A 57,671-nucleotide genomic window follows, 5' to 3' on the forward strand; every position below is an offset into this window, starting at 1 on the left:
AGAAAGGACGATTTTTTTGTGCATTTTTTTTAAAAAGTGAAAAAATGAGGGGCTCCAAAAAGTCAGTTACCCTGACTTTTTGGACAGCCCCTTTTTCAATTTGAATTTTTTAACTCTGACTTCAAAGAAGCTTGCGAGCCAAGGCATGTTTTTTTAGGGGATATCTATAACTCGTTTTTTCGCATAATAGAAGCCCTCATTATTGTTTTAGAAACGTTGATATATTGAGGATTTGGCTTTCCGGAAAGCCCTGGAAATACCGATTGCAGCGCTTTTGCTTTCATCATCGTTAGTTTATTATGGGCAGTTTCGGACTTCACGTACTAAAAATGTGAAGTCTCTTTGTTATGAATTCGCTGTGTTTATTCTGCATTTAATTAACTAAGTAGTATAAAATATATCCGCAAATTATCGATAAAAAAAGATGCTGAAGAAACCGCTGCAAACGATGTTCAAAAAATGTTTTTATTTGTAGAGCCGGCTTAGTTTTTTCTGCGTTCACCATGTTCACCTCTCATTTGTACAAATATATGCGAATTAGAAGGTTAAAATGAATAAACACCTTCAAATGATTGGAATGATGATTATTCAGCTTGACGATTTTGTTTTTGGGAGAAGGATGATAGGAAGAATTCAGTTATGTAGGAGGACAAATAGATTAATAAACGTAGAATTATAGCAGACAAAAGAAGCTGTAAAAAGAATGAGTTTGGACGGCTTTAAAACATGTTGAAAAAATCGATCTTACTGCCTTAAGAAAAAATAGTGCGGGAAAGTAATGATGTTGATTCGGACATTCATCTTCTAAACAAATGAAGTAGGGGGCAGAGTAAAAAAACTGGAGCGAAAAAAATTTCGCTCCTGACGTTCCCCCTCATTGTATCTACTAAATTTTTGTAAAAAGCAGCTTTCCGCCAAGAACTGCAAATAAAATAGATTTGCCGTAATGAATAGCAGAAACTGTTTTTTTAGATTGAAACAGAATTTTTATTTTGCCAGCTAATGCTGAAAATAAGGAAAACAATACCAATGCCTGTACAATGAAAATAAGACCTAGCACAAACATGTCGAGCTGAACATGGACGCTGTTTGTTGATACAAACTGCGGCAAGAAAGCTAAAAAGAACAATGACACCTTCGGATTTAACAGGTTCATCAAGATGCCTCTTTTATATAAAGAAAAGAGTGAAAGACTTTTTACATTTGCTATTTTACCGGAAACTGCTGATTTCCCTTCCTTATAAGATTCCCATGCTAAATATAACAGATAGATCGCACCGACAGATTTAATAGCTGTAAAAATAACAGTAGATTGATAGAGTATGGCTGACAGTCCGAGTGATGCGATTAAAGTATGTCCGATAAGTCCGGTACAAAGTCCGAGAGTAGTGATGAACCCCGCTCGAAAGCCGTAAGACATGCTTTGTGCAATGACAAATAAATTATCGGGTCCTGGTGCAACGGTTAATAAAATAGAAGCTGCAAGAAAACTTAAAATGATGGACAATTCCATTTTTTACGTTCTCCTTTTCGCATAGTGGATCATTATAAAGTTTGGCTGTTTTTTTCTTTGAATAAGAATGAAAAGGGCAAAGTCAAATGACCGCCCATTAGCATGATAAAGTACGATTCGATTCAAAGAAGACAAATACTATGATGATGTTGATGCAGCAAATAAGCAAAACGAGAAATATAGAGCTTTTACTGACTTGCCTGAAACAAACGTTAAGGATGTACGATACAGTTTCAGCTAAGTGTTGTGCAATATTTAAGCAAGGCTTTCATGAGAAACGATCAGCCGGCCCTTTTTTAAAACGCCCAATTTCCTTTTCGGAAGATTGGTTCACGTGTGCCGTCCGGAAGAATGCCGTCGATGTCCATTTCTGCACTTCCGATCATAAAATCAACATGTGTAATGCTCGTGTTGAGACCATGCTGTTTCAATTCATCCTCTGTCATCGTTTTTCCGCCTTCTAAGCAAAATGCATAGGCGCTGCCGATCGCTAAATGGTTTGAAGCATTTTCGTCAAACAACGTGTTATAAAATAAAAGATTTGACTTTGAGATCGGTGAGTTATGAGGTACTAAAGCAATTTCACCTAAATAATGAGAGCCTTCATCTGTTTCGACTAATTGCTTCAAAATTTCTTCGCCTTTTTCGGCTGTTACATTTGTAATGCGTCCTCGTTCAAATGTGATTACAAAATTTTCGATTAAATTTCCGCCGTAGCTTAACGGTTTTGTGCTAGTCACATAACCATTTACCCCATCTTTTTTCGGAGCTGTGAACACTTCTTCTGTAGGCATGTTTGCCATGAAAGAAACGCCTTTTTCATTAACGCTTCCTGCACCCACCCATAGGTGCTTTTCAGGCAGTTCAATAGTTAAATCCGTTCCAGGAGCTTGATAATGGAGTTTTCTATATTTTTTCGCATTTAAATAATCGACTTTTTGATGAAGGTTTTCATTATGTTTTTTCCATGCAGAAACCGGATCTTCCTCATTAATACGTGTTGCTTGAAAAATAGCATTCCATAATTTTTCAACTCGAAGCGATTTTTCTTCATTTGGAAAAACTTTCTCCGCCCATTCTTCGCTTGCGGCAGCGATAACCGTCCAGCTGACTTTATCCGATTGTATGTATCTGCGAAACGTATTTAAAGCTGTTCCAGACGCTTTCTGGAAATTAGCGATTCTCTCAGGCTGAATGCCTTTTAATAAATCAGGGCTTTGGGACACAATAGAAATAAAAGCTGCATTTCTTTCTGCTAGGGCAGTTCTTTCGAGAGACTTCCATTCAGGATATTCTAAAAACACGTCATCAGGAGCCTTTTCATATTTTAATCTTGTTAAAACATCATCTTGCCAGTCGATATGAATATTCCTTGCACCAACCTCATAAGCTTTTTCCGCAATAAATCGGACGAGTTCTTTTGCATCTATGCTTGCAGAAATGAACAATTCTTGTCCTTTTTGAACATTGACTCCGACCTTGACGGCAAGTTCTGCATATTTTTCAAGCTGCTGTTTGAAAGTTGTCATCATCATTCTCCTTTATTTCCTACATATTTTTTTCTGTATTTTACCAAAAAAATTAAAATAAAACCAATTGGATTGCTTAACGAAAATGAATAATAGAGCTACAATAGAGATAGAAAAGAAAGAAAAAGAAACAGGTGTGTGAAGAATATGAATTTTTTAGATGAAATGGTTATTGTCAACAAATCGCATCGAGAATTAAGAGAAAAAGCCGAAAAACTTGCGGAGAAGTTCGCGGAGCGAGCCGCGAAAAATGATCAGGAATCTTCGTTTCCATTTGAAAACTTTTCAGATTTAAAAACGGAAGGATTTCTGAAATTAACTGTGCCAAAAAAATATGGAGGAAATGAAATTTCTTTATATGAATTTCTGCTTGTTCAAGAAAAAATTGCAGAAGGAGATGGAGCGACAGGTTTATCGTTAGGGTGGCATAATGGAATCGTAATGGATTTATCCGAATCAAAAAAATGGGATGAACGCACGTTTGAGCGCATTTGCGAAGAAATTGTCGCTGAAGGAAAATTAATCAATAGTTGTGCATCAGAACCGGCTGCCGGAAGTCCTGCAAGAGGCGGAAAACCAAAAACAACGGCAAGAAAAGAAGGAAGCAGCTGGATTATTAATGGCCATAAATCGTTCACATCACTGGCCCCGATTCTAGATTATTTTATTGTAACCGCAACAATTGAAGAAACAGGTGAGGTTGGCGAATATTTAGTCCCAAAAGGAGCAGAGGGGCTTTCCATAAAAGAAACATGGGATACAATCGGTATGCGCGCGACAAGAAGCGACGATTTATTACTGCACAACGTAAAGGTCGAAAAAGACGCTCTCGTTTCGATCAGACAAGCTACATTCAGTCCTTCCACTCCGAAAGGATGGCTTTTACATATTCCTGCCTGCTACCTCGGGATCGCTATCGCCGCAAGAAACTTTGCTGTCAAATATGCAAAAGAGTATCAACCTGCCAGTCTTTCTCATCCAATTTCAGAACTTTCGGAAGTGCGGCGAAAAACAGCTGAAATGGATCTGGAGCTTACAAGCGCACGGCATTTTATGTACAGTGTGGCGAAAAAATGGGATGAACAGCCGCATTTACACGAACAAATGGGGCATGAGCTGGCTGCCGTAAAATATGTTGCCACAAACAGTGCGATCAAAGTCGTTGACCTAGCCATGCGAATTGCAGGCGGACAAAGCTTAAGAAAAGAATACCCATTGGAGCGCTACTATCGGGATGTCAGATGCGGTCTTCATAATCCTCCAGCAGATGATATAACGTTAAAAATTTTCGGTGACCGTGCTTTTCAAGAATAAAAGAACACAAAAGGCGTTTTCTCAGGCTGAAAAGTTGATGGACAGCCGAAAAACGCCTTTTATTATTTCTGCGTTCATTCGTTCCTTAGTACAAATAAAAGCTTTCATTTATTACATTTGAACAAAAAATTGTTCATTGGTTTTAACTTCATTCAATCTTTTTTTATTGTCAAAACAACTTTGTCTTTTGTTTCACATCAATTGAAAAGTAGCTGCTGTCTTGTAAAAATGTTAAGATGTCCATTCTTTCAGCTTTTGATCGGAAGGTAAAAGCATGGAGAGCATGCCGATAAATGGAAGAAAGCCGCACGCGATCATAACTGGCTTTAAGCCGAATAAGTCCGCGAGAGCACCGAGCACGACTGATCCTAAAGCGCCTAAACCGAAGGCAAGACCGACCATTAAGCCTGATGCAGTTCCGATTTTTCCAGGCATTAGCTCTTGTGCGTATACGACAACTACAGAAAAGCTTGACAAAATAATAAAACCGTTAATGAGCATTATTGGAATTGCCCAAAATTCATTCACATAAGGCAAAATGACCGCCAGCGGAGCTGATCCGAGCATTGAGAAAGCAATGATATTCCGTCTTCCGAAACGATCTGAAAGCGGCCCTCCTAAAAATGTTCCGATTGCACCTGCTGCTAAAAATATAAAAATATATAGCTGTGTTTTGCTGATGGAAAGTCCATGTTCATGAATTAAATAAAAAGGGTAAAAATTAGTGATTGCTGCATGATACCATGAACGAGCAAAAACTAAGAAGATAAGCAGCATAAGTCCAATTTTCACTTGCTTTTTTCGAGCGGCAGGAACTTGCACAACGGCTTTTTTTGCGCTTGTTTTTTTTCGGCTGTCGAGCTTTTCCTTATACCAATTTGCAATGTATAGAAGGACGATGACGGCCATGCCGGCAATTAAAGTAAACCAAATCGCGCCAAATTGTCCCATAGGGACGAAAATAAGAGCTGTCATAATGGGAGCAAGAGATTGTCCGGCATTACCTCCAACTTGAAAAATGGATTGGGCGAGCCCTTTTCGTTCTCCCGCTGCTAAATGTACCACTCTTGAACCTTCCGGATGGAAAACGGCTGAACCGATTCCGACGAAAAATACCGAAACTAAAACAATCCAATAATTAGGTGCAAAAGCAAGTCCCAACATGCCGAAAAACGTACACGTAAGCCCGATGGGCAGCAAATAAGGCATCGGCTTTTTATCTGTATAAAACCCGACAGCAGGCTGAAGCAAAGATGCCGTTAGCTGAAGGCTGAATGTAATGAATCCAAGCTGCATATATGTAAGATTCATTGATTTTTCCAATATAGGGAAAACTGCTGGAATAACAGCTTGAATCGAATCGTTTAGAAGATGAACAAATCCGATAATAAATAATATTCTGTATAATGTAATTTGACCCATATTCTGTTTTTGAACAGCTGCTTCCATTTTGGTTTCTCCTCTCATATTTATTCGTATGTCTAAATATTTTACTTGATTTTACAAAAATATGAAATAAAAAAGTTTAACGATTTACAGTAGTTTTATTATGTCAACTTAGTATATATAAAGGTCTGTCTAGAAAGTCAAATTTCCATTTGAAAACAAAAAACTCATAAACATCGATATAGCAACGTTTTCTAAAGCATGAAAGGGGGCATCAATAAGCCAAAAAAGACTCATTGGACAGCCCCCTAAAAGCGTGCAAATAGTATTTAATTTAAAGCTTCAGATAACGTTTCAAGATTGCGTTTCATAATGCTGAAGTAGTCTTCGTTATTTTTTAAATCTGTTTCCGAAACACTTTCTAAATTATGTAGCGTTAATGATTTGGCACCAATTTCTTGTTGGATGATTTTTGCTACCTTTTCAGATACATTTTGTTCAAAGATCACATGTTTTAAATGATGTTTTTTCGATAGTTCAATGATTTTGACAAGCTGCTTTTGACTAGGCTCATCTGTTGGAGATAATCCCGATATTGGAATTTGTTCAATATCGTAGCGGTCTTCCCAATAACCATAAGCAGCATGAGCCACAAGAATATATTTTGTTTTCGATTTTTTAATTGTTTCTTGAAATGATTGATCCAGTTCTTCAAGATCTTGTTTAAGTTGAGCGAAATTTTGTTCAAAATATTCTTTTTGATCAGGAGCCGCTTCCGTTAAAGCGTTCTTGATGTTTTCCGCAAGAGTAATGGCCCTATTTGGATCAAGCCATACATGAGGGTCAACATCTCCATGTGCATGATCGTGTTCCTCTTCGTTTTGGTTCCCATGTTCTTCTTCATGATCTGAATCTTCTTCATGATGTGAATGCTCTTCTTCTCCACTTTCATGGTCATGTTCATCTTCGGACGCACTTAATAATGGGATTCCTTCAGCTGCTTTTACAATTTTGACATTGCCGTCTTTCAGCGTTTTTTCTGCCTTATCGGCAAATCCTTCTATACCAGCTCCAGTATAGATAAATAAATCCGCTTTCGCGATTGCTTCCAAAGTTTTTAATGTAGGTTCATACGTATGGGCTTCTACATTCGGCGGGTAAACACTTTCGACGTGAACGTATTTACCGCCGATTTTTTTAGTGAAATCTGTCAGTGGATAGATTGTTGTATAAATTTCAATTTCTTTTTGATTGTTTTTGTCCTCATTATGATTGTTCGTTTCGGAAGCATTGTTGTTATTTTGGTCGCAGCCGATAGGAAAGATTGCAAGCATTGCCATTAAAAATGCAAAAAAGACTTTTTTCATCGATTTGAACTCCTTTCAAAATATATGTATACCCCGCTGTATTAAATCGTAATGATTTCGATTTAATTATATATAACATTTTCTAAATGGGCAAGGCTAGAAGCACTAAAAACAAAAATATCACAAACTATAACATTTTGTTATACCCCATGTTGAATAAGTATTTCACACCAATCCTTCTCACTGGTACCCTTTAATTAGGATATTAACAGAGGTGAACTTGAATGGTGGAAATGGTTTTGCTGCTCGCTCTTGGACTTTTGTCAGGCGCTTATGGGGTAATGGTGGGAGCAGGGGGAGGATTTGTGTTTGTTCCTGCTCTCTTATTGCTGTTGAAATTGCCTCCTGAAATTGCAGCTGGTACGGGTCTTGTTGTGGTTTTTCTCAATTCCATATCAGGGTCGATGAATTATATACGGCAAAAGCGTGTTCATTTTTCTATCAGTTGGCCGATCATCTTCGGCTCCATCCCGGGAACGTTTATCGGCACTTGGCTGTTGGGAATTATTTCACCCGACTTTTTTTATTGGATATTTGCCGCTGCTTTATTCATGCTCGGGATGTTTTTGCTTTTAAAAAAAGCTCCGGAAGAGCCGGAACATAGTATGAAAGCAGGTTTTTTCAATGAGGGCAGAAACCGTTTAAAAGCTGTTTTTTTATTCATCATCGGACTTTTGTTGGGAACTTTATCGAATTTTTTTGGAATTGGCGGCGGATGGTTGCTCGTCCCCATTTTAATTTATTTATTGAAGATTCGTCCTCACGACGCAACTGCGATTTCTCTTTTTGCATTATCGATCTATTCACTTGTTGGTGCGCTGAATCAAATTGCATTAGGGAATGTTAATTGGACGGCCTGCTTGTGGGGCGGTATAGGAGTGATGATCGGCTCTCAACTGGGAGCTATCTTATCAACAAAAGTGCCTGGAAAATGGATTTTGCAAATGTTGTCTTTTTTGCTGATAGGTGTTAGCATGAAGTTGTTTTTAAGTGTTTAAATTGTAAGGAAGTGATTCCGAATTGGATTTGGAAAGTTTAAAAATGTTTTGTCTTGTTGTTGAGGAAGGGAGCATCAGCCGTGCTGCAAAGCTTGTCTATGTGTCCCAGCCGGCTGTTACGAGAAAAATCCATCAACTAGAGGATTATTATGGAACCCCATTGTTTGACCGTTCGAACGGAAAAATGACTTTGACAAAAGCCGGCAAAATGTTATATCCGATTGCCAAAAATATTGTGGAAGAAATTCAACAATCAAAAGAAGCAGTAAAGGAAATAACCGGACACAAAGATTTTACACTAAGTGTCGGAGCGACGTTGACAATTGGGGAATATCTTTTGCCTAGTCTGCTCGGAAAATTTAAAAAAGAAGTGCCAGATGTAAAGCTTTCATTAGCGATTTCTAATACTCCGGGCATTATTGATCGGCTTGTTGACCGCAAAATTGATATCGGATTTGTAGAAGGAGTTGTAGAAAACAGCATTTTTCATGTAAAAAAGCTTGTCGATGACGAGCTTATTTTAGTATGCGGAAGAGAGCATCCTTTGAAGGAGAAAAAACAAATTGACATTGAAGAGCTGGCAAAAGAAAAAATGATCTGGAGAGAAAAAAATTCAGGAACCCGTCTCATTATCGAAAATACTTTAAAAAAATATGGGGTGTTAGATAAAATAAATTATTATATGGAGCTAGGAAGCACGCAGGCTGTAAAAGCTGCTATAGAATCCGGACTGGGAATCGGCTTTTTGCCGAGGATTACGGTGTCAAGAGAACTGAAATACGGCTACTTACATGAATTGAAAATAAAAGATGTGGAAATTAAACGGCATTTATCGATATTGTCTCGGACTGAACGGTTCCGCAAAGAAATTGTTGACGAATTTATTGATTTCATTTATAAAAAAATGGTAAGTTCAGGTTAAAATAATTGTTTTCACAATTAATAAAAAAGGATGAAAAAAGATGGCTTTGATATCCGAAATCGCTGATCTTTTGCAACAATCTGAACATGCTGTTGTATTTACTGGCGCAGGGATGTCCACTGCCAGCGGAATTCCGGATTATCGTTCAAAAACTGGTTTGTGGCGCAAAAAGGATCCGAGTAAATTGGCAAGCATTGAAGCGATGGAGACAAACCGTGATGAATTTATTCAATTTTATAAAGAACGCCTTCAATTATATAAAAGCAAATCTCCGAATGAAGGACACTACTTGCTGGCAAAATGGGAAAAGGAAGGGAAGATTCAATCGATTATTACTCAAAACATTGATGGGTTCCATCTCTTAGCAGGAAGCAAAAACGTAATTGAACTTCATGGAACACTTCAAACGTTTCACTGCCACAATTGCGGCCAACGCTTTTTAAATGATGTATACTTGAAAAATCAATATTATTGCGGCTGCGGGGGCTTTATTCGTCCTTCCATTACACTGTTCGGAGAGCTGCTTTCGGAAGATGCTTTTAGAGATGCGGAGCTTGAATGTGAAAAAGCAGACGTTATGATCGTGCTTGGTTCATCTTTAACAGTTCGGCCAGCGAACGAAATACCGTTCTTGGCAAAAAGGATGGGAGCGGTATTAGTGATTGTCAACCAAGAACAAACAGACTTCGATGAATGGGCTGATTTTGTTTTTCATAACGATATTATACAATTTTTGAATGAATTGAATAATCGATTGAACAGGTGAAATGTTAAATGAGAAGGATTTGTGTCATACCTTGCGGAACAAAAAAAGTATGGGATAAAGAGCCCAGTGCAGGTGCTGTTTCCGCAGAAAAAGCGTATATAGGAGTTTTTCACCGCCTTTGCCAGGCGTATGCTAAAAAATTTTTCGATGAATGGGTGATTTTGTCTGCCAAGCATGGCTTTTTGCGGCCAAATGATTTTGTGCCTGGTCCTTACAATGTTTCCTTTAGCATGAAAAAGCATCCTGAATTAATTACAATCAACCAATTGAAGGAACAAGCGGTTGAAAAAAATTTGTTAGATGTAGATGATATTGTTCTTTTGGGAGGAAAGAAATTCCGTCCATATATAGAACAAGTGTTTACAAATAAGACAGCTTTTCATTATCCTCTTTCCGATTGCAAAGGAATAGGGTTTATGCAGCAAAAGTTGAAACAAGCGATTGATTTTGGCCAAGAAATACAAGAATAATGTCATTCAAGTTGTAATGGGGGAGTATTGATGAAAAAGGAGTTTGCCGTAATCGGGTTGGGGCGGTTCGGCGGAAGCATTTGCCGAACGTTATCGGAAGAAGGAGCAGAGGTGCTTGCCATTGATGTGGATGAGGATCGAGTAAACGAATTTGCCAATATTGTTTCACATGCTGTTGTAGCGGATACAACGGATGAAGCCGTATTAAAAAGCTTGGGAATCAGAAATTTTGATCATGTGATCGTAGCCATCGGCGACAATATTCAAGCGAGCATTTTGACAACCATTATGTTGAAAGAACTAGGAGTTAAGCATATAACGGTGAAGGCTCAAAACGACTATCATGAAAAGGTTTTGTCAAAAATAGGAGCAGATACAGTTGTTCACCCTGAACGGGATATGGGGCGGCGGCTTGCCCATAATCTTCTTTCGAACAATGTGTTGGACTATCTTGAGCTGTCGGAAGAGCACAGCATTGTTGAAATTGCTGCTAACCGCAACATTGCCGGTCATTCTCTCATCGAGCTCGATATTCGTGCGAAATACGGAATCAATATTGTTGCGATTAAACGAAATAACGAAATTATCGTATCGCCGCAAGCTACAGAAGTAATCAAGGCAGGAGATATTTTAATTGTCATCGGAGCTGATGTCGATATTGATCGGTTTGAAAAGAAAGTGCTAGGAGAATAATGAAAACTTATATACATTCTTTCGGAGCTTTAAATGTTTCATCCGCATGGGCAAAATCAAAATCTACTGAAGAATGAACTGAACTTATCCAGTCAAGTAAAAACAATCATTTGAAGCTTACATGGTAATTGAATGAGAAGCAGCTGTCTAGAATGCCCAAAGACAGTTCTTCTCATTCTTTTTTTGTTTGCCGGCTCAAAATCCTTGCTTATTGCAAGAATGTCGTTGTTTTTTCTGGCAATCGAATACATGTCTTCTTTAACTACAAATTGATTTCTTTATTATCTCCCTTTACTGCTGCCACTTGCAGCACCTGCTCCTGAAAAATTCTGATTATGACATTATCCAAGTCGAATTTTTTCATCAAATGTTTTTCAAATGATTGCGTATAAATTTATATGATGGCACAAACGTACATAAAATGTCTTTCTGCTCTTCTATTAAACACTTGTATATCGAAAAAATTAACCATAAAACTTTTCGGTATTTTTCATTTACATGTTTTGATCTCCGTCTTTCTTCTCTTCAAGCACTCACTTTTTCGTTTTTTATAAGAACTTTTAGCTGACGGCTGCCCGCTTTAAAACCATCTACCTAAAAAAGCAAGAGCGGCCGGATGCTGCGTGTTATGAGCCGACAAAATAACAACTGGACATTTTTGCAAAATAAATCCCTCTTATGTTAAACAGTATGTTCCACTGTCAACACAAGAGGGATCGATCACAAGTTATTACTTAAATTTCCATTATAATTGGCAAGATCATCGGTCGGCGTTTCGTTTTTTCATATAAAAACGGAGCGAGTGTATCGGCGATTTCATTTTTGATTTCCGACCACTGCGTAGTTCTTCTTTCCAATACTTTATTTAAGTGCTTAGTAATCAGTTCTTGGGCATCTTTAATTAAATCGCCGGATTCTCTCATATAAACGAAGCCGCGCGATATAATGTCAGGTCCTGCAGCAATTTTGAACTCTTTCATATTGATGCTGACGACAACGATTACGAGTCCTTCTTCAGATAAAATTTTTCGGTCTCTTAACACAATGTTTCCAATGTCGCCAATTCCGCTTCCGTCAATATAAACGGATCCGGACGGAATTTTACCGGCAATGGATGCTTCGCGGTCGTTCATCGCCAGCACATCTCCGTTATCCATAATAAAACAGTTTTCCTTTGGAACTCCGCAATCGACAGCTAGTTTCATATGCATGATCTGCATTCTATATTCTCCATGAATCGGCATAAAATATTTTGGCTTCATTAACCGCAGCATTAATTTTTGCTCTTCCTGTCCGCCGTGGCCAGATGTGTGGATGTCATTTAACGACCCGTGAATTACTTCCGCACCGGCGCGGAAAAGCAGATTGATCGTTCTTGAAACCGATAAAGTGTTCCCTGGGATGGGCGATGATGAGAAAACGACCGTATCGCCGGGAATAATTTGGATTTGCCGATGAGTTCCATTTGCAATTCGGGACAGAGCGGCCATTGGTTCGCCTTGGCTTCCTGTACATAAAATCACGACCCGATGAGCGGGCAGACGGTTTATTTCATTTGCATCAACAAACGTATCTTTCGGGCAGCGAATATACCCGAGTTCTTGACCAATTTGGATAGCTGCTTCCATACTTCTTCCAAAAACAGCTATTTTTCGATTGTTTTTAACAGCTGCTTCAGTTACTTGCTGAAGTCGATGAATATTGGATGCAAATGTTGCAAAAATGATGCGGCCGGTTACTTTTCGGAAAATGTCGTGAATGCTTTCGCCGACCCGTCTTTCAGACATTGTAAATTCAGGAATTTCGCTGTTTGTGCTGTCCGATAAAAGACAGAGCACACCTTCTTTGCCGATTTCCGCCATTTTAGTTAAATTTGCAGGTTCCCCGACTGGAGTAAAATCAAACTTAAAATCTCCTGTATGAACGATATTTCCTGCGGGAGTTTTGACAACAATTCCATATGAATCTGGAATGCTGTGAGTTGTACGGAAAAAAGTTACGGCAGTTTTTCTGAACCGAATCACATCATCCTCCTGGATGATGTTTAGTTTAGCTTGTCTTAAAAGTCCATGCTCTTCAAGCTTATTGCGAATCAGTCCGATCGCCAGTTTACCGCCGTAGATAGGTACATTAATTTCCCGCAGCAAATAAGGTATACCGCCTATATGATCTTCATGACCATGTGTGATGAACAAGCCTTTAATTTTTTCTTGGTTTTTTACTAAGTACGTATAGTCCGGAATCACATAGTCAATCCCTAGAAGTTCGTCTTCTGGAAACTTAATTCCAGCATCAATTAAAATGATTTCATCTTGAAATTGCACACCGTACGTATTTTTTCCGATTTCGCCCAATCCGCCGAGGGCGAATGCTGCTACTTGGTCTCTTTTTACAAATTTCATATACTATCATTTCTCCAATACAGAAAAATTTTCGCTTTGTTTTTCAAATTCATAAAACGGACCGCTAATCGGTTGAATATATTCTATGTTTATGGAGCGGCCTTTTAATTTTTCACGAACTTCTCTTTCTGATTCCGCTTCAACGAAAAATGTTTTCGTTCTTTCCCGAACAGGCGGTTCATTCGGGTTTTCCTGATAAAAAACTTTAAACATCATTTGCGTAATCTCTCCTTACTTTCCATGTTAAACTAGCTTTTATTATTATAGTCGATTCTGATGGCAAATCCAACCTTCATTGAAAATAACGAAAACCGGGCTAAAGCCGCCCGGTTTCTTTAAGCAATCGATTTTCTGCGAAGCAATTGCTTCCACTGTTTTTTAATTTTTTTCTTTAAACGTTTTAACATATCAACTCCTCCTTCAATAAGATGTCAAAGTCGAGTCCGATTGTATTTACTTATATTATATGCTATTTTTTTATTTTTTTTATGGCTAAACGTGGAAAAGCTCTATTGACATAAAGCGTTTGCATACTATACCGTTTTGTTTAGTGTAAATAAGGTTTTCACGAAAGAGAAAAGGAGATTGAACATGGGGAAAAAATTTATTTTTTTTGATATAGACGGTACTTTATTGGATCATGATAAACGTTTGCCGGAATCTACTCTTGACGCGGTCTCCCGTTTGAAAAAAGCCGGACATCACGTCGCCATCTCAACCGGCCGCGGCCCTTTTATGTTTAAAAAGCTAAGAGAAGAGCTCGGAATCCATTCTTATGTCAGCTATAACGGACAGTATGTTGTGCATGAAGGAGAAGTCATTTATGAAAATCCTTTGAAGGTCGATGCGTTGGAGCAATTAATCGAAGCGACTGAAAATACTGATTACCCGCTTGTATTTTTGAGTGAAGAAGATATGAAAGCAAATGTGGAAGATCATCCGTTTATTCATGAAAGTTTGAAATCTTTGCACCTCTCGCATCCTGAGTGCAGACCTGATTATTTTCAAGAAAAACATATTTACCAAGCGCTTTTGTTTTGCAAAGAAGGAGAAGAAGAACAGTTCAATATTTCTGAAGAGATAAAATTTGTCCGCTGGCACCAGCTTTCAACTGATGTTGTTCCAAAAAAAGGATCGAAAGCAGAAGGGATCAAAAAGATAATGGATATGCTTGGCGTTAGCCGTCAAGATGTGGTTGCTTTTGGAGACGGTTTGAATGATATAGAAATGATCTCGTTTGCTGGAACAGGCGTTGCTATGGGTAATGCTGTTTCGCATGTGAAAAAAGTAGCTGATTTTGTTACAAAGCCTGTTGATGAAGATGGAATATTTTATGCTGCAAAGCAATTGCAGTTGATATAAATCCGAAGCTAAACTCAAAAAAATGCCTTGCAAAGGCGATTTCAAATGGTAGTGTGCACAAAAAATTTCTCTTTATGAACAAAAAATCCCGAAAGAACTATTCGGGATTTTTTGCATGGATTTTCGTTTTGCTTCAAAATATTCCGCGGCTTGGATGCCGGGCGCTAACTTCTGGCTTCATCTGTCAATTGGAGTTGCATTTTCCGGTTCTTTAAAAGGATTCTCTTTATTGATCCGATCATAAAACATGATGCCGTTTAAATGATCTATTTCATGCTGAAACACAATAGCGACAAGACCTTTTAAACGAAGGTCGACTTCATTGCCTTCAAGGTCAACCCCTTTGACGCGGATGCGTGCATAACGCGGAACATATCCTGGAACCTCTCTGTCAACGGAAAGGCATCCTTCACCGCTTGTTAAATAACTTTGTTCCACCGAATGGCTTACAATTTTTGGATTGAACAGGCCGTACGAATATAATTTTCCTTTTTCATCCGTCACATGAACGGCAATCATTCGTTTTGATACATTAATTTGCGGGGCGGCAAGACCGATCCCAGGCCGCAATCCATATTTTTCTGCAATCTCTGGATCTTGACTGTTTTTTAAGTATTGAAGCATCTCCGCTAAAATTTTTTTCTCCTCTTCAGAAGCGGGCAATTCCACTTCCTTGGCAACTTGACGAAGAGTTGGATGTCCTTCCTTAATAATATCTTCCATTGTAATCATGGCTAATCACTCCTGAACCTATATCAACAAATTTCATTATACATAAATCTTTTAAAAGAAACAAAAAAGAATTGCCCGAAAATCGGACAATCATCAATTAATAGTTTAAGCAGGCAGCGCCAACAATAATGAGCAAAATAAAAAGCACAGCGATCAATACAAATGTCCAGTTTGAAACTGGAAAATATCCGTATGATGGGTAATGATAAGACGGATTGTAATAATAATGCATCTCTTTCACCTCCACATAAGGACTCCATATCGCCTTATTTAGGGCAAATGTCTATATCATCGTATGATGAAGCAAAATAAAGGTATAGACGTTTGCCTAGAAGACTTCCTTATTTATATAAATTCTTCTGTAATTTATATAGAGAAGCAACACGCTCTCCAGATAAATGATTCGCTTCCGTCTGTATCTGTAATAGTGATACAGAATTATCTGTTGTATTAGTACAGATTTAAAAGTAAAAATATTTCCAATTATCTTGAAAGCGTTTTATATATTGTTTTAAAAATAAACAAATTAATTGACGCATGTGAAAAAAGGGTGTACACTATGAAGTGAAATCGATGTGTATTACTATTTTAAATAAAAAAATTAATACAGTTTGTAAAGCGATCTTGCAATGTACTTGACGATTTTGGCAATTAAAGATCCGCAATGTGTGTCTCTATGAACAATTTGGGGTAATCTAGTTTTATGGATGAATTTAAAGGCTGAGAAAATGAAACGAAGAGGTGTGTTGAATGGCAAAAAAGGCGAAAAATGTTGTCGTTGACAGCGAAAAGCAATTTGATGCGATTCGCAAGGAATTCCAAACGTTCCAAATTTTAAACGAAAAAGGCGAAGTCGTGAATGAAGATGCGATGCCTTCCCTTTCTGATGAAGAATTAAAGGAATTAATGAGACGAATGGTATTTACCAGAGTGTTGGATCAGCGTTCAATTTCTTTAAATCGTCAAGGTCGTTTAGGTTTTTACGCACCGACTGCCGGACAAGAAGCATCACAAATTGCTTCTCATTTTGCCTTGGAAAAAGAGGACTTCATTCTCCCGGGCTATCGTGATATACCGCAGTTAGTTTGGCATGGATTGCCTTTGTATCAAGCATTTTTATATTCCCGCGGGCATTTTCATGGAAACCAAATGCCTGAAGACGTAAACGCTTTTTCACCGCAAATTATTATCGGCGCCCAATATGTGCAAGCTGCAGGGGTAGCATTAGGCTTGAAAAAACGCGGCAAAAAAGCAGTTGCTGTTACGTATACAGGTGATGGAGGAACGTCTCAAGGCGACTTTTACGAAGGAATAAACTTTGCTGGGGCATTTAAAGCACCTGCTATTTTCATCGTTCAAAACAACCGGTTTGCAATTTCAACACCTGTAGAAGTGCAAACTTCAGCTGAAACACTTGCACAAAAAGCTGTTGCAGCTGGAATCCCTGGCATACAAGTAGATGGAATGGATCCGCTTGCTGTTTATGCAGCTGTGAAGGAAGCGCGTGAACGGGCAATAAACGGTGAAGGTCCGACATTAATTGAAACATTATGCTACCGCTACGGTCCGCATACAATGGCAGGAGACGATCCAACGAGATATCGGGCAAAAGAGCTTGATGACGAGTGGGAGGCAAAAGATCCGCTTGTTCGTTTCAGAAACTTCCTTCAAGCAAAAGGATTGTGGAGCGAGGAAGAAGAAAACGAAGTTATCGAAAAGGCGAAAGAAGATATAAAAGAAGCAATCAAAAAAGCGGATGAAACTCCAAAACAAAAAGTGACAGACTTAATCAACATTATGTTTGAAGAAGGAAGCTGGCCTTATAACCTAAAAGAACAATATGAAATTTATAAAGAGAAGGAGTCGAAGTGAGCATGGCGCAAATGACAATGATTCAAGCAATCACTGATGCGTTGCGTACGGAACTGAAAAACGACGAAAATGTGTTAGTATTTGGGGAAGATGTTGGTGTAAACGGCGGTGTGTTCCGTGCAACAGAAGGACTTCAAAAAGAATTCGGCCCAGACCGAGTTTTTGATACACCTCTGGCAGAATCAGGAATTGGCGGCTTGGCAATCGGTTTAAGCACACAAGGCTTTCGTCCGGTAGCTGAAATTCAATTCTTCGGTTTTGTTTATGAGGTTATGGATTCCATTTCTGGACAAATGGCGCGTTTGCGTTATCGCTCCGGGGGCCGCTGGCATGCTCCGATCACCATTCGTTCTCCTTTCGGCGGCGGCGTTCATACCCCTGAGCTTCACGGGGACAGCTTGGAAGGCTTGATGGCGCAGCAGCCTGGTTTAAAAGTCGTTATTCCTTCCACCCCTTATGATGCAAAAGGGTTGCTTATTTCAGCAATTCGGGATAATGATCCGGTCATTTTCTTGGAGCATATGAAGCTTTATCGTTCCTTCCGTGATGAAGTTCCGGAAGAAGAATATACAATTCCGATCGGCAAAGCAGATATAAAACGTGAAGGGAAAGATATTTCGATCATCACTTACGGGGCAATGGTGCATGAATCTTTAAAAGCTGCTGACGAACTTGAAAAAGAGGGCTTTTCAGCAGAAGTGATCGATTTACGTACAGTAAGTCCGCTGGATATAGAAACGATTATTGCTTCAGTAGAGAAAACAAACCGCGCGATTGTCGTGCAGGAAGCCCAAAAACAAGCAGGAATTGCTGCTAATGTTGTTGCAGAAATTAATGAAAGAGCGATTCTTAGCTTGGAAGCTCCAGTTTTCCGCGTGGCAGCTCCAGACACTGTCTATCCATTCTCACAAGCGGAAGATGTATGGCTTCCAAACTACAAAGATATCGTTGAAACGGCTAAAAAAGCATTGAATTTCTAATTGGCTAAAAAGAGGAGCATCATCTTTTCTTCTTTTCGGCCATCAACTGAAAATTATTTAGGAGGTTGAAATCTGTGGCTTTTGAATTTATAATGCCGGATATCGGTGAAGGCATTCATGAAGGTGAAATAGTAAAATGGTTTATCAAACCTGGTGATGAAATCAATGAAGATGATGTTCTTTGTGAAGTGCAAAATGACAAAGCAGTAGTTGAAATCCCTTCCCCTGTAAAAGGAAAAGTATTAGAATTAAAAGTGAATGAAGGGGAAGTTGCAACTGTCGGTCAAGTATTAGTCACAATTGATGCTCCAGGTTATGAAAATCAATCAAAAGGCGATGAAAGCGGTGAAGCAGCAAAAGAAGAAAAGCCTTCCACAGAAGAGCAAAAAGTGGAAAGCAACGCTTCACAGTCTGCTTCAGAAGACGTAGATGTTAACCGACGCGTTATTGCAATGCCATCCGTCCGAAAATATGCGCGTGAAAAAGGCGTTGATATTCGATTGGTACAAGGCTCAGGAAACGGCGGGCGCATATTGAAGGAAGATATTGATGCTTATCTGAAAGGTGGACAAGAAGAAGCAAAACCTGTTGAAAACGTGGAAAAAGAAGCTGCAACAGGCGTATCGGCAGGAGAAAAAGCAGCGCCGGCTCCGGTTGTCCTTGAAGGAGAATTCCCAGAAACCCGCGAGAAAATCAGCGGTATTCGAAAAGCAATTGCAAAAGCGATGGTTAAATCGAAGCAAACTGCGCCACATGTAACATTAATGGATGAAGTCGATGTAACAGAGCTTGTTGCACATCGGAAGAAATTTAAAGCTATTGCGGCAGAACAAGGCATTAAGCTTACATATTTGCCTTATGTTGTCAAAGCTTTAACATCGGCACTGAAAAAATATCCAGTATTAAACACGTCGTTTGATGATGAAACAGAAGAAGTTATTCATAAGCACTATTACAATATCGGAATTGCAGCTGATACGGAAAAAGGACTTTTAGTTCCTGTTGTCAAACATGCAGATCGAAAATCGATTTTTGAAATCTCTGCAGAAATTAATGAATTGGCAACAAAAGCGCGTGAGGGCAAACTTACTCCAAATGAAATGAAAGGCGCATCATGCACGATAACCAATATCGGTTCCGCTGGCGGCCAATGGTTTACTCCTGTCATTAATCATCCAGAAGTAGCCATTCTAGGTCTCGGACGTATTTCTGAAAAACCGGTTGTGAAAAACGGAGAAATCGTTGCAGCCCCTGTTTTAGCGCTGTCTTTAAGCTTTGACCATCGAATGATCGACGGTGCAACTGCACAAAATGCGCTTAACCATATTAAGCGTTTATTGCATGATCCCCAATTATTACTAATGGAGGCGTAATAAATGGTAGTAGGAGATTTCCCGATTGAAACTGACACTCTCGTCATAGGAGCTGGTCCCGGCGGCTATGTGGCTGCAATAAGAGCTGCGCAATTAGGGCAAAAAGTTACGATCGTTGAAAAAGGATCTCTTGGCGGCGTCTGCCTCAATGTTGGATGTATTCCTTCTAAAGCATTAATTAGTGCAGGACACCGTTATGTAGAGGCTAAAGAATCAGAAGATATAGGAATAAAAGCTGAAAATGTAACACTAGACTTTTCTAAAGTACAAGCTTGGAAAGAAAGTGTAGTCAAAAAACTTACAGGTGGTGTTGAAGGCCTTTTAAAAGGAAATAAAGTTGAAATTGTAAAAGGCGAAGCATATTTTGTTGATCGCAACACCGTCAGAATCATAAACGAGAATTCAGCTCAAACGTATAAATTTAAAAATGCAATCATTGCAACTGGCTCCCGTCCAATTGAAATTCCAAGCATTAAATTTTCTGAGCGAGTCATTGACTCAACAGGAGCGTTGTCCCTGCAAGAAGTTCCGAAAAAAATGGTTATCATTGGCGGGGGAGTCATTGGCATAGAGCTTGGAACTGCTTATGCGAATTTCGGCACTGAAATTGTGATTATTGAAGGAGACAAAGAAATTCTTCCAGGATTTGAAAAACAAATGACAGCTCTTGTAAAAAGAGCGTTGAAGAAAAAAGGTAATGTCGAAATTCATACTAGCGCACTTGCAAAAGGTGTTGAAGAAACAAAAGACGGAGTAAAAGTGACATTTGAAGCAAAAGGAAAAGAGCAAGTAGTGGAAGCGGACTATTGTTTAGTTACAGTAGGACGCAAACCAAACACTGATGAACTTGGTCTCGAACAAGTCGGAGTAGAAATCGATGAAAAAGGCTACATTAAAATTGACAAACAATGCCGGACAAATATTTCAAATATTTATGCTATCGGCGACATCGTTCCAGGACCTTCACTTGCTCATAAAGCTTCATATGAAGGGAAAATTGCTGCAGAAGCGATTTCTGGAAAACCTTCTGAAATCGATTATAACGGAATTCCTGTCATTGTCTTCTCAGAACCTGAGTTGGCTTCTGTCGGATATACGGAACAACAGGCTAAAGACGAAGGAATTGACATTGTGGCAGCTAAGTTTCCATTTGCAGCAAACGGCCGCGCATTGTCATTAAATGCAACCGATGGATTTGTAAAATTGATTACACGAAAAGAAGACGGCCTTGTTATTGGGGCTCAAATCGCAGGTGTCAGCGCATCAGATATGATTGCTGAACTTGGACTTGCGATCGAAGCAGGCATGACGGCAGAAGATATTGCCTTGACGATTCATGGCCACCCGACATTAGGTGAAATTGCAATGGAAGCTGCCGAACTTGCACTTGGAACACCGATTCATATTATAAATAAGTAATGCAGCCCAAAGGGGGCAGTCTAATAAGTCGTTTTTTCGGCTTATTGACTGCCCCTTTTAATGTTATAGAAACGTTGATATATCGGTGTTTATGATTATTTGTTTTCAATGGGGATTTGACTTTTTGGACAACCCCTTTTTATGATGAAAAATAAATGATGGAACAATTCTCTCACTGTTGTGAAAGTTTTTTCACAAAAATATGTTGTGCAGAGATTTTGAGCACAAATCCTATTTAACTAAAGAATCTTCTCAGCGCTTAATTACCTCAAACCGACATTCTCATTATTCGGAAAGCACTTCTGAGACCGGCTCTACAATTTCATCTTTTGTTGAAACTGATCCTTTAATATGCAAAATGATGCCGTCATGATCCATCACGATAATGGAAGGATATGTTTTAATATTAAACCGCTTAGATTCAGGGTTATCAGCTTGGTAGATCATCATATTGTCCATTTCCTCTGGAAATTGTTTTTTTAAATCTAATAAAGCATCGTAGTAAATTGATTCTTTTTCCATCATTTTTTGGTCGGTAAAAAAAAGAATTTGTTTTTTGTCGGAGCTTGAAATCGAGTGATCGTCTTTCGGATCAGCAATACAAGATGACAATAGAAGCAGTACGGCAACGGTATAGGTATATGCAATAAATTTCACCATTGTCCTACCTCTTTCGTTTAAAGAAAACTGGTAAAATGTGTTCATTTTTTCTTAACGCCATTTTAACATATTTAATTCCGTCACTTTTGAATGTTATGCAAATGTTACAAAAATAAAATATTATTTAAACAAATTAAAAAATTCAAATCGTGTACGAGAAGTATGATATCTAGAGCGAATGTTTGAGTTGTTGGGTTGTAGACTTTAGATGCACGTAATGGATCATACTCAGCATCATGTAATGCTAATGATCATAAAGATAAAGGTCATTTGAAAGCTACTTTGAACCAAAAAAATGTCCCCATCCCCATATAAAACATTTCCTTGTTTAATTAAAAACTTTTTTCGCATAGATTTCATTGATATGGCCAAAGGATTCCAGGTAGTAATTTTTCCTTTTGTGGAATATATTCGGAAGAGTGAGCAGCAAAGACTTTAAAATTGGTGGAATAATAGCAAAAGATATTAAAACTGGAAACAAAGTAAAAATACCTGTTATTTTTTACGATATTAAAACTGGAAAAACAAAAAAGGAAAAGTGGTCGCAAAGCGGAAAAGAGGTGGACGAACTTATTTGCATTTTAATAATAAAGGTATTTTTCCCGAAAGGTTGCTAACAGGAAAATGTTGGATTTTTTCAAGTGGATGGGAAGGATGGCTTAAAACCCATTTGCAGCCGCATAAGATTTTTTAAAAAAAGGTTGGTCGTCATCCAAAAACGACCAAGGAGGGATTTTTACGAAGAAGAAAGTGATTGTCAGTACATCAATTGTGGCCATGCTGGTCTTAGGTGGAACTGGAGCTTATGCATTTAATTCTCATGTGCAAGAGCAAAAACGTCAGCAAAGCGTTGAGCAAACATTGTCTTCTTTTCACCAAAATGTAGATGATTTGACGGAGGAAAAAATCCAATCCGTTAAAGCGAAAATTAACAAACTGAAGGATGAAGAGAAGAAACAGGAGCTTTCTCAGGATTTAAGAGATCTCGAAGCAATGTACAAAGTCAATGTATTCGTCACATCTCTTTTGGACAGTAAGCAAGTGATCAAAGACGGAGTAACATTAAAGCAAATCAATGATGCAAAAAGTAAGTTGGAAAACATTAAAACAATCGACAAATCCTTCTACGAAAAACAAAAAGGCCTTTTAGATATAGTTATTGCACAATATGAGGACATTCAAAAAGCTCAAAAGGCAGTAAGTGCTTTGGAAAAACAGCCGAAAGAATCGAGATACAAGGCATCGAAAGCCCTAGTTGAAAAAATTAAAAATGAAAAGACCAAGCAAGAGTTATCAAAGAAACTTGCAGCTGTCTATAAAACGATTGAAGAAGAGAAGGCAAAAGCTAAAGCTCTTGCAGAAGCAAAGAAAAGAGAACAAACTAAATTGGCTCAAGCTACACAGAAATCATCCACGAACTCAACATCAGGTAAAGTCGGATCATCTAGCTACTCGGACTCATCTACTTCATCCAGTAAATCATCGAGCAAGTCATCATCCAGCAAATCATCCAGTAGTTCCGCAAAATCATCTGTAAAATCTAGTAGCTCAAAATCCAGTAGTTCTACTAAGTCGAAAAGTACAGCTAGTTCAACAAAAAAGCAAGGTTCATCTTCCGAATCATCTAAAAGCAAATCGCAATCAAAAGATCCTTATGCCGGAGGTAGCGATTGGGATAAATTCGGCAAGTTTGTTGAAAGTTCCGAGTGGGAAAAAGTAGATTCGGGTTACATGGACGGAGAACATGGACATACGTGGGAATCTTGGAAATCTAAATAGTTTTAATTAGAAAAAGGACAATCATTTTATTGTGATTGTTCTTTTTATTTTTCTAGAAAGGGTGGTGAGTCTTTATGTTCCGGAAAATAAAGACTGTATTTATCTTTTTTAATAATTTTTCCATCTTTGCAAATGGAACAAGCAGAAGCTGCACCTAGAATTGATTATTTAGGACTGGCACACTATGGAATTTATACGGCTGGAGTGTTCAGAGTAGACGGACGAATTGCTTTTTGTATGGATCACTATAAGGGTAGTCCTCCGACTGGTTCTTCATACAAAGCAGGCGATATTTATAGAAATGAAAGTGTCCGAGCGATATTGTATTACGGCGCAGGAGGTCAGGAGCCTGTTGTTGAGATGTATGATACGGGTATTGTTGCTACTTCTCTAGCCCTTGATTCCGTTGTAAATGGAAACCATAGTAGTGGACGCAATTCTATTCCTGGATACAAAGAATTAATGGCTCATGCAGAAGCTAAAGATGCTCCTTCCGATAATATTGATTTTAGTAAATATTCTTTGAACAGCAGTGTTTCAGGGAATAGACAAATTTCTGAAAGAGTTACTTTTGAGGCAGATTCAAGAAACTCTATTAGAATCCCTGTTCCTCAAAATGTCACCTTCATATTGTAGGGGAAGGTAGTTATATGTAAAAAAAAATAAATGTGTTATACAATTTCTGCTTGACGAATATAATGTGACATATTAATATATAACTATCAGGTCATTTTGTCTCCACTTTATTCTTAATGACGCTATATGGAAAAGGGGAATACAGGATGGGAACAATTGTCTGTCAAGACTGCAATTCAACAATTCATTTCTTTGATGATGAAAAAGTTACGGTATTGTATGGTAAATGCAACAATTGCTGTACAGAAAAGAATCGTAAAAAAAGCAATCATCAATAACATATTGAATAACACGTGTAACAAAGGGGTTTAAGATAAATGGGCTGTCTTTAAGGCAGCTTTTTTTTATGTAAAGCAAATGTTGGTGATCTTAATGGAATGGATGCTTGCAGGATTGTGATTGAGAGCTAAGACAGAAAAACATCGTTTGAATTCATTTTTTATCAATTCACCTTTGTCTTTTTCAGTAAGTACGGTCATTGCGGTTTTTAAGTGTTAAAACGACAGCGATGCGGTTTGTAAAGATTGATGAAACATATACCAAATGTCACTTGTGCATAAAAGGTTGGATGAAAAATTTATTGGAGTTACGACAAATTTCGCAGCCAATATTGGAACTGGCAGCAATTCGATATAGCGAAGTTTGTTATCGATGTCTTTTCAATAAAAGTATAAAAAGTGGTGTCTATTCCATTCATTAGGCGGTAAAATGTAGCTAAAGGACTTTTGTGAAAGGAGCTTTACAATGGAGGTAATGGCAGCAAGCGTCTTTTCGGCAATTATTATATTTATTACTGTCTTTTCTATGATAAGGGTATTCATCATCGCTTTTAAGAGGAAAGAAATAACGCTTCGGAAGTTCATCATCTTCACCATATCTTCAATTGTTACAGGTTTAATTATTGCTTCCGTTTTACCGTTTGTTTATCAAAAAATATTTCATTACATCTATAAACTGTTTTTTTAATGAAAGACCTTCCCCACGAAGCAGGAAGGCCGTCGTCCATATTTTAGTTATGTATTAGCACTTTTTACAGAAGCATTCGCAGTCAATTCCTTATTAGAAAGTCCTTTATTTTTCAAAAACATACTGACTCCAATTAAAGATAGCGCTCCGCCAATCATTTGGGAAATAGATGTAGCTTCTCCTAAAAATAAGTATGCTAATATAATTGCCCCTATTGGTTCACCTAAAATACTCATTGAAATCGTCGTAGCATCCAAATATTTTAAAAGCCAATTAAATAATGCGTGACCAAAAATATTGGGGACTAGTGCTAGAAGTACAAATATGCCCCAATCATGAACTGAATAATGAATCAGCGGGATCTCGTAACTAAGATTGTAAATCAATAATACAAATCCACCTATAAAGAACACACAAAAACTATATATTGATGTTGGAATTTTTTTGCATAATACTTGTCCAAAAAGCATATGAATGGCTACTGCTAACGTTCCTGCTAATGAAAGGAAATCTCCAAATAATGCTTTTGTAGAAAGATTAATATCTCCCCATGCAATAATGATTGAACCGCTAACAGCTATAATAATACTCACAATCCCAATAAGGTTTGTTCTCTCTTTAAAAATAAAATAAGCTCCGATCATAACAAATACAGGCTCTAATGTAGTTATAATCATTGAACTTGCTACTGTTGTATATCTAAGGGAATCCATCCAAAATAAGAAATGAAAACCTAGGAAGATTCCAGATAAAAATAGTTGAATCCAATCCTTCCATTGAATGTTAATAGCTCCTGTTTTGATTTTCTTCCAAGGGAGAAACGGCAGCATAACGATCACTGTAAAAAGCAGTCTATACATTCCTAATATAGATGCAGGTGCATCAGACCATTTAACAAAAATAGAAGAAAATGAAATAGAAATAACACCAATTAGTAAAATAAAAATAGGCGGAACGGGAAATTGATATTCTTTCATTGTTGTCGCTCCTTTTAAAAGAATTGAATATTATTATAAATTAAATACGGTAATGGTTTTAGCCATTACCGCAGCAAAATTATTTTATGATCGATCTTCAGCAAAATTTGGTTTCATCAGTTTTTCGACTTGTCCTCGAATGTATGGATTTATAAAGCTTCTTCAGCGATTTCTCATTTAATCGGTTTATGCTCTTTAATAACGCGAATGTAGGAAAGAGTTGGATCTTCTGTACCTTGAACAGGCAGGCCGGCATCTAAATTTTTTCGGATGTAATGTAAATTTTCTTTAGTGATGATTTCTCCTGGTATGAAAATCGGTATGCCCGGTGGGTACACCATGACAAATTCTGCAATAATGCGTCCGACAGATTGTTCAAAAGGCACCAATTCCGTCTCTGCATAAAAAGCATCTCTAGGTGTCAGCGCCAAAACAGGAATATCGGGCAGAAGGACAGAGACTTCCGCTTGCTTGTTTGCCTGATGGGAAAATTCTTTTGACAAAGCACGAAGCGCTTTTATTAAAAGTGATGTTTCATATTCTGTATCACCGGGCGTGATCAGACAGAGCAGATTGTACAGATCGGAAAGCTCCACTTCAATGTTGTAATGTTCTCTTAACCACAGCTCTGCATCATATCCCGTTATGCCTAGTTCCTTCACAGAAATAATTAATTTTGTCGGATCATAATCATACGTTGCATTCGTTCCCAAAATTTCTTCTCCTACACAATATAGATGATCAATTTTGTTAATTTCGTATCTTGTCTGATTCGCCAATTGAATCGTTTGCTCTAATAATTCATAGCCCTTCGTTGCCAGCTGCTTTCGAGCTGCATCCAGTGATGCAAGAAGCAAATAGGATGTCGATGTCGTAGTCAGCATGCTTAAAATCGATTGAACACGGTCAGGAGACACAAGACCTTCCCGAACATTTAAAATAGAGCTTTGCGTCATCGATCCTCCCAGCTTATGAACGCTAGTTGCCGCCATATCTGCCCCTGCCTGCATGGCGGATAATGGCAGCTTGTCATGAAAATGAATGTGGACGCCGTGCGCTTCATCTACAAGAACAGGGACATTATATGAATGAGCAATATTTACGATTTGTTTTAAATCAGCTGAGATTCCGAAATACGTTGGATTAATGACTAAAAGCCCTTTTGCATCAGGATATTGCTGAAGAGCTTTTTCAACTGATTCTGTCGTTATTCCGTGAGAAATGCCGAGGTTTTTATCCACTTCAGGATGTATAAAAACGGGGGAAGCCCCTGAAAAAATGATTGCTGACATGACCGATTTATGAACATTTCTTGGAACAATAATTTTATCTCCAGGTCCGCAAACCGACAGGACCATTGTCATAATGGCTCCGCTCGTACCTTGTACCGAGAAAAAGGTGTGATCGGCACCGAAAGCTTCAGCAGCCAATTTTTGTGCTTCTTTAATAATTCCTTTTGGCGAATGAAGATCATCCAAAGGACCGATATTAATTAAGTCCATCGCCAGAGCATTATGTCCGATAAATTCTCGGAATTTTGGCTCCATTCCGGCTCCTTTTTTATGGCCGGGAATGTGAAATTGAATTGGATTTTTTTGAATATGTTCTAAAAGACCTGTAAACAATGGTGTATCATGCTGTGACAATTTTCCTTTTCACCTACTTTTTAAAGGTTCCCCAAAATTAAAAACAAATGAAATTATAGCACTTTCCTTTAAAACCTGCAAAAGGCATTAAATAGGGTTTTTAATATCTTTGTGCTTCTCTTTGTTTTGAGCTACGTTTTTATAAAGAAGGAATTTAATGCGTGGAAAAAGAATAATACGAAATGGGGAGGGGGAAACATGGTATTTTCAACAAAAATTACCGAATTGCTAGGGATTAAATATCCGATCATTCAAGGGGGACTTGCTTATTTAGCGTATTCAGAATTAGCAAGTGCAGTAAGCAATGCAGGAGGGCTCGGTCAGATCACGGCTATGTCTCTTCCGAATCCAGCTGCGCTTCGAGAGGAAATACGGAAGGTGAAACAAAAAACGGATAAGCCGTTTGGAGTGAACTTCGCCATCGGTCAGCATGGCCGTCCATTTTCCGATATGCTTGATGTGGCGATTGAAGAAAAAGTGCCGGTCATTTCCATCACTGGCGGGAACCCGGCTCCGCTTTTTGACCAATTAAAAGGTGTCGATGTAAAAAAACTAGTTCTCGTTGCGGCAAGAAGACAAGCGGAGAAAGCGGAAGAGCTTGGAGCAGATGCAGTGATGGTCGTCGGACAAGAAGGCGGCGGTCATTTAGGAAAAGACGATATCGGCAATTTCGTATTAATTCCACAAGTAGTGGAAGCTGTCTCCATTCCGGTGATTGCTTCTGGAGGCATTGCGGACGGGAGGGGACTAATGGCAGCATTGGCTCTTGGAGCTGAAGGGATTGAAATGGGAACTCGTTTTATTGCAACGAAGGAATGCGTACATGCACACCCGTTATATAAAGAAGCAATTGTCAACGGTACTGAACTTGATACCGTCATTATTAAAAGGTCGTTAGGGGCACCAGGTCGGGCGCTTCGAAATAATTGGACCGAAAAAATTTTGGAAATTGAAAGAGAAAGAGGAGATTATGAGTCGCTAAAAGATTTCATTAGTGGAGAAGCGAACAAAAAATATATTTATGAAGGCAAAATCGAGGAAGGATACGCATGGGCCGGTCAATCTATAGGGCTGGTAAAAAATATTCCGTCTGTTGCGGAACTGTTTGACGAAATCATTGAACAGGCGAAAGAGATAAGGCGGAAATGGTCCAGCATTGCTTAATTGTTTTCAAAAGAAATAATGGTCAGCGATGCAGCGCATCCTGACCATTTTTAAACAGTGCTTTTTTGTGTGATTTGATAAAGCGGCATTAACGTTTTAAACGTCTCGTCAACCTTTTCCAAAAATTGCTCCCTGCTCATGGAGAGAACTTCATTTTTTGGAAGGTTGATGCCGCATAACATTTCTGCTTTTTTCACCGATTGCAGACGTTGAAAAATTCGTTGAAAATCTTCGTCAGATAAATTTTTTTGTTTTTCCGCATCTGGTTTTGTATGATCGGCTGACCAGAAATAATCTTCAGGAATTTGCTTTCGAATTTGCTGCCAATTCTGTAAAAATTGTTTTCCGATTTCTTCTTTCACAGGGGATTCATAAATAATGGCAAACCAAACAAAGACGTGTGTGCTCCATAATCCGATTTGAAAATGAGGGAGCTTCTTATAACCCCGTTTACTGTTTGCAAATGCAACCCATGTGTCATTGGGAGGATGAACGGTACGGCGGGCATGTTTTGCTACATGATAAAATATTTCATCTCCCGTCAAAGCAGACAAAGTAGGTGCAAAATGCTGTCCCAGCGCTTCAAGTTTTGGGCGCACCCGTTTTTTTAGCTCATCCATTCTCGCTTCTAAACCGTCTATTTGAAAAACTTCAAAATCTTCCTTCACAAATGGCACAAAATCCATAAAAATCCTCCTTGTGTTGTTTGTCCACATTGTAGCACAAACCGACAGAGAAAGAAAAATAATGTGGGTGAAATATTGCAATGAAAAAGGTGAAAAACTTGATTTTCTCCATTTCTTTACAGTATGCTAAAAAAGGTGATTGAATAGAAAGTGGGTAAGATAGATGAACTGGCATGAAATAGATCAAAAAGCAAAGCAATGGATTTATGAGGCTGGTGAAAGAATTCGCCAATCATTTCAACAAAAGCTGGTCGTTGAAGCGAAATCAAGTCCAAACGATTTAGTGACGAATATTGACCGGGAAGTAGAGCATTTCTTTTGGGAAAATATTCGCAAAACGTTTCCGGAACACAGCATTTTAGGAGAAGAAGGTTCCGGTCATGAATTGAAATCATTGGACGGTATCGTTTGGATAATTGATCCGATTGACGGAACAATGAATTTTGTACATCAAAAGCGGAATTTCTGCATTTCGGTTGCTGTTTTTGCGGATGGTGTCGGTCAAATAGGACTGATTTATGATGTCGTCAGAGATGAAATGTACCATGCGATAAGGGGGAACGGCGCCTATTTAAACAAAACGGAGCTTCCGCCGTTACAAAAGAAAACAATAGAAGAATCCATCATCGGCTTGAATGCATCATGGCTGGTGGAAAACAGACGAATTGACCCATCAATATTAAGTCCGCTTGTCAAACGTTTAAGAGGAACGAGATCATTTGGTTCAGCCGCTCTTGAATTTGCCTATGTAGCCGCAGGCAAGCTGGACGGCTATATTACAATGAGACTTGCTCCTTGGGATTTTGCGGCAGGTTTAATCCTTGTCGACGAAGTAGGCGGGGTTACGACAACGCTTGACGGAAAACCAGTCGATTTGCTTAAAAAGCAAAGCATTTTCACCGCTAACCAAACCATTCATCAACAAATTATCGAGGAGTATATTAAAGGGAAAATATAAAGCTGCAAATGCTGTTGACAGCTTATAGATCATCATAGCTTGCTAAAAAACAAGCATGAAGAAAGCAGTATAAAAAGTCTCTTATAAAAATATGAAAGAATTGGTATCGTTCGGCAAACTTCACATCGTGATGGCAGGCGAGAAAAATGGAACAAGTGTGGAGCAATGAAATGTTGTAGCAATCAACGTTTTGTAAATAGGGCTAAAAATCGGGTTGTTTAAAAATTTACATAAAATGGAACTTCTTTGTATCCATTCCATTTCTGGCTGGTCTTTTGAAAAAGGCTATTGTAAATGAGTTTTAGCTAAATCCGAACATATTGTGAAACAAAAGATGGGTCTTTGTAGGTTTGAAAGAAACTAATGCCATGTAATAAAGCCCCTCTATCAGTAGAGGGGACGATCTATGTATCATAAACCGTTTGAAAGTATAAAATGGCCGATGCCAAGATGTAAATTCTTTATAATAATCCTCTCTCTCGCATTTTCTTTTTTTGGGTAAAGCCGAGTCCAAATACTATAATAATTCCAATGATGCTAACAACTACTCCCAACAGGCTGCCAGCCCCTATTGCAAAGCCGACCGACACAATAAGCAGCGCCGCAATGGTGGCGAGAACCCAAAATATCCATTTTCCGTTGCCCATTCCCATCCTCCTTTCATCAATCCAAGACGAAAACCATTAATAACCTTTAAGCCTCTTTCCATCTTTAGTTTATCGAAAAACGTTCAACGTTTCCACAGTATTTATGGTATAATAGCCTAGGTTCAGTTTAGCAAATAGGAGATGACAGTGTGAAAGTTAGAAACGACTTACGCAATATTGCTATTATCGCGCACGTAGACCATGGGAAAACAACATTGGTTGACCAATTGCTTCGCCAATCAGGAACGTTCAGGGAAAATGAACAAGTGGCGGAGCGTGCTTTAGATTCCAATGACTTGGAGCGCGAGCGCGGAATCACCATCTTAGCCAAAAATACGGCGATTGAATATAAAGGAACGACCATTAATATTTTAGATACGCCTGGTCATGCCGACTTTGGCGGAGAAGTAGAACGAATTATGAAAATGGTCGATGGCGTGCTGCTAGTTGTCGACGCCTATGAAGGCTGCATGCCGCAGACAAGATTTGTTTTGAAAAAAGCGTTGGAACAAAACTTAACACCTATTGTCGTCGTGAACAAAATTGACAGAGAGTTTGCCCGGCCTGAAGAAGTTGTCGATGAAGTGCTTGAGCTGTTTATTGAGCTTGATGCAAACGATGATCAATTAGAATTTCCGGTTATTTATGCTTCGGCCATCAACGGAACGGCAAGCACTGATCCAACTAAACAGGATGAAAATATGGAAGCTCTATTTGATGCGATTATCGAACATATTCCTGCACCTGTTGATAACAGCTCAGAACCCCTTCAATTCCAGGTGGCGCTGCTGGATTACAATGACTATGTTGGGCGGATCGGCATCGGCCGCATTTTTCGCGGAGAGATGAAAGTCGGACAACAAGTCGCATTAATGAAGCTTGACGGAAGTGTGAAGCATTTCCGTGTTACGAAAATGTTTGGATTTAAAGGATTAAAACGATTGGAAATTGAACAGGCAAAAGCTGGTGATCTTGTCGCTGTTTCTGGAATGGAAGACATTAATGTCGGGGAAACGGTTTGTCCGGTTGATCATCAAGAGGCGCTACCTGTTCTTCGGATTGATGAACCGACGCTGCAAATGACGTTTTTAGTTAACAACAGCCCTTTCGCAGGCAGAGAAGGAAAATATGTGACGGCGAGAAAAATCGAAGAAAGGCTGCATGAACAACTGCAAACAGATGTTTCGCTAAGAGTGGAGCCGACGGATTCCCCGGATAAATGGATAGTATCAGGGCGAGGCGAGCTTCATTTATCCATTTTAATTGAAAACATGCGCAGGGAAGGGTATGAGCTGCAAGTTTCGAAGCCTGAAGTAATTGTAAAAGAAATCGATGGAGTACTTTGCGAACCGGTTGAACGGGTGCAGGTGGACGTTCCAGAGGAATACACAGGTCCTGTCATGGAATCATTGGGCGCGCGCAAAGGGGAAATGGTCGACATGATCAATAACGGAAATGGACAAGTCCGCTTGATTTTTATGGTGCCATCGCGCGGATTAATCGGCTACACGACCGAATTTATGTCTTTAACAAGAGGATACGGCATCATAAACCATTCGTTTGACTCGTATCAGCCTATGCAAAAAGGACAAGTTGGCGGAAGGCGTCAAGGGGTTCTTGTTTCAATGGAAACAGGAAAAGCTACCTCTTATGGCATTCAACAGGTCGAAGATCGCGGAACGATTTTCGTTGAACCCGGAACAGACGTGTACGCTGGGATGATTGTCGGTGAACATAATCGTGAAAATGACCTTGTTGTGAATATATGTAAAGTAAAACAACAAACAAATATCCGTTCTTCGACGAAAGAACAAACGGTCGGAATGAAAAAAGCTCGGATCATGTCGTTGGAAGAAGCACTTGAATATTTAAATGATGATGAATATTGTGAAGTCACGCCTCAATCGATTCGTTTAAGAAAGAAAATCTTGGATAAAAACGAGAGGGAAAAAGCAGCGAAAAAGAAAAAACTGTCAAGTCAAAGCTAATGAGTGAAAGGGGGAGGGACGTAGTGACAGAAGAACAAGTAATTGAAAGGCTGTCTTTTTTTGCGCGTCTTTTCCGTGTTCATGAGCAGCATGATGTCGGAATGTGGTATTTGTATATTACCATTCTGATTTTATCAATTATTGTATATAAACTAGGATTTGCTAAGAAGCTCCCGATTTTAAAGTCTGCTATAATCTATTTATTTCTCGCTTTCGGCTGTACGGTGCTGACGTTTTTGGCAATTTTTCTGCCGATTGCAGAAGGATTGGTAGTCGCTGTTCTTATTTTAAGCATATATAAAATTCGGCTTTACTATTCGAAAAAAAATGAAAACAACACATAGCTTTAAAGAAAATCAAAACAGATGTCGGTATGTGCCAGCGCGCACCACCTTCATCTGTTTAACTTTTTTCTGAGTATTTTTCTGTTCTCAAAAAAGCTCATTCCTTTTTCTTTCGCGGTACAAACGGAACTTTCCGGTTGATAGTCTTTTGTTTGTTTTTTCCGTAATTCGATTATAGCAAGTATTGCACATATATGTATGAATCGGTCTATTCCTCAGCTGTTTTGCCTTCAATGATTCGTCATCAATTGTTTCGATTTTATCGCATAAAACACATTTGACTTTCATCTTGCTTCTCACACTTTCTAATCAAATTTTTAAGCTTTGTACAACGTTGTTCGTCTCAGCATCAAAAGGCTTCGATGATAGTTTGGATTGCTTCCAGACAACACGCCTCTATACTCACTCGCCTCTCGCATAGTATATCACGTTTTGCTTCCGCTCACACAATTTCTTTTGCAACTTTGCAAAAGAATCAAGCCAGCAGCGGCTTTATACGACTTACACACAATACAATTTCTATAAGAAAAGACAGAAAAATAAGCTATTGAGCCACTTTCGAGCATTGCAAAAAACATTGTGAGACAGGTCAATACTCTTTATCCAAACCAGAGCCATTTGCATTTCCGTTCCGACTTGGGATCGTGAATCATCCGGCGATAGTCAAGCTATTAAAATGAATAGACATACTGATCTTCAGCCGCGCAGGTCGATAGTGAAACAATGTTTTATGAGTTGTTATTTTATTAAATATGATAAAACATCATCGGATTTTGACTAAAAGGTGTTGAAAGCAATGAAAAACGCTTAAGCTTCGGACTTAAGCGTTTTAATGTCTTTATTGTTGTTTTTGGTTTGATTGATCACGCTGTTCTTTATTCAGCTCTTGATTTTTTGACTTCGGAAGCTGATCTTTTTCATTCATCGGCTGCTTTTGTTGATTGTCTGTCGCGTCACCAGGAAGATCCGGCATCAATCTTCCGACAATTTGAGCGAGCTCATCTAGAATGCCGCCAATGGGCCGGCCGTTTTGAATTTCCTCTCCAATTTGGCGGATTCGTTCATTTGTGTCTGGATCGGCAATAACTACAGCATAAGCCCCGTAAGGATCGTTTTTTAATGATTCTGCAACGGAATACTTAATCGATTCAACTTTTGAACGATCCAGCTTTTTGTCGACATCAATTCCGACGACTGCATAATTTCCAAGAACAACTGCAGTTGCATCATTTACATCTGGAACATTTTCGGCTATTTTTGCCAAGCGGCGGGCGATTTCCTGGCCGGATTTGCGATCAACATTTTCCCGCACGGAATCTTTGACAGTAATTGTTCTTGAATAGTTTTCACCACGATTTTCCTCTCGTGCATTTTCGTTTGTGGAACAACCGTTTAAAATAAAGCCGACAAGCAAAATAAACATCAAAAAGCTGCGCATGCTATCACTCCTTTTCTTACAAGTAAGGTGTAAAGTAATCCATTACTTATTTCGTGCTTCCGTCTTTGACGAATAACATTGGTTCTAGTTACAAAACTTATAAAGAAGCCTGAATCTTTCGGAGTTAACTCCCGACTGGATTGTAGAAGACATCGGCTTAGGCAGCATCTTTCTTTATTTATTGTTTAATAAACCTTCTATCTTTATTCATAAAGACATATATTTTAGCTAAGGAAGCCTCCAATAATTTCGGATGAGGGAGGAAGAAAGATTGGGCAAGATATATGTGCTGGATACGAATGTTTTGTTGCAGGATCCGAATTCCATTTTTTCCTTTGATGAGCACGAAGTTGTAATACCTGCCGTTGTTCTTGAAGAGGTGGATTCCAAAAAAAGATATATGGATGAAGTTGGACGAAATGCGCGCCAAGTTTCAAAAATCATTGATCAGTTGAGGGAACAAGGGAAATTGCACGAAAAAATTCCTCTGCCAAACGGCGGATCTTTAAGAATTGAATTAAATCATCGTTCGTTTCATGATCTGCAGGAGATTTTCGTGGAAAAAACAAATGATAACCGAATTTTGGCAGTAGCCAAAAATTTATCACTGGAAGAGCAATCAAAGAAAGATGGAAAATCGGTAATTTTAGTCAGCAAAGATGCTTTAGTGAGAGTGAAGGCAGATGCGATTGGACTTCATACTGAAGATTTTCTGAGCGATCGTGTAGTAGAAATTGACCATATCTATACAGGGTTTCTTGACCTTTACATAAGTATGGAAAACTTAAACCGATTTTATGAGAAAAATGAGCTGCTGCTGTCGGAAATAACCAATCATCCTTTTTATCCGAATCAATTTATTTTGCTGAAGGATGCTTTAGGAGGCAAATCATCTGCCATTGGGATTGTCGATAAAACAGGGAAAAGATTGAAAAAGCTTGTTTTTCAGCATGACCATGTTTGGGGAATACAGCCGAGAAATGTTCAACAAACGATGGCATTCGAACTATTAATGAGACACGATATTCAGCTCGTGACTTTGATCGGCAAAGCAGGTACAGGAAAAACGCTTTTGGCTTTAGCGGCCGGGCTGATGCAAACAGAAGACATGGAATCATATAAAAAGCTTCTTGTCGCCAGACCAATTGTTCCAATGGGAAAAGATATCGGTTTTTTGCCGGGAGAAAAAGAAGAAAAACTGAGGCCTTGGATGCAGCCAATATGGGATAATTTAGAATATTTATTTAATACGAAAAAAGCTGGCGAGCTTGATGCGATTTTAGCAGGTATGAATTCGATTGAGGTGGAGGCGCTGACTTATATTCGCGGCAGGAGCATCCCGGAACAATTTATCATCATCGATGAAGCGCAAAATTTGACGAAACATGAAGTGAAGACAATTTTAACAAGAGTTGGTGAAAAAAGCAAAATTGTGTTGATGGGGGATCCAGGACAAATTGATCATCCTTATTTAGATGAATATAACAATGGGTTGACCTATGTAGTGGAAAAATTTAAAGATCAAGCAATTGCCGGGCATGTAAAATTACTGAAAGGCGAACGATCCCAATTGGCGCAAATAGCAGCAGATTTGTTATGAAAAAGTGAGATGCTGTAGTTTCAAAAGCCTCAGGGGTCAGAGATAAAAGTGTGAGCTTTGCAGAAGCTGATTTATCTTAAGCTCTTTGCAGCATCCAAAAAGATTTTTTGCGCTAACATTTGCGATTCTACTCAAATTGTGAGCAATGGAAAAAAAGGGATTGTCCAGAAAGTCAAATCGCCATTAGTAATAAACACCGATATATCAACGTTTCTAAAACATTAATGGGGGCGTCAATAAGCCGTAAAACGACTTATTAGACACCCCCAAAAATTATTTTACGATTATTGCTCTCACCTTTTTAATTGGATCATTGCGGTTCGAGCCATCTCCGTAAATGATGTGGACAGGGCCGTCTTCTTTTAACGGTTTTCCTTCCATGCTAAATGCCAAAATGCATTCTTCTGCTTTTTCAATCGGCATTTCGACTTCGCCGTTTTCGGTTTCAAAAACGACCGTTTTGGCGTTCGTTAACGGTTCAGCATTTGATAAAAACGGTTTAAGCGGCATGCCGAAAGTCCCGGTAAGCACCTTTTCTTTTTCAAATTTTTGTTCCGTTTTTAAAGTAGGCGGAAATACAGCTCCCTCCTGAATCTCCCGTTGCCATTGATTTGCTGTTTTTTGCACATAGTCCTCTTCTATGTTTTCCTCTTTGCGGCCTTGATCAAAATATGTATTTAAATCAATGCGGCGGTCATCAAAGATCCAAACACCTGGGTCCAAAGTAATTGGAAATTTTACATTCCCTTTTATTTGAATAATATCGCTCATGAGCATCCCTCCACGTTAAAGTATAAGCGCTTTTATGGATTTTGTCACATTCCGTTGTCCATTTCAGTTCAAAAAGGCGACAGTCAGGCGGCTGAGTCCAGACGCGGCAAATCAATCAGACGAATTCTTCTAGCATTTTTTTGGAAGGTTCATACATATATATGAACAACTTTAAAATTATTAGGGAAGGAGGGTGCGTGTTTCCTTGCAATTTTCCTTTATAACATTTAATATTAATAGATAGAATAGGGATTCCTTAATGGGGAACGGAGGGATTCAGATGGCATCATTTGAAATGGTTCTTAGTCACCGGGAAAAGGCTCTTTCGCTTTTAAAGGCGGATGCAGATAAAATCATGAAATTGATTAAAGTACAAATGGACAATTTGACAATGCCTCAATGTCCTCTTTATGAAGAGGTTTTAGATACGCAAATGTTCGGATTATCTCGGGAAATTGACTTTGCTGTCAGACTAGGCCTGATTGAAGAACGCGAGGGAAAAGCTCTGCTTGATGAGCTTGAGCGTGAGCTGTCAGCTCTGCACGAGGCATTTGTACGAAAATAAAAAGCTTGCTCAAACCGGTAAAAAAAAGGTTTGGGCTTTTATTTTATCTTTTCCATTTCTCATATCGACCTTCCACAATAGGTGTTCCTTCGCAATTTTTATTTTGCCATTGAGAAAATGAATTGTTCAAAGTATAATAGAAAATAAATTTTCTTTACACTTATGAAAACAATGACTGTGTATTTATTTTGCAACAAGAAGAGCAGCAAGTCGTAAGGAAGATGAACATGTTGAAACGAATTTTAAAATCATATGATTATTCGCTTATTTTAGCAGTTTTCTTATTATGCGGTTTCGGCTTGGTCATGGTGTACAGTTCAAGTATGATCATGGCAGTCACGAGGTATTATACGGAAAGCGATTATTTTTTTCGCAAGCAATTGTCCTCGCTCCTGCTTGCAACGATAGCTTTTCTAGTTATGATGTTTTTTCCGTACCGCGCTCTGCTGAACGGAAAATTTATAAGAATTTTGTTTTTTGGATCGATTGCTGTTCTCGGGCTGTTATTTATTTTTGGACATGTTGCCGGCGGTTCGCAAAGCTGGTTTAAAGTTGCCGGAAGAGCCATTCAGCCGGGAGAATTTGTCAAGCTTTCCGCCATTATTTATTTATCAGCTGTATACGAAAAAAAGCAATCGTACATATGGCACTTTGGAAAGGGAGCATTGCCTCCGGTAATCTTTACCGTATTGATTTGCGTTTTTGTTATGCTTCAGCCTGACATTGGGACATCATTCATTATTGGAATGATTGCCTTGTCTATTATTTTATGTTCAGGTATGGGCATCAAAAACATGTTAAAGTTAGTATTGCTTGCTTTATTTTTCTTATTGCTGCTAAGTCCGCTCATTTTATTTAAGGCCGATGATATTTTTAGTAAAGAACGTCTTTCCCGCTTTACAGGGTATACGGATCCATTTGAACATGAAGACGGAGCAGGTTATCAGCTCGTCAATTCATATATTGCGATCGGATCCGGAGGTCTTACTGGACTGGGGCTGGGGGAAAGCGTGCAAAAATACGGATATTTGCCGGAAGCGCACACTGATTTTATTATGGCCGTTGTAGCGGAAGAGCTAGGTATTTTCGGTGTATTATTTGTTCTTACGCTTTTGGCGTTTATCGTTTTAAAAGGCCTCTATATTGCAAGAAAATGCACCGACCCGTTTGGTACATTGATTGCCGTAGGAGTTTCAAGCATGATCGCCATTCAAACGGCCGTCAACTTGGGAGGAGTGACAGGACTGATCCCGATCACTGGTGTTACATTGCCGTTTGTCAGTTATGGAGGCTCATCGTTATTAGTACTATTAATATCGATGGGATTGTTAGTGAATGTTTCAATGTTTGTCAATTACCGGGAGCAATATAAAAAAGAAATTGCAAGCATGTAATCGTTCCGCCATATGCTGCTCTAATTTTATTTTCTTGAAAATCTAATATACACTGCAAGGGGGATTTATATGACGAACAGAAAAATTGAAAAAATCTTAGTAGCAAACCGTGGAGAAATCGCGATTCGGGTATTTCGAGCTTGCAATGAATTGAATATCCGAACCGTTGCAATTTATTCCAGGGAAGATTCAGGTTCTTATCATCGATATAAAGCAGATGAAGCTTATTTAGTTGGCGAAGGAAAAAAACCGATCGAAGCATATCTCGATATTGACGGTATCATTGAAATTGCAAAAGCTCATGACGTGGATGCTATTCATCCCGGATACGGTTTTTTATCTGAAAATATCGAATTTGCTAGAAAATGCGAAGAAGCCGGAATCATTTTTATCGGCCCTAGAACAGAGCACTTAGATATGTTTGGCGATAAAGTGAAAGCTAGACATCAGGCGGAAAAGGCCGGAATTCCAGTCATTCCAGGCAGCAACGGTCCAGTCAAAAGCTTGGATGAAGTGATTCAGTTTGGTGAAGAATACGGGTATCCGTTTATCATTAAAGCTGCTCTTGGCGGCGGAGGCCGGGGTATGCGCATAGTCCGTTCAAAGGCTGGAGTAAAGGATTCTTATGAACGAGCTAAATCGGAAGCAAAAGCTGCATTCGGCAGCGACGAAGTGTATGTAGAAAAGCTGATCGAAAATCCGAAGCATATTGAAGTGCAAATCATTGGTGACCACGATGGAAACATTGTTCATCTTTATGAGAGGGACTGTTCTGTCCAACGTCGTCATCAAAAAGTCGTGGAAGTTGCTCCAAGCGTTTCTTTAAAGCAGGAATTAAGGGATAAAATTTGCGAAGCGGCTGTACGGTTAATGAAAAATGTCAACTATGTCAATGCAGGTACGGTGGAATTTTTAGTTTCCGGCGATGACTTTTATTTCATCGAAGTAAATCCGCGTGTTCAAGTAGAACATACGATTACTGAAATGATTACAGGGATAGATATCGTTCAAACACAAATTCTTGTGGCAGAAGGCCACTCAATTCACAGCCCGGAAGTTGGAATTCCAAGACAGGAAGACATTAAAACATGGGGATATGCTATTCAAGCAAGGGTGACGACGGAAGATCCGCTGAACAATTTCATGCCGGACACTGGAAAAATTATGGCGTATCGTTCCGGAGGCGGCTTTGGCGTTCGATTGGATACCGGAAACAGCTTCCAAGGCGCTGTTATTACACCTTATTATGATTCATTGCTTGTAAAAGTATCAACATGGGCGCTATCGTTTGAGCAAGCTGCCAGAAAAATGATTCGAAATTTAAGAGAATTTCGAGTTCGCGGAATAAAAACAAATATTCCTTTTTTGGAAAATGTCATTAAACATGAGAAATTTTTATCTGGAGAATATGATACGTCCTTTATTGATTCGTCGCCTGAGCTGTTCGTTTTCCCGAAACAACGAGATCGGGGAACAAAAATGCTCACATATATTGGGAATGTGACGGTGAACGGTTTTCCAGGCATCGGGAAAAAGAAAAAACCAGTATTTGATGAGCCACCGATTCCGCACGTAAAATTATCGGAGCCTATTCCAGAAGGAACGAAACAAATTTTAGAGAAAGAAGGAGTCGACGGCCTTGTTAAATGGGTAAAAGAACAAAAACAAGTGCTGTTGACGGATACGACTTTCCGAGATGCTCATCAATCATTGCTGGCAACTCGCGTGCGCACAAATGACATTAAAAAGATTGCTGAACCTACTGCGAGATTGCTTCCAAACCTGTTTTCGCTTGAGATGTGGGGAGGAGCAACGTTTGATGTTGCCTATCGCTTTTTAAAAGAAGATCCGTGGGAAAGACTTCAAATTGTCAGAAAGCATGTGCCAAACTTGCTTCTGCAAATGCTTTTGCGCGCATCGAATGCTGTCGGATATAAAAACTATCCAGATAATGTAATTAAAGAATTTGTCGAAAGATCAGCGGAAGCAGGCATTGATGTGTTCAGAATCTTTGACAGCTTAAACTGGGTAAAAGGGATGACCCTTGCCATCGATGCCGTCCGTAAAACCGGAAAAATTGCCGAAGCAGCCATCTGTTATACAGGGGATATTCTCGATCCAACAAGAAGAAAATATGATTTGAATTATTACAAACAGATGGCAAAAGAATTGGAAGCATCAGGCGCACAAATTTTAGGCATTAAAGATATGGCAGGACTGTTGAAGCCACAGGCGGCATATGAGCTTATTTCAGTGTTAAAAGAAACGGTCGATCTGCCAATTCATTTGCATACACATGATACGAGCGGAAACGGCATTTACACATATGCCAAAGCGATCGAAGCAGGGGTCGATATTATAGATACGGCGTTGAGCTCAATGGCCGGTTTAACTTCTCAGCCAAGTGCCAATTCTTTATATTATGCGCTTGAAGGTTCGGAAAGAAGACCGAATGTTAACATTCAATCATTGGAAAAGCTGTCTCAATATTGGGAAGAAGTGCGCAAATATTATCAAGACTTTGAGAGCGGCATGAAAGCTCCTCATTCAGAAGTTTATGTACATGAAATGCCTGGCGGACAATACAGCAATTTACAGCAGCAGGCGAAGGCTGTAGGTTTGGGTGACCGCTGGGAGGAAGTGAAAGAAATGTACAGCCGCGTCAACCAAATGTTTGGCGATATTGTTAAAGTAACTCCGTCATCAAAAGTTGTTGGTGACATGGCGCTCTTTATGGTTCAGAACAATTTAACGGAAGAAGACGTATATGAGCGTGGAGAATCGCTTGACTTCCCAGATTCAGTCATTGAATTTTTTGCCGGATATCTCGGCCAGCCGTACGGAGGCTTTCCGAAAGAGCTCCAGCGCGTGATTTTAAAAGGCCGTGAGCCGATTACAGTTAGACCTGGGGAGCTATTGGAGCCGGTTAATTTCCAAGCATTAAAAGAAGAGCTGGAGCAGCTGCTCCATCGTGAGCCGACGCCTTACGAGACGATCGCTTATGCACTGTATCCAAAAGTGTTCACGGAATATTTGAAAACATATGAACAATATGGAAACATTTCTGTTTTAGATACACCGACATTCTTCTACGGAATGCGTTTAGGCGAAGAAATTGAAGTGGAAATTGAAAAAGGAAAAACGCTGATTGTGAAGCTAGTTTCCATTGGCCAACCGCAGCCTGATGGAACGCGGATCGTGTACTTTGAATTAAACGGCCAGCCGCGTGAGGTTGTCATTAAAGACGAGAGCATCAAATCAACTGTTCAGCAAAGAGTCAAAGCAGATCCGCAAAACCCTGAACATATTGGAGCGTCTATGCCTGGAACAGTAATTAAAGTCTTGGTAGAAAAAGGCGAAAAAGTAAATAAAGGCGATCATTTAATGATCACTGAATCAATGAAAATGGAAACGACTGTTCAAGCTCCATTTGCAGGTGTTATTAAAGATATTTATGTGAAGAGCGGAGAAGCTATTCAAACAGGTGATTTGTTAATCGAAATCACTAAATAATAAATTTTGTGCCAGCCATTTTTGGCTGGTTTTTTTATGTAAGATTTTAAAATTTAAAACTTCGTTCGAAAAAACTATTGAAAATGATTTTCACTCATGTTATTCTTTAATTAATGATGAAAATCATTCTCAAGAAAGGCTGTGACGACATGACAATGCTTTTTGTCGGGAGTACGGTTTTGATTTATAGCATTTTAATCGGATATGTTTTGAAGCGAGTCGATTCAAATTCATAAATAAATTTTTCATACATTACATAGCGGGGATTGGCAAAAAACAGTCAATCTCTTTTTTATGGGGAAAATTGAGCTTTTTAACAGTCGCTTGGGAGGAAGCGAAAGTTATTAAAGCGGGTTTTTTTCTTGATCCAGGCTCCTGAAAATAATTTTTTTGCCTTCATTTACGGGCAATATGGTAAAATCAACATGAGGAATTGACGAAAAGGAGCCTGAGGTATGGGAAATGTAGTTGAGCAAGAACAAATCAGCAGCTTGATTCAAATATTTGAAAAGCTTCCTAAAGAAGTCAAAGCTTCCTATAAACAAAAATGGAAAGAATTAATTGAAAAAGAAATGCAGGATCAAATCCAAATTGCATTTATGGGCCATTTTTCGGCAGGAAAATCATCGCTGTTAAACAAGCTTGCAAACGGAACCATTTTGCCTTCGAGTCCGCTTCCGACCAGCTCCAATATCGTCATGCTGGCGAAAGGCGAACGTTTGACCCGTGTGCACCTGTTTAATGGCAAAATGTATGAATCGAAAGACGATTTGGATAATGAGCTGATCAGCAAGCTGTGCAAACAAGAAAATGAAATTGAAAAAGTATTTATTCAACGGCCTTATTTTACGATTCGTGAACATCTGATTTTAACAGATTCGCCGGGAATTGATTCAACGGATGACGATCATCGCAAAAGAACAGAATCGGCGCTCCATTTAGCGGATTACATCGTATATGTGACGGATTATCATCACGTTCAGTCGGAGCTGAATTTTTCTTTCTTGTCAAAGCTGAGGGAGATGAATAAACCGATCATCGTCATCATCAACCAAATTGATAAGCATCAAGAAGATGAAATCCCTTTTTCAACGTTTAAAACAAACATTGAAGCCTCGCTGACAGCTATCGGAATTGAAAAGGAAAATATTTATTATACGACAACGAAATCGCCTGAGCATCCTTTAAACGAATTTAAACAGTTAGAGGAGCGGTTAAATGGGCTTGTCGATAATAAAAAGCATTTAGTGCGAAAAAATGTATTGGAGCAGGCAAAAATTTTGCTTCAACAAATGAAGGAGGATTTGTCTAAAGAGAAAGCGGAGAGCCTTCATCTCTCATTGGATGAATGGAATCAGCTTGATCAGCTGCTTCAAAACAGCCAGCAAAAATTGTCGGAAATAGAACAGAAGCTCAAGCTGATAGATGAAGACATTAAACAGTTTGAAGCAGCATTTGATCAAGAACTTGATGGTTTGTTGAGAAACGCCAATCTTATGCCTTATGATACAAGGGAAAAAGCGGCAAAATTAATTGAAACCCAGAAAAAAGATTTTAAAGTTGGTTTGTTTTTCTCAAAAAAGAAAACAGAAGAGGCAAAACGAAATATACTTATTCAATTTTATGAAGAGCTGGCCAAAAATGTGGAATCGCAAATTGTATGGCACATCATCAATATGGCGAAAAAATATTACGAGAAGCATCATATCGACCAACCTTCTCTTTTACAGCAAATACTAAGCTTTTCGATCGAATTTGATGAAAATATGCTGCTTGACGTGATCAAACCAGGGGCTGAATTAAACGGTCAATATGTGCTCCAGTATGGGAAAGATGTTTCAAATGCTGTACAGCAATTGTGCAAACGAGAAGCTCAAAGCTTGCGCGATCACATGATCAAAGCATTACACGAGATGAATCAAACAGAAAGAGAACGGATGAAGCAGGAGCGGGAACAGCTTACAGTCAAACTGATGCAAATGTCTAAAGCGATTGATGAGAAAGAACAATTTATGAATGAGTTTAAACAGCTTTCCGACATATTAAATGGTCAAGGAACTTTTGACAATATCGATATCGAGCGATGGAAAGCCGAACATCTGCAAAAACAAATCATGGAATGGAATTCTCTTCAATCCCTTATTTCGAATGAAAAGCAAAGAAAAGATAAAAAAATAGAGAAAAAAGAAACCGAACGAAAACATGAAGCGGCGAAGAAAGATCAAATGACAAATAAGCTGCAAAAAGGGATTGAAATTTTAAATGAGACTGGGCTGGAGCATTCAGCCAACCGCTTAAAAGAAAAACTTTCTCAAATTGAGAACCGCTCCTTTCAAATTGCAATTTTTGGCGCGTTTAGTGCAGGAAAATCGAGCTTTTTAAATGCCTTGATTGGTGAAAAAATTTTCCCTTCCTCGCCAACTCCAACAACCGCTGTTATCAATAAATTAACCGGTGTTAAAGATGGCAAAAAACACGGGGATGTGGAAGTAGTCTTTAAAAATGAGCAGCAAATTTTAGAAGAAATTAATGAATTGTTAGCACCGCTTTCTCTTAAGGCGGAGCGATTTTCCGATTTGCGCGAAGCGATGCTTCAAGCAATGAAACGAACGGAAGATGAAATGGTTCAAAGAAGGCTGAACACCTTTTTAGAAGGAATCTCATTTTATGAAAAAGAAGATCAAAAAGTGAAATGGATCAAGGCAGATGAGCTTGAGTCATTTGTTGCAAAAGAAGAACGGTCATGTATGATTCAGGATGTAACGATTTATTATGATTGTGATCTGACTAGAAAAGGGATTACTCTTGTTGATACTCCAGGTGCGAGTTCATTTCACGGCCGGCATACAGAACTTGCTTTCCAATATATAAAACATGCGGATGCCATTATCTTTTTAACTTACTACAACCATCCATTTTCAAAAGGAGATCAGCAGTTTTTGGATCAGCTTGGTCTTGTAAAGGACGCCTTTACGTTAGATAAAATGTTTTTTATCATCAATGCAATTGATTTGGCGGAACATGATCAAGATGCAGAAGATGTTCGAAATTATGTCGAGCAAATGTTATTGTCCCATTCAATCCGAGAGCCGAAGCTTTTTCAAGTTTCAAGCTTACAGGCATTGGAAAAGAAAAAGATTTCAAAGGTTCGAGACGAGTTTCCGCATTTTCTCAAGTCGTTTGAACATTTTATCCATCATGAATTGATGACCGTTTTAATTCAAGCGGCTGAACATGAATTTCAACAGGCGGTCTCAGAACTTTCAGATATGATCAAGCTTTTGGAGCTTGATGAAAGCGAACGCGATCTGAAAATTCGCGAATTGAAGGATCAGCTCAATCGCATGCAGGAATTAATTCGTACGCAATCAGTTGACGAATACGTTATAACATTCCAGCAGGAAACGGAAGAATTGAACTATTACGTAAAACAGCGGCTTCTTCATAAACTTCCGGAGCTGTTTAAAGAGGCGTATCATCCTGGCAAATTTACAAACAGCACAAAGGGAGAAGCAGCCATTTTAATGGATTGTTTTAACGAAATGATAGAAGGATTGAATGTTCAGCTCCAGCAGGAAATGAACGCTACAACACTTCGTATTGAAAATTATTTAAACGGAATATTGCAAAAAATCAATCAGAACCTTTCCGACATGGTTGCTAAACAATGTGAAGCAGTTCCGTTTTCAAATATAGAAGAGGTTCAATGGGAAGAAATCCGGATCCAAGTTTCCGTTTTCCCTTACATTCAATTTGATGTTTCAAAAGCACATAAAGTGTTCCGAAATACGAAATCATTTTTCGAGCAGAACGAAAAGCAAAAGCTGTTTGATATTCTAGAACAGAATTTGAAAGATACGATTGACATGTCGGTGAGAGCTTTTGAAGAGCATCTGGCTCGCCATTACGAAGCATTATTGAAAAAGGAAATCGAACAGCTGAAGGAAAAAATGATTCATGAAGGGGAACAATTTATTCAAGCTAGATTAAAAACGTTGACAGCACCAAATGATGTACAATGGATGAAAGAAAAATTCAATGAATTAACATCGCTTTCATAAAGAGGGGCAGAAGCTCCTCTCTTCCTTTGAAAGTGCTCGAACTTAAAAATTAGGGGGAAAAAAGATGGCAGAAGTACATAAAGAGATAACAAAGCATTCAAACCGCCAGCACGAGATCGTGAAAAGGTTTTTGCATCTAGAAGAAAAACGGGAGCAGGCAATCGATGAAGCTGTAATGCTTTGCGAAAAGGGGCTTCATTTTTCCGTGCAAACGATTAACGAAATTACAAAAGAAATGAATGAGCTGGCCAGAACCACCGGAATCGTTCCGCAGCGAAAATACGTAACGGAAGAAATGGTAAAAGAATATGTAAGTCGGAAGCAAAGCTGAAAGGAACTGGATGACCCAGTTCCTCATAAAATTTATGGAAGAGTCTTTATTTTCTGGATGCTAACAGAACGTGCAAAATGGTTTGTGGAAATGTTTTTTGCCGGGAGAAGCCGCAAAAACCAAGCTCATCCCTCTGATCAAAAAGCGGATGATCTCATGGGGCCCCGCTCTTGATGGAACGCTCATAAACGTTGTTAGTTTATTGTGTTCTAATACATTAAAGGTCCCGGTGAATGTTCACAAACGTTGTTAGTTTATCGAGCTAATACATTAAGGTCCTGCTGAACGCTCCGAACGTTGTTAGTTTATCGTGTTCTAATACATTAAAGGTCCCGCTGAACGCTCCGAACGTTGTTAGTTTATTGCGTGCTAATACAATAAAGGGTTCCAATGAAAGACCAGAACGTTGTTAGTTCTTCTTCAATAATATGAGTTAACACATAAAGCCCTCCGAACGATAAAAAATGCTGTTTCCAAATATAAGCAACACGAAAAAACTTAAAATCAGCCGCTTGTTGTTCCTTCATGATCAATCCCTTTTTGAAGCTGCAATGCTTTTTTGGCTAATTCATCAGCCGTTTTGTTTTGCTTTTCGGGAATCCATTTAATAAAAAACAAATCAAATTGATCGATGAGCTTTAACGCTTCTTGAAGATGGCTGTTATAGCGTTGATTTTTTGCATAACGTTTAAGCACTGCTTGCTCCACTGCCTGTGAATCGGTTCTGAAAGAGACGATCTTATATCCTTTTTCAAGGCAGATCATAAGTCCTTTGACTAATGCAGCAAATTCAGCTTCATGATTATCCATGACGCCAAGGGGGAAAAAATATTTTTCTTGAATGTTCGTTCCTTTTATATAAATACCGGCGCCGGAAAGTCCGGGATTTCCTTTTGCCGCACCATCTATGTAGACTTCTACCAATCAATTTCACTCCCTTAGAGGAATTTTTTTAAAAATGAAGAATATAACATGTCATCAAGATCATGATAAGGATGAAAAAAGCTTAAAATAGATGTGAGGAGCTTTTGATCTTATTAAGTAAAACATCTATTTGACTGCCTTTTTCTTTTCAAAAAAATCGATGTGATTATACCATACAATTCGATCAATGTCTGTAAAAACCCTTTTGAGTGAATCGGTTGCAAGGTTGAACAGAATATGGTATAAAAAATTAGTCTCTTCAATTGAGAATGCGAAAGATACATTTTCGAGAAAGTACAATCTCTTTTTGTGAAACAGCATAATGATAAATAAAAAACAGTGGAGATGGAATGATGAAAGATCGTGCGGCTATATTTGAAAAAGTGACTGAATTAATGGATGAATATTGCGTAAATTGTTTTTTAAAAGCTCATTTTCGAAAAGAATACGGAAAAACATATGCCCATTCATTTTGTATTAATAAATGCACGGTGGGACAGCAAATTAAAGAGCTGGGGAAAAATTTGAGGGGGACACGCAAGCGCGGCGATCGAAAATTCAGTAATAAATAAAAATTCCGAAAATAAAAAATAAAAAGAGGCAAAAGCCTCTTTTTATATTTGAAGATCAAATGATCATCGATTATAATTTTACAACGTTCGCTGCTTGTGGTCCACGATTTCCTTGGACAATTTCAAAAGATACCGCTTGACCTTCTTCTAAGGTTTTGAAACCTTCGCCTTGAATTGCAGTGAAGTGGACAAAAACATCGTCTCCGCCTTCAACTTCAATAAAACCATAACCTTTTTCATTGTTAAACCATTTTACTTTACCATTTTGTTGCATATTTCGATTTCCTCCTAATACTTTCCGCACAAAGCCGTGCTTAAAAAATTTTTTATCATTTAACAGGAATATAATGCAACAAGCAAGGTCTCAAAACCTTAGGCTGCCTATATTCAGCTAAATGATATATCTACTATACACTAACCAATTATTGAAAGTCAAGTTTATTCCAATGATTCGAATTTTTGTCAAAACGCTAAGATGGAAATTGATTGGGAATAAATCAGCTTAATTGCCGGCTACATGACAAGGATGCTTTCACCGTGAAAATCGGTGCTGTTTTCTCGCAAAAAAAAGCATTTTCCAGGTAATACGAGGAAGTTAATACGATAAAGCGACGTCATTTTATAAAAAAACGAATGTCTTATTGACACTCGTTTATGAAATATGTTCATGAATATATTTAGACATTCGTTCACTTTCTAACTTTATGTCGTCTAAAATGGTGTCCACAGCGTTTGGATGGTACAGTTGAAAAATATTTTTACGCATCCGTTTTAATTTATCAGGTGAATGCAATAATTTGTTCACCTCATCAATCATATCAGATACATTGTTGACGATGACCGCAGCGCCGTGTTTTGCAAAGAATTCCGCGTTTTCTTTTTCCTGCCCAGGAACCGGGTTGTATAAAACGAGAGGAACCGAAAGGGAAGAAGCTTCTGTTAACGTAATTCCTCCGGGTTTTGTAATCAACAAGGAAGCAATTCGAAACAGCTCGTCCACTCTTTCGACGTAACCCAAAACTTTCAATTGATCTCTGCTTGCTTTAGCAAGAGGGGCTAAGCGGTCTTTGAGCGCATGATTGTTTCCGCATACAACAACGGTTTGGACGTTTTCTGAATAGCGCATCGCTTCGCAAATTTCTTTCACATTTTTTAAGACGCCGTGAGCACCTGCCATAATAAGCAAAATATGTTTGTTCTCACTTAATCCATATTTGCGGTACAACGGTTCTATCTCAATATTTTCTTCAAATCGGCTGCGTATAGGAATTCCGGTAACTTTTACGTCTTTTTCGTCGATCCCTAAGCTGAGAAGTTTTTCTTTTACATCTTCACATGCAACATAATATTTATCTATGTTTTGATGCACCCAAATTTTATGTAAACAAAAATCTGTCATGACATTAAAGGTCGGAATCACGTGACCGGTGCGTCTCCGGTATTCGGGTACGACGATCATTGGAAACGTATTGATGATGATATCGGGTTTTTCAGCAGCAATCACTTGTTCGAGTTTTTTTCTGCCCATTGTGTAATAAACATTCATGACTCGTTTATTGTACATTTTATCTACACCATAATAAAACAAACGGTAAAACTGTTTTCCAAACGAAAAGCTCTTTAAATACAGGTATTTTGTGAATTCAGTAATGAGTGGATGAGACTCTTGATATAGATCGCAAACGATGACGTCCATACCCCGTTCCATACATCGCTTTTCCAGCGTCTTTGCCACTTGAATATGCCCGTTTCCGTACTTTGCTGTCAAGATCAAAATTTTCTGCTTATTCATAAACGATTTCATCACCTCAATTTCAGAACGTCGTATTTTAATCCGACCAGGTTGCTATTATTATTCCCAAATATAAGGAGTTTCTTGATATACATAATAGTTAAGCCAGTTGACAAACAGCAAATTCGCATGTGACCGCCAGCGATTGTAAGGCGATTTCGTCGGGTCGTCATTAGGGAAATAATTTTTTGGGATTTCGATGTCAAGTCCTCTCGCCAAATCTCGTTCATATTCATCTCTTAATGTTGTTGCATCATATTCAGGATGTCCGGTTAAAAAAATAAATCTCCCGTCTTTCGAAGAAATAAGACATACACCCGCTTCATCCGAATAAGACAAAATCTCTAAATCTTTTTGTTTTTTCACTTCTTCCACATCGATGTCCGTATGGCGAGAATGAGGAACGTAATAGATTTCATCGAAACCTCTTAACAGCTTGACGGAAGGATCTGATATTTTATGTTCAAAAACGCCGAAGCATTTTTTCGGCAGCATATATTTATCGATGCCGTAATGATAGAATAGGCCTGCTTGAGCACCCCAACAAATATGCAAAGTAGATGTCACATTTTCTTTCGTCCATTCAAAAATGTTTGTCAACTCTTCCCAATAATTAACAGCATTAAAAGGCATTTTTTCAACAGGAGCCCCTGTTACAATCAACCCGTCGAATTTTCGATGCTTGACTTGATCAAACGTTGTATAAAATTGTTCTAAATGCTGCTTTGCCGTTGTTTTTGGCGTATGGGTTTTCGGACGCAAAAACGTGATATTAACTTGAAGCGGAGAATTTCCTAAAAGTCTGAGAAGCTGGGTCTCCGTTTTTTCTTTTTCTGGCATTAAATTTAAAATGGCAATATTTAATGGGCGGATATCCTGAGTGTAAGCCCTTTTTTCATCCATCACGAAAATGTTTTCCTTCTCCAATATTTCTTTTGCCGGCAAATTTGCTGGTATATTAATTGGCATGTATGTGCACCTCCGGAATGTAATCGAAAAACAAAAAAATGAATCATGTGAAGAGCGAAACAGAACATGATCAGACTAAGTTTTGCTAATATTATAGATAGTTTAAAATGATATTTCAATTTTAGATTTGTTATTATTATGACTGTAATGTAAAATCAACGTAAATGGAGGGGGAGGCGTGATGACTGTTTATGACTTTGATGTAAAAACCGCAGATGGGCAAACAATATCACTATTACAGTATAAAGGAAATGTCATGCTCATTGTCAATACTGCAAGTTATTGCGGCTTTACGGAGCAATACAAAGATTTGCAAAATTTATATGAAACATACAAAGAAAAAGGATTTGTCGTACTGGCGTTTCCGTGTAATCAGTTTGGCAATCAGGAGCCGGGAACGGACGAAGAAATCCAAACATTTTGTGAAAATTATGGTGTGACATTTCCCGTCTTTTCAAAAATTGATGTGAGAGGCCCGAATGCCCATCCTTTATTTGTGTACTTGACCGAACAAATTCCAGGCGTGTTTGGAACAAAGATGATTAAATGGAATTTTACAAAATTTTTGATCGACCGCGACGGCAATCCGGTAGAGCGATTTGTTCCGCAAACAAATCCGAAAGACATCGCTCCTTATATCGAAAAGCTTTTGTAAATTCTCCATTATTTCACTGCAAGTGCTTTTGGAAAGAATTTTGCAGACTGGCATGTTAAAATGGAACTAGCTAAGAGGAAGTAGGGAGTGACATCTTGTGAACATTAAGTCGATTGAACCTACCCCAAGCCCTAATACGATGAAAGTAATTCTCGACCAAGAGCTTCCGGCAGGTAAAAGGAACAATTATAAAAAAGAAAATGCTCATGAAGCACCAAAGGAAATCCAATCCATTTTAGCAATTGAAGGGGTGAAAGGGGTTTATCATGTTGCAGATTTTATGGCCATTGAACGAAACAGCAAATATCATTGGCAGGATATTTTATCAGAAGTAAGAAGCATTTTCGGCGAGCAGGTTGAAGATAACAGCCAGGACGCCTATTCTCCTGAAGAAGGATATGGCGAAGTAAAAGTGTTTATTCAAATGTTTCACGGCCTGCCGATGCAAGTAAAGCTGACAGACGGACATGAGGAGCGCCGCTACGGGCTGCCTGAACGCTTCCGAAACATGATCATGGAAGTTCAAAAGCATGCGAACAACGTTGTTTTAGAAAGGGAATGGAAGGAGCATGGCGTCCGCTACGGAGATTTGGATGCAATCGGCCAGGAGGTTGTCGATGAAATATCAGCAGCCTATCCGGATGACAGGCTGGAACGCATAAAAAATAGAATCATTCATCAAAAGGATGAAAAGGAAACGTTTAAGCGATTCAGCTACAAAGTAACGGTTGACATGCTTGATGATCCTGATTGGCAAAAGCGGTTTGCCCATTTGGAGCAAATGGATCCAACGCTTGAAGATTTAGATGTGCTGGAAAAAGCGTTGAATGATGAGAAAGCATCGATACGAAGACTTGCAACGGTCTATTTAGGAATGCTCGAAGATCCGGCTGTCCTTCCTTTGCTCTATAAAGCGTTAAAAGATAAAAGCGTTACTGTTAGAAGAACAGCAGGTGATGCGCTATCTGACATCGGGGACAAAGCGGCTATTCCTGAAATGGCGAAAGCATTGAAGGACAAAAGTAAACTTGTTCGTTGGCGAGCAGCCATGTTTTTGTACGAAGTAGGAGATGAATCTGTTTTAAAGGAACTGAAGGAAGCGGAAGACGATCCAGAATTTGAAGTGAAAATGCAAATAAAGATGGCAATAGAAAGGATCGAAAAAGGAGAAGAAGCAAAAGGATCCGTTTGGAAGCAAATGACCGAAAGCCGGCAAAAGTAGCATATTTCTGTTTCATAAACGAATAATGTTAAATATAGTAAAAATTAGGGGGATTGAAAATGTCAATGGCTTATGAAGAGTATATGCGTCAGCTCGTTCAACCGATGAGAGATGAGTTGACAAATGCTGGATTCCGCGAATTAGTTACACCTGAAGAGGTGGATCAATTTATGGAATCAGCGGAAGGGACAACGCTCGTCTTTGTGAATTCCGTTTGCGGCTGCGCAGCGGGACTTGCAAGACCAGCGGCAACACAAGCTTTAGTAAGAAGCGAAAAAACCCCTGACCATCTCGTAACTGTTTTTGCGGGTCAAGATCGGGAAGCGACGGCAAAAATGAGGGAGTATTTTATCGGTTATGAACCGTCGTCGCCGTCAATGGCTCTTTTAAAAGGAAAAGAAGTTGTCCATTTTATCCCAAGACATGACATTGAAGGCAATACGCTGGAAGGAGTTATGGAAAATCTTCTTCAAGCATTTGAAAAGCATTGCTAATGATATTCAGCTTCTTAAAAGTAAAAGAGCTCATGGTCTTCCATGAGCTTTTAGTCTGTAAGTTCCATTACAATTAAATATGCAAGTGTAATAAAGCTACCTATTATGAACATTGCATCATACATATGTACTTTCCTCCAATCAACTAGAAAAAATTTTGCAGGATGAGTTGAACGGTCATTTTCTGCCGGTTTCCCAAATTGTCGGCTTCCGATCTGCTGCCTCCAACTTCTGATTTTTATTTTACCCTTTTTTCTCGTTTTTTTGAACCCATTTCTTTTCAGTCAAAAAACTCTATCAAATATCTATTTTGATTAAAATATGATAGAATGATAGTATCGTTTGTTCATTTGGCGGAAAGGATGTTGGGAACTTGAAAAATTGGATTCGAAAATCGCTTGTCGTTTTATTTACACTCGCAACATTCGGGCTTGTAGCGCCTCCGTCCGCCTTAACCGTCAATAAACAGGCTCCTGACGCAAACTATGCACCGGAGGCCGAAGAGAAAAAACTATTACTGCATCGTGATTCACAAGATCAGTCAGCAATAGAACAGCCAAACATTGTCGATCAATTTTTGTTTGAAGCGGAAAAACAATCATTTGAAAAATTCGGCAAAAAAATCAGCGGTGTGATAGAAGATGAGTTTCGCAACTTAGTTTTGCCGCAAATGGAAGAAGTGATCAAAACCTTCTTGGCAACGGAGAAGGAAAAATTTGCAGATTTGGCTATATCCCAAAAACCTGCGAATGGAAAAGGAGAAAAAATTTTTCACATTTATGATCGTACGAGCGGAAAAGACTTGATACGATTTCATGTTCGCGTCGATCATCCGCCAAAACAAGGCTATTGGTTTGATTTTCATTACCATACATACCATGACCACTTTCAAACCCATTATGCATTGGGGAAAATTTATTGGGACACAAACACACCTCCAAATTGGATGCAGTAAAGGAAGTGATTGAAAATGGCGTATTCACTTGAAAAGCTCCAAAAAAAAGCGATTGAATTATTGGAAGATCGGGGAGTAACATTAAAAGACATTGGACAAATCGTGTTGGAGCTGCAAAAAAAATACATTCCCGATCTGTCTCTTGAAGAATGCACATACCATGTTGAAAAGATTTTAAGAAAACGAGAAATCATTCATGCTGTCTTGACAGGAATTGCTTTAGACAAGCTTGCGGAACAAAAATTGCTTCCTGAACCTCTTCAGCAAATTATCGAATCAGATGAACCGCTATATGGAATTGATGAAATTTTATCGTTATCGATTGTAAATGTTTATGGGTCAATTGGATTTACGAATTATGGCTATTTAGACAAAGAAAAATTTGGAATCATCAAAGAGCTGAACAATAGCCATGACGGGAAAGTCAATACATTTTTAGACGATATCGTGGCAGCCATTGCTGCAAGTGCAGCTAGCCGCATTGCTCATAATAACGAAGATGTAAATGATAAGCTGGAAGAGATAAAATAATTTCAGAAAGTGTGCAGCGGGAAATAATTGGCGATTCGCCAATTTTTCCATTTTTAAAGATGGAGATTGCAAAAATAAGCTGCATGAGACGGCTTTTTCGATCCGGATTTTGAAAAAATTTTTTCGTTTGACAAACGGTTTAATAGCAATGAGAGAACGAGCCGATTGTAAACTAAAGTAACATTTCAACTAAAGGATGTGTCATCAATGGAACAATACTTAAATTTATGCAGACATGTGCTTGAGCACGGGGTTAAAAAACAGGATCGGACGGGGACAGGAACCATCAGCACATTTGGATATCAAATGCGTTTTGATTTGGCTAAAGGGTTTCCTCTTGTTACGACGAAAAAAATTCATCTAAAATCGGTCATTTATGAGCTGTTATGGTTTTTAAAAGGTGATACAAACGTAAAATATTTACAAGAACACGGTGTCCGAATTTGGAACGAATGGGCAGATGAGAACGGCGACTTGGGCCCCATTTACGGCTACCAATGGCGTTCGTGGACAGGTGCAGACGGAAATACCATCGACCAAATCTCAAATGTCATTGAACAAATTAAAACGAATCCACATTCACGGCGATTGATTGTAAGTGCTTGGAACGTCGCTGATTTAGATAAAATGGCTCTACCGCCGTGCCATGCGTTTTTCCAATTTTATGTTGCGGAAGGAAAGCTTTCGTGTCAGCTTTATCAACGATCCGCAGACCTTTTTTTAGGTGTGCCGTTCAATATTGCTTCCTATGCGCTTTTAACGATGATGATTGCTCAAGTTTGCGACTTGGAGCTCGGGGAGTTTATCCATACATTCGGCGATGTTCATATTTATAACAACCATATTGAGCAAGTAAAATTGCAGCTGACGAGGGAGCCGCGGCCTCTTCCGACAATGAAATTGAATAAAGAGGTAAAATCCATTTTTGATTTTACTTATGAAGATTTCACGCTGGAAGGGTATGATCCTCATCCTCACATTAAAGGTGAGGTGAGTGTATGATTTCCTTTTTGTTTGCGATGGATGAAAACCGGCTGATCGGAAAGGACAATAAGCTTCCTTGGCATCTTCCGAATGATTTAAAATATTTTAAAGAAACAACGATGAACAAAAAGATCGTCATGGGCCGTAAAACCTTTGAATCGATTGGACGGCCCCTTCCCGGAAGAGAAACGATTGTGTTAACAAAGAATGAAAAGTTTTCTTGCGAAGGCTGTCTCGTTTTTCATTCGATAAATGAATTTTTGCAATTTGCCCAAAACAATAAGGAAGAAGAAATGTTTGTAATTGGCGGAGCGAAGATTTTTGAAGCGCTGCTTCCGTTTGCCGATCGGCTCTATGTAACAGAAATTGAGGGGGAGTTTGAAGGCGACACATATTTTCCAAAAATTGATTTTTCTGAATGGAAGCTTATTTCCCAAAAAGATGGAGTAGTTGATGAAAAAAATGTTTATCCGCACCGCTTCCTTGTGTACGAGCGAAATAAATAAGAACGGTCTGAGTCAATTTGAAGTCAAGGAAGCATTGCTTCTTTCGCCGGCTTCTATAGGACATTAAAAAAGGCGCTGCAGCGTCTTTTTTAGTTGTGCCATATCTTGCAAGTAATACATATAAGAATCATATAATTTCACATGTAAAATTGGATTCAATCGGTCAAAAAAGCCGATTTCTAAATAAAAACAATAGATGTAATTTTATTTTTATTTGAATCGTGTTATAATTTAAAAATTAAGAAATTGTTTAAGGGCAGGGATGTACGATGACGAATTTGACAAAAGTTGAAGCATTCGTCCAAGTAGAAGATATATTAAAAGCGCATCAATCATTAAAGGATGTTGTGACACATACTCCATTGGAATTTAACCAAAGATTATCTGAAAAATATGGTTGCCGGGTATACTTGAAAAGGGAAGATTTGCAAGTTGTACGCTCTTTTAAAATAAGAGGAGCTTACAACAAAATGAAACATTTGACTCCTGAGGAAACGAAAAATGGGGTTGTCTGTGCAAGTGCTGGAAATCATGCGCAAGGAGTCGCATTTTCGTGCAGAGCGTTAAAAGTGCATGGAAAAATTTTTATGCCTTCCACAACTCCTAAACAAAAAATATCTCAGGTGGAATTGCACGGAAGAGAGTACATTGAAATTGTGTTAACAGGCGATACATTTGATGATGCGTATAAAAAAGCGCTTGAATGCGCCGAAAAAGAAAACCGTACGTTCATCCATCCGTTTGACGATAAAGATGTCATTGCGGGCCAAGGCACCATTGCTGTTGAAATTTTAAATGACAGCGATGAGCCAATTGATTTTTTGTTTGCTGCTATCGGCGGCGGA

Annotated in this window: 54 protein-coding genes (1 of these 54 running past the window's edge); 33 read left to right on the forward strand and 21 right to left on the reverse strand. The window is 38.7% G+C overall.

The annotated features are described in order from the left end of the window. Positions 1–886: 886 nt before the first annotated feature. Both FB379_RS02955 and FB379_RS02960 read right to left on the reverse strand, forming a co-directional pair. A complete protein-coding gene (locus tag FB379_RS02955; protein WP_130157976.1) occupies positions 887–1,513 on the reverse strand; it encodes a LysE family translocator in 627 nt (208 codons plus the stop codon). A 296-nt stretch (positions 1,514–1,809) separates the two neighbouring features. Then, a complete protein-coding gene (locus tag FB379_RS02960; protein ID WP_094245626.1) occupies positions 1,810–3,042 on the reverse strand; it encodes an aminopeptidase in 1,233 nt (410 codons plus the stop codon). A 147-nt stretch (positions 3,043–3,189) separates the two neighbouring features. Here FB379_RS02960 and FB379_RS02965 point away from each other — a divergent pair, with 147 nt between their 5' ends. Further along, positions 3,190–4,356: an acyl-CoA dehydrogenase family protein gene (locus FB379_RS02965; protein ID WP_094245627.1), complete on the forward strand. Its 1,167-nt coding sequence runs from the start codon at positions 3,190–3,192 to the stop codon at positions 4,354–4,356. A 231-nt stretch (positions 4,357–4,587) separates the two neighbouring features. Here the strand turns inward: FB379_RS02965 and FB379_RS02970 are convergent, their stop codons facing one another. Continuing rightward, the gene (locus FB379_RS02970) at positions 4,588–5,805 is read right to left on the reverse strand and encodes an MFS transporter (RefSeq protein ID WP_066251268.1); all 1,218 of its coding nucleotides are present in this window, start codon (positions 5,803–5,805) and stop codon (positions 4,588–4,590) included. A 266-nt stretch (positions 5,806–6,071) separates the two neighbouring features. Then, a complete protein-coding gene (locus FB379_RS02975) occupies positions 6,072–7,109 on the reverse strand; it encodes a metal ABC transporter substrate-binding protein (RefSeq protein WP_130157977.1) in 1,038 nt (345 codons plus the stop codon). A gap of 224 nt (positions 7,110–7,333) precedes the next feature. Between FB379_RS02975 and FB379_RS02980 the strand changes: the two genes are divergently transcribed. From FB379_RS02980 to FB379_RS03000, 5 genes are read left to right on the forward strand one after another with little or no spacing between them, the layout of a single operon-like run. Next, positions 7,334–8,107, forward strand: coding sequence for a sulfite exporter TauE/SafE family protein (locus tag FB379_RS02980; RefSeq protein WP_094245630.1), 774 nt, complete (start codon positions 7,334–7,336; stop codon positions 8,105–8,107). Positions 8,108–8,129: 22 nt separating this feature from the next. Next, on the forward strand, positions 8,130–9,029 hold the full coding sequence (locus tag FB379_RS02985) for a LysR family transcriptional regulator (RefSeq protein ID WP_063389634.1): 900 nt from the start codon (positions 8,130–8,132) through the stop codon (positions 9,027–9,029). A gap of 40 nt (positions 9,030–9,069) precedes the next feature. After that, on the forward strand, positions 9,070–9,795 hold the full coding sequence (locus FB379_RS02990) for an NAD-dependent protein deacylase (RefSeq protein WP_144596953.1): 726 nt from the start codon (positions 9,070–9,072) through the stop codon (positions 9,793–9,795). 8 nt (positions 9,796–9,803) lie between these two features. Next, positions 9,804–10,265: a DUF6884 domain-containing protein gene (locus FB379_RS02995; protein WP_130157983.1), complete on the forward strand. Its 462-nt coding sequence runs from the start codon at positions 9,804–9,806 to the stop codon at positions 10,263–10,265. A 27-nt stretch (positions 10,266–10,292) separates the two neighbouring features. After that, positions 10,293–10,958: a potassium channel family protein gene (locus FB379_RS03000; RefSeq protein ID WP_269467019.1), complete on the forward strand. Its 666-nt coding sequence runs from the start codon at positions 10,293–10,295 to the stop codon at positions 10,956–10,958. Positions 10,959–11,692: 734 nt separating this feature from the next. Here the strand turns inward: FB379_RS03000 and rnjA are convergent. Both rnjA and FB379_RS03010 read right to left on the reverse strand, forming a co-directional pair. Further along, positions 11,693–13,360 carry a ribonuclease J1 gene (gene rnjA, locus FB379_RS03005; protein WP_144596955.1) on the reverse strand — a complete coding sequence of 556 codons (1,668 nt, stop codon included), beginning with the start codon at positions 13,358–13,360 and terminating at the stop codon, positions 11,693–11,695. A 6-nt stretch (positions 13,361–13,366) separates the two neighbouring features. Then, positions 13,367–13,576, reverse strand: a complete 210-nt coding sequence (locus FB379_RS03010) for a DNA-dependent RNA polymerase subunit epsilon (RefSeq protein ID WP_063389639.1) — start codon at positions 13,574–13,576, stop codon at positions 13,367–13,369. 375 nt (positions 13,577–13,951) lie between these two features. Between FB379_RS03010 and FB379_RS03015 the strand changes: the two genes are divergently transcribed. Further along, on the forward strand, positions 13,952–14,722 hold the full coding sequence (locus FB379_RS03015) for a Cof-type HAD-IIB family hydrolase (RefSeq protein WP_144596957.1): 771 nt from the start codon (positions 13,952–13,954) through the stop codon (positions 14,720–14,722). Positions 14,723–14,899: 177 nt separating this feature from the next. Here the strand turns inward: FB379_RS03015 and def are convergent, their stop codons facing one another. Together def and FB379_RS03025 are read right to left on the reverse strand one after the other, a co-directional pair. After that, positions 14,900–15,454, reverse strand: coding sequence for a peptide deformylase (def, locus tag FB379_RS03020; RefSeq protein WP_063389641.1), 555 nt, complete (start codon positions 15,452–15,454; stop codon positions 14,900–14,902). Between the two features lie 97 nt (positions 15,455–15,551). Then, positions 15,552–15,686 (reverse strand): YjcZ family sporulation protein, encoded by a 135-nt coding sequence (locus FB379_RS03025; RefSeq protein ID WP_130157987.1) that lies wholly within the window; start codon positions 15,684–15,686, stop codon positions 15,552–15,554. A 518-nt stretch (positions 15,687–16,204) separates the two neighbouring features. Here FB379_RS03025 and pdhA point away from each other — a divergent pair. From pdhA to lpdA, 4 genes are all read left to right on the forward strand, one after another. Continuing rightward, positions 16,205–17,326: a pyruvate dehydrogenase (acetyl-transferring) E1 component subunit alpha gene (gene pdhA / locus FB379_RS03030; protein WP_063389642.1), complete on the forward strand. Its 1,122-nt coding sequence runs from the start codon at positions 16,205–16,207 to the stop codon at positions 17,324–17,326. Positions 17,327–17,328: 2 nt separating this feature from the next. Next, on the forward strand, positions 17,329–18,306 hold the full coding sequence (locus FB379_RS03035; protein ID WP_063389643.1) for an alpha-ketoacid dehydrogenase subunit beta: 978 nt from the start codon (positions 17,329–17,331) through the stop codon (positions 18,304–18,306). 74 nt (positions 18,307–18,380) lie between these two features. Next, on the forward strand, positions 18,381–19,679 hold the full coding sequence (locus tag FB379_RS03040) for a dihydrolipoamide acetyltransferase family protein (RefSeq protein ID WP_063389644.1): 1,299 nt from the start codon (positions 18,381–18,383) through the stop codon (positions 19,677–19,679). Between the two features lie 3 nt (positions 19,680–19,682). Next, positions 19,683–21,098: a dihydrolipoyl dehydrogenase gene (gene lpdA, locus FB379_RS03045; protein WP_066251282.1), complete on the forward strand. Its 1,416-nt coding sequence runs from the start codon at positions 19,683–19,685 to the stop codon at positions 21,096–21,098. 285 nt (positions 21,099–21,383) lie between these two features. Here lpdA and FB379_RS03050 read toward each other — a convergent pair whose 3' ends face one another. Then, positions 21,384–21,758 carry a hypothetical protein gene (locus FB379_RS03050; protein WP_066250224.1) on the reverse strand — a complete coding sequence of 125 codons (375 nt, stop codon included), beginning with the start codon at positions 21,756–21,758 and terminating at the stop codon, positions 21,384–21,386. Positions 21,759–22,508: 750 nt separating this feature from the next. Between FB379_RS03050 and FB379_RS03055 the strand changes: the two genes are divergently transcribed. The 3 genes from FB379_RS03055 (at position 22,509) to FB379_RS03065 (ending at position 24,451) form a co-directional block, all read left to right on the forward strand. After that, positions 22,509–23,537: a V-type ATP synthase subunit I domain-containing protein gene (locus tag FB379_RS03055; RefSeq protein WP_144596959.1), complete on the forward strand. Its 1,029-nt coding sequence runs from the start codon at positions 22,509–22,511 to the stop codon at positions 23,535–23,537. A gap of 132 nt (positions 23,538–23,669) precedes the next feature. Beyond that, positions 23,670–24,173, forward strand: coding sequence for a thioester domain-containing protein (locus FB379_RS03060; protein ID WP_144596961.1), 504 nt, complete (start codon positions 23,670–23,672; stop codon positions 24,171–24,173). Positions 24,174–24,319: 146 nt separating this feature from the next. After that, positions 24,320–24,451: a GapA-binding peptide SR1P gene (locus tag FB379_RS03065; RefSeq protein WP_082830423.1), complete on the forward strand. Its 132-nt coding sequence runs from the start codon at positions 24,320–24,322 to the stop codon at positions 24,449–24,451. 735 nt (positions 24,452–25,186) lie between these two features. Here the strand turns inward: FB379_RS03065 and FB379_RS03075 are convergent. Then, the gene (locus tag FB379_RS03075; RefSeq protein ID WP_144596963.1) at positions 25,187–26,116 is read right to left on the reverse strand and encodes a DMT family transporter; all 930 of its coding nucleotides are present in this window, start codon (positions 26,114–26,116) and stop codon (positions 25,187–25,189) included. Between the two features lie 173 nt (positions 26,117–26,289). Continuing rightward, positions 26,290–27,762: an aminotransferase class I/II-fold pyridoxal phosphate-dependent enzyme gene (locus tag FB379_RS03080; protein WP_144596965.1), complete on the reverse strand. Its 1,473-nt coding sequence runs from the start codon at positions 27,760–27,762 to the stop codon at positions 26,290–26,292. 198 nt (positions 27,763–27,960) lie between these two features. Here FB379_RS03080 and FB379_RS03085 point away from each other — a divergent pair, with 198 nt between their 5' ends. Then, the gene (locus tag FB379_RS03085; RefSeq protein ID WP_063389650.1) at positions 27,961–28,926 is read left to right on the forward strand and encodes an NAD(P)H-dependent flavin oxidoreductase; all 966 of its coding nucleotides are present in this window, start codon (positions 27,961–27,963) and stop codon (positions 28,924–28,926) included. A 50-nt stretch (positions 28,927–28,976) separates the two neighbouring features. On the opposite strand, the gene FB379_RS03090 is transcribed toward FB379_RS03085, so the two are convergent. Then, complete coding sequence (locus FB379_RS03090) at positions 28,977–29,612, reverse strand: YktB family protein (protein WP_063389651.1); 636 nt, start codon at positions 29,610–29,612, stop codon at positions 28,977–28,979. 163 nt (positions 29,613–29,775) lie between these two features. On the opposite strand from FB379_RS03090, the gene FB379_RS03095 reads away from it, so the two are divergent. Further along, entirely contained in the window at positions 29,776–30,570 is a 795-nt protein-coding gene (locus FB379_RS03095; protein WP_144596967.1) for an inositol monophosphatase family protein, read from the forward strand. Positions 30,571–31,031: 461 nt separating this feature from the next. Here FB379_RS03095 and FB379_RS03100 read toward each other — a convergent pair whose 3' ends face one another. Beyond that, positions 31,032–31,217 carry a DUF5325 family protein gene (locus tag FB379_RS03100; protein WP_063389653.1) on the reverse strand — a complete coding sequence of 62 codons (186 nt, stop codon included), beginning with the start codon at positions 31,215–31,217 and terminating at the stop codon, positions 31,032–31,034. A 149-nt stretch (positions 31,218–31,366) separates the two neighbouring features. Here FB379_RS03100 and typA point away from each other — a divergent pair, with 149 nt between their 5' ends. Together typA and FB379_RS03110 are read left to right on the forward strand one after the other, a co-directional pair. Then, positions 31,367–33,205 (forward strand): translational GTPase TypA, encoded by a 1,839-nt coding sequence (gene typA, locus FB379_RS03105; RefSeq protein WP_094245652.1) that lies wholly within the window; start codon positions 31,367–31,369, stop codon positions 33,203–33,205. 23 nt (positions 33,206–33,228) lie between these two features. Further along, the gene (locus FB379_RS03110; RefSeq protein WP_242009277.1) at positions 33,229–33,549 is read left to right on the forward strand and encodes a YlaH-like family protein; all 321 of its coding nucleotides are present in this window, start codon (positions 33,229–33,231) and stop codon (positions 33,547–33,549) included. 87 nt (positions 33,550–33,636) lie between these two features. Here FB379_RS03110 and FB379_RS03115 read toward each other — a convergent pair whose 3' ends face one another. Then, on the reverse strand, positions 33,637–33,837 hold the full coding sequence (locus FB379_RS03115; protein WP_063389656.1) for a YlaI family protein: 201 nt from the start codon (positions 33,835–33,837) through the stop codon (positions 33,637–33,639). Between the two features lie 550 nt (positions 33,838–34,387). Then, positions 34,388–34,987, reverse strand: a complete 600-nt coding sequence (locus FB379_RS03120; RefSeq protein WP_063389657.1) for a YhcN/YlaJ family sporulation lipoprotein — start codon at positions 34,985–34,987, stop codon at positions 34,388–34,390. A gap of 253 nt (positions 34,988–35,240) precedes the next feature. Between FB379_RS03120 and FB379_RS03125 the strand changes: the two genes are divergently transcribed. After that, positions 35,241–36,587 carry a PhoH family protein gene (locus FB379_RS03125; RefSeq protein ID WP_375338794.1) on the forward strand — a complete coding sequence of 449 codons (1,347 nt, stop codon included), beginning with the start codon at positions 35,241–35,243 and terminating at the stop codon, positions 36,585–36,587. A 273-nt stretch (positions 36,588–36,860) separates the two neighbouring features. Here FB379_RS03125 and FB379_RS03130 read toward each other — a convergent pair whose 3' ends face one another. Beyond that, positions 36,861–37,358 (reverse strand): molybdopterin-dependent oxidoreductase, encoded by a 498-nt coding sequence (locus FB379_RS03130; protein ID WP_066250247.1) that lies wholly within the window; start codon positions 37,356–37,358, stop codon positions 36,861–36,863. A gap of 280 nt (positions 37,359–37,638) precedes the next feature. Between FB379_RS03130 and FB379_RS03135 the strand changes: the two genes are divergently transcribed. From FB379_RS03135 to FB379_RS03155, 5 genes are all read left to right on the forward strand, one after another. Then, entirely contained in the window at positions 37,639–37,923 is a 285-nt protein-coding gene (locus FB379_RS03135) for an Fpa/YlaN family protein (protein ID WP_063389660.1), read from the forward strand. 227 nt (positions 37,924–38,150) lie between these two features. Continuing rightward, the gene (locus FB379_RS03140) at positions 38,151–39,317 is read left to right on the forward strand and encodes an FtsW/RodA/SpoVE family cell cycle protein (RefSeq protein WP_144596971.1); all 1,167 of its coding nucleotides are present in this window, start codon (positions 38,151–38,153) and stop codon (positions 39,315–39,317) included. A gap of 69 nt (positions 39,318–39,386) precedes the next feature. Then, on the forward strand, positions 39,387–42,830 hold the full coding sequence (pyc, locus tag FB379_RS03145; protein WP_063389662.1) for a pyruvate carboxylase: 3,444 nt from the start codon (positions 39,387–39,389) through the stop codon (positions 42,828–42,830). 455 nt (positions 42,831–43,285) lie between these two features. Continuing rightward, the gene (locus FB379_RS03150) at positions 43,286–46,891 is read left to right on the forward strand and encodes a dynamin family protein (RefSeq protein WP_144596973.1); all 3,606 of its coding nucleotides are present in this window, start codon (positions 43,286–43,288) and stop codon (positions 46,889–46,891) included. A 64-nt stretch (positions 46,892–46,955) separates the two neighbouring features. Then, positions 46,956–47,222, forward strand: a complete 267-nt coding sequence (locus FB379_RS03155; RefSeq protein ID WP_063389664.1) for a YpbS family protein — start codon at positions 46,956–46,958, stop codon at positions 47,220–47,222. Positions 47,223–47,581: 359 nt separating this feature from the next. On the opposite strand, the gene FB379_RS18420 is transcribed toward FB379_RS03155, so the two are convergent. Then, positions 47,582–47,749 carry a hypothetical protein gene (locus FB379_RS18420; RefSeq protein ID WP_157727946.1) on the reverse strand — a complete coding sequence of 56 codons (168 nt, stop codon included), beginning with the start codon at positions 47,747–47,749 and terminating at the stop codon, positions 47,582–47,584. Further along, the gene (locus FB379_RS03160) at positions 47,727–48,146 is read right to left on the reverse strand and encodes a reverse transcriptase-like protein (protein WP_144596975.1); all 420 of its coding nucleotides are present in this window, start codon (positions 48,144–48,146) and stop codon (positions 47,727–47,729) included. Before FB379_RS03160 ends, FB379_RS18420 begins: the two co-directional genes overlap by 23 nt. 353 nt (positions 48,147–48,499) lie before the next feature. On the opposite strand from FB379_RS03160, the gene FB379_RS03165 reads away from it, so the two are divergent. Continuing rightward, on the forward strand, positions 48,500–48,718 hold the full coding sequence (locus FB379_RS03165) for a zinc-finger domain-containing protein (protein WP_157728045.1): 219 nt from the start codon (positions 48,500–48,502) through the stop codon (positions 48,716–48,718). Positions 48,719–48,788: 70 nt separating this feature from the next. Here FB379_RS03165 and cspD read toward each other — a convergent pair whose 3' ends face one another. From cspD to metA, 3 genes are all read right to left on the reverse strand, one after another. Further along, complete coding sequence (gene cspD / locus FB379_RS03170) at positions 48,789–48,992, reverse strand: cold-shock protein CspD (RefSeq protein WP_063389667.1); 204 nt, start codon at positions 48,990–48,992, stop codon at positions 48,789–48,791. A 378-nt stretch (positions 48,993–49,370) separates the two neighbouring features. Further along, positions 49,371–50,510, reverse strand: coding sequence for a diglucosyl diacylglycerol synthase (locus tag FB379_RS03175; protein WP_063389668.1), 1,140 nt, complete (start codon positions 50,508–50,510; stop codon positions 49,371–49,373). Between the two features lie 60 nt (positions 50,511–50,570). Next, on the reverse strand, positions 50,571–51,479 hold the full coding sequence (gene metA, locus FB379_RS03180; RefSeq protein ID WP_063389669.1) for a homoserine O-acetyltransferase MetA: 909 nt from the start codon (positions 51,477–51,479) through the stop codon (positions 50,571–50,573). Positions 51,480–51,660: 181 nt separating this feature from the next. Between metA and FB379_RS03185 the strand changes: the two genes are divergently transcribed. The 8 genes from FB379_RS03185 to ilvA all read left to right on the forward strand — a co-directional run. Next, positions 51,661–52,134, forward strand: a complete 474-nt coding sequence (locus FB379_RS03185) for a glutathione peroxidase (RefSeq protein WP_063389670.1) — start codon at positions 51,661–51,663, stop codon at positions 52,132–52,134. A 97-nt stretch (positions 52,135–52,231) separates the two neighbouring features. Next, positions 52,232–53,356, forward strand: a complete 1,125-nt coding sequence (locus tag FB379_RS03190; RefSeq protein WP_066250259.1) for a conserved virulence factor C family protein — start codon at positions 52,232–52,234, stop codon at positions 53,354–53,356. Between the two features lie 59 nt (positions 53,357–53,415). Beyond that, entirely contained in the window at positions 53,416–53,850 is a 435-nt protein-coding gene (locus FB379_RS03195; RefSeq protein ID WP_063389672.1) for a BrxA/BrxB family bacilliredoxin, read from the forward strand. A 373-nt stretch (positions 53,851–54,223) separates the two neighbouring features. After that, positions 54,224–54,805, forward strand: coding sequence for a YpjP family protein (locus FB379_RS03200; protein WP_066250261.1), 582 nt, complete (start codon positions 54,224–54,226; stop codon positions 54,803–54,805). A 15-nt stretch (positions 54,806–54,820) separates the two neighbouring features. After that, complete coding sequence (locus tag FB379_RS03205; protein ID WP_063389674.1) at positions 54,821–55,336, forward strand: phosphatidylglycerophosphatase A family protein; 516 nt, start codon at positions 54,821–54,823, stop codon at positions 55,334–55,336. Between the two features lie 207 nt (positions 55,337–55,543). Further along, positions 55,544–56,338: a thymidylate synthase gene (locus tag FB379_RS03210; protein ID WP_066250264.1), complete on the forward strand. Its 795-nt coding sequence runs from the start codon at positions 55,544–55,546 to the stop codon at positions 56,336–56,338. Further along, complete coding sequence (locus FB379_RS03215) at positions 56,335–56,826, forward strand: dihydrofolate reductase (RefSeq protein ID WP_066250267.1); 492 nt, start codon at positions 56,335–56,337, stop codon at positions 56,824–56,826. Before FB379_RS03210 ends, FB379_RS03215 begins: the two co-directional genes overlap by 4 nt. Positions 56,827–57,095: 269 nt before the next feature. After that, on the forward strand, positions 57,096–57,671 hold the 5' portion of the coding sequence (gene ilvA, locus FB379_RS03220) for a threonine ammonia-lyase IlvA (protein ID WP_063389677.1). It continues 693 nt past the right edge of the window; only the first 576 of its 1,269 coding nucleotides appear in the window; the start codon lies at positions 57,096–57,098; its stop codon lies beyond the right edge, outside the window.

Origin of the sequence: Aeribacillus composti (assembly GCF_007827555.1) — a bacterium.
GTDB lineage: Bacteria > Bacillota > Bacilli > Bacillales > Aeribacillaceae > Aeribacillus > Aeribacillus composti.

Bases quoted from the DNA above. Each gene is read 5' to 3' on its own strand.
- FB379_RS02960 (WP_094245626.1), bottom strand. From the start codon at position 3,042: ATGACAACTTTCAAACAGCAGCTTGAAAAATATGCAGAACTTGCCGTC.
- FB379_RS03095 (WP_144596967.1), top strand. From the start codon at position 29,776: ATGAACTGGCATGAAATAGATCAAAAAGCAAAGCAATGGATTTATGAG.
- FB379_RS03155 (WP_063389664.1), top strand. From the start codon at position 46,956: ATGGCAGAAGTACATAAAGAGATAACAAAGCATTCAAACCGCCAGCAC.
- FB379_RS03215 (WP_066250267.1), top strand. From the start codon at position 56,335: ATGATTTCCTTTTTGTTTGCGATGGATGAAAACCGGCTGATCGGAAAG.
- FB379_RS03130 (WP_066250247.1), bottom strand. From the start codon at position 37,358: ATGAGCGATATTATTCAAATAAAAGGGAATGTAAAATTTCCAATTACT.
- FB379_RS03125 (WP_375338794.1), top strand. From the start codon at position 35,241: ATGAGGGAGGAAGAAAGATTGGGCAAGATATATGTGCTGGATACGAAT.
- FB379_RS03065 (WP_082830423.1), top strand. From the start codon at position 24,320: ATGGGAACAATTGTCTGTCAAGACTGCAATTCAACAATTCATTTCTTT.
- FB379_RS03205 (WP_063389674.1), top strand. From the start codon at position 54,821: ATGGCGTATTCACTTGAAAAGCTCCAAAAAAAAGCGATTGAATTATTG.
- FB379_RS03100 (WP_063389653.1), bottom strand. From the start codon at position 31,217: ATGGGCAACGGAAAATGGATATTTTGGGTTCTCGCCACCATTGCGGCG.
- FB379_RS03075 (WP_144596963.1), bottom strand. From the start codon at position 26,116: ATGAAAGAATATCAATTTCCCGTTCCGCCTATTTTTATTTTACTAATT.
- pyc (WP_063389662.1), top strand. From the start codon at position 39,387: ATGACGAACAGAAAAATTGAAAAAATCTTAGTAGCAAACCGTGGAGAA.
- FB379_RS03090 (WP_063389651.1), bottom strand. From the start codon at position 29,612: ATGGATTTTGTGCCATTTGTGAAGGAAGATTTTGAAGTTTTTCAAATA.
- FB379_RS03140 (WP_144596971.1), top strand. From the start codon at position 38,151: ATGTTGAAACGAATTTTAAAATCATATGATTATTCGCTTATTTTAGCA.
- FB379_RS03060 (WP_144596961.1), top strand. From the start codon at position 23,670: ATGGAACAAGCAGAAGCTGCACCTAGAATTGATTATTTAGGACTGGCA.
- lpdA (WP_066251282.1), top strand. From the start codon at position 19,683: ATGGTAGTAGGAGATTTCCCGATTGAAACTGACACTCTCGTCATAGGA.
- FB379_RS03210 (WP_066250264.1), top strand. From the start codon at position 55,544: ATGGAACAATACTTAAATTTATGCAGACATGTGCTTGAGCACGGGGTT.
- FB379_RS03035 (WP_063389643.1), top strand. From the start codon at position 17,329: ATGGCGCAAATGACAATGATTCAAGCAATCACTGATGCGTTGCGTACG.
- FB379_RS03195 (WP_063389672.1), top strand. From the start codon at position 53,416: ATGTCAATGGCTTATGAAGAGTATATGCGTCAGCTCGTTCAACCGATG.
- FB379_RS02965 (WP_094245627.1), top strand. From the start codon at position 3,190: ATGAATTTTTTAGATGAAATGGTTATTGTCAACAAATCGCATCGAGAA.
- FB379_RS03165 (WP_157728045.1), top strand. From the start codon at position 48,500: ATGAAAGATCGTGCGGCTATATTTGAAAAAGTGACTGAATTAATGGAT.
- FB379_RS02990 (WP_144596953.1), top strand. From the start codon at position 9,070: ATGGCTTTGATATCCGAAATCGCTGATCTTTTGCAACAATCTGAACAT.
- FB379_RS03175 (WP_063389668.1), bottom strand. From the start codon at position 50,510: ATGAATAAGCAGAAAATTTTGATCTTGACAGCAAAGTACGGAAACGGG.
- pdhA (WP_063389642.1), top strand. From the start codon at position 16,205: ATGGCAAAAAAGGCGAAAAATGTTGTCGTTGACAGCGAAAAGCAATTT.
- FB379_RS02995 (WP_130157983.1), top strand. From the start codon at position 9,804: ATGAGAAGGATTTGTGTCATACCTTGCGGAACAAAAAAAGTATGGGAT.
- FB379_RS02975 (WP_130157977.1), bottom strand. From the start codon at position 7,109: ATGAAAAAAGTCTTTTTTGCATTTTTAATGGCAATGCTTGCAATCTTT.
- FB379_RS03115 (WP_063389656.1), bottom strand. From the start codon at position 33,837: ATGAAAGTCAAATGTGTTTTATGCGATAAAATCGAAACAATTGATGAC.
- FB379_RS02955 (WP_130157976.1), bottom strand. From the start codon at position 1,513: ATGGAATTGTCCATCATTTTAAGTTTTCTTGCAGCTTCTATTTTATTA.
- FB379_RS18420 (WP_157727946.1), bottom strand. From the start codon at position 47,749: ATGAAGGAACAACAAGCGGCTGATTTTAAGTTTTTTCGTGTTGCTTAT.
- FB379_RS03150 (WP_144596973.1), top strand. From the start codon at position 43,286: ATGGGAAATGTAGTTGAGCAAGAACAAATCAGCAGCTTGATTCAAATA.
- FB379_RS02970 (WP_066251268.1), bottom strand. From the start codon at position 5,805: ATGGAAGCAGCTGTTCAAAAACAGAATATGGGTCAAATTACATTATAC.
- FB379_RS03135 (WP_063389660.1), top strand. From the start codon at position 37,639: ATGGCATCATTTGAAATGGTTCTTAGTCACCGGGAAAAGGCTCTTTCG.
- rnjA (WP_144596955.1), bottom strand. From the start codon at position 13,360: ATGAAATTTGTAAAAAGAGACCAAGTAGCAGCATTCGCCCTCGGCGGA.
- FB379_RS03085 (WP_063389650.1), top strand. From the start codon at position 27,961: ATGGTATTTTCAACAAAAATTACCGAATTGCTAGGGATTAAATATCCG.
- FB379_RS03015 (WP_144596957.1), top strand. From the start codon at position 13,952: ATGGGGAAAAAATTTATTTTTTTTGATATAGACGGTACTTTATTGGAT.
- cspD (WP_063389667.1), bottom strand. From the start codon at position 48,992: ATGCAACAAAATGGTAAAGTAAAATGGTTTAACAATGAAAAAGGTTAT.
- FB379_RS03010 (WP_063389639.1), bottom strand. From the start codon at position 13,576: ATGATGTTTAAAGTTTTTTATCAGGAAAACCCGAATGAACCGCCTGTT.
- FB379_RS03050 (WP_066250224.1), bottom strand. From the start codon at position 21,758: ATGGTGAAATTTATTGCATATACCTATACCGTTGCCGTACTGCTTCTA.
- FB379_RS02980 (WP_094245630.1), top strand. From the start codon at position 7,334: ATGGTGGAAATGGTTTTGCTGCTCGCTCTTGGACTTTTGTCAGGCGCT.
- FB379_RS03025 (WP_130157987.1), bottom strand. From the start codon at position 15,686: ATGCATTATTATTACAATCCGTCTTATCATTACCCATCATACGGATAT.
- metA (WP_063389669.1), bottom strand. From the start codon at position 51,479: ATGCCAATTAATATACCAGCAAATTTGCCGGCAAAAGAAATATTGGAG.
- def (WP_063389641.1), bottom strand. From the start codon at position 15,454: ATGATTACAATGGAAGATATTATTAAGGAAGGACATCCAACTCTTCGT.
- FB379_RS03185 (WP_063389670.1), top strand. From the start codon at position 51,661: ATGACTGTTTATGACTTTGATGTAAAAACCGCAGATGGGCAAACAATA.
- FB379_RS03120 (WP_063389657.1), bottom strand. From the start codon at position 34,987: ATGCGCAGCTTTTTGATGTTTATTTTGCTTGTCGGCTTTATTTTAAAC.